Source organism: Jiella sonneratiae, assembly GCF_017353515.1.
Taxonomy (GTDB): domain Bacteria; phylum Pseudomonadota; class Alphaproteobacteria; order Rhizobiales; family Rhizobiaceae; genus Jiella; species Jiella sonneratiae.
The window spans coordinates 56,824-107,649 of the sequence record NZ_JAFMPY010000016.1 but is presented as its reverse complement, the minus strand read 5'-3'; the positions used below and the strand labels follow the sequence as shown (position 1 = coordinate 107,649).

Genomic DNA, 50,826 nt, shown 5'->3' with positions numbered 1-50,826 from the left:
CTGCCGCCAGCGTTCGTTCTGAGCCAGGATCAAACTCTCAGGTTTGATAAGAGTTGTCCCAGCCGTCACTGTCTCAAAGCTTGACGAGAATTTCTTCAGCATCCCCGGCCCGGCAAAAGCCCGAAAGCCCATGCCAAATGCCCGGCCCGCAATCCTGCGAACCCGGCGACCGAAAACGCCATGCCCTCCAGCCACGACGACCCGTCCGTCCCTTGCGAAACGAACAAACCGTCAAACAGACCGGAGAGACCATTCTCATCCAAAGAGAAGTCCGTGACGGCCAGGGCCATCTCACAAACTCACCCCATACCGGAAAGGATACCGGCAAGGATGAGCCGCAAAACCCGCGCCGCCCACGCTTCTCTTTCTTGTCTCCAATACCAACAATGTCAAAGAACACGGCACATTGCGCCGTCGAGAAGAGCGAAGGAGACCGAGCCCTCGTTGGAAGGCCGAACCCGTCGACAAAACTCAAAAGATGCCGACGATGGAGGCGCAAAAACCTTCCGGCCGGAGATTTCTCTCCCGAGCCGGAGATCGTCCGCTCCGTTGAAGGAGCGTGTCGGCGCCGCCGCCGTCGTTGATGAGCGCCATATAGGCCGTGGCTTCCCGGCCTGTCAACGGCGGTTTCGCAAAAACTTCAAAAAACCTCGCGGCGCCCGTTTCCGCCGCCCTCCCGGCCCGCTGCGCGGCCTGGCGGGCCGGTCCGGCGGCCCCTGGTCGGGAAGTGCGGCGCCGGCCGGGCGCTGCCGCTGGACGCGGCGGCGTGCGACCTCCTCCTGGAGCTCGCTGACGGGGCGGGCGCGGTTCCGTCACTGGAACGGCCGGGATGGCCCCCCGTCCATTCATGCATCCATTCATGCGGCCAAGCCTGCGGCGCACCCGCGATCGGCTCCCCTCCCCTCCTCTTCCCTTCCTCTTCCCTCGTCTCGTTTCCTCTTCCCTCGTCTCGTTCGGTACGCTGGAAGTCTCCGCCGGCCATGCCTGCCGCCGGCCACGACTACCGGCGATGCACCGGATGCGCTTTCGCCCCTTTGCCGCATCCGGGTTCGCCGGGCAGCGCGGCCCCGACCGGCGGCCGGACGACCGTGGGATCGGTGGGACGGTCGCTGCAAGGAAGGAAGGAAGGCCGGCGGCAGCGCAGCGTTTCATTGCCTCGTGCCCGCGTGTGGAGATCCAGCCCGCCGCCTCGCCGGCTCCGGACCCACGGTGGAAAGCGCCCGCCGGAAGCGCCTGCGCTTGAGCCCGTCTCCCCGGTCGGCTATTCGACTCCCCGCCCGCTCGTTCAGCGGGAAGGCCGCGATGAGGGATACGGCCGGGATTTCGCCACCTTGTTGGTCGAAGGGCTGACGACGCCCGGCCGTGGCGACAGGATCCTTCTGGGGAGAGGAATGACTCGGACGCCGCACGACAGGCTTGGCCTCTCTTCCGCCCTCGGCAACGAGCCGGCGCTCGTCGCCGACGGAAGGCGGCGGCCGGACAAGCGGCAGGTCTCGGCGCGCTGGCTGACCGGCACTCTCCTCACCGGCCTCACCTCGACCGCACTGATGGGAATCGCGCTCTCGGCCGCCCTCGACGGGCACCGGGGGGCCTCGCGCCCGGCGATCGCGGCCTCGGCCGCCGCGGCGACGCCGGACGACGAGACGATCGTCAAGGGCGAACGCGTCGTCGCCACCGCTCTTCCGGTGGCGCGCTCGCGCCAGATCATGGAACTCTCGACGCTGACGCGCAAGGGCGACCGCGAGGTGCTGCGCACCCTCCCCTTCGGCTACGTCAACATGCTGCTCGCCGCGCGCTATCCGGCGACCGCGGATTATCCGGGCTTCGACCCGATGACGATCTATGCCGGCGACGAGGACGGCGATGCCGATGCGGCGGCCGCTGCTGCCGGCGAACCGGCGAAGATCTACGGCGCGCGGGTGGAATCGGAGGTGCGCCTCAAGGTCTCGGCCTTCGACTTTTCCCCGGCGAGCTACGAGCGCAACGTCGATCTCGACGCGGTATCGGCGGAAAATCTCGTCCGGTCGATCGCCCCCGGCCTCGGCGGCCAGCCGGTCCAGGTCGCCTCGCTCGGGACCGTCGATCCGTTCCGCTTCGGTATCAGTCCGGACCCGGCGACCGACTACGAGCCGGGCTCGGCCTTCCGGGTGGTCGCGCAGAACGTCTCCTATGCGGTCGCCGATACCAACGAGGCGGCGCTGCCACGCTTCCACGAGGAGATCGTGCCGTTCCGCCAGAAGGCGGCGATGGCCGAGATGCTGAGCCGTGCCGGCCACGAGGACGACGGCGCCAAGGCGGCCGTCGAGGCCCTCGCCGAGATCCTCGGGGCCGACACGCTTCAGGCCGGCGACGCGCTGCGGATCGGCGTCGAGACGCAGCCGCGCGCCGAGGCCGGCGAGGCGCCGCCCGACAGCGAGGTGGTGCGGCTTTCCGCCTATCGGGCCGGCCAGCACGTCGCCACCGTCGCCGCCACCCAGGACGGCCCCTTCGAGCCGGCCGCCTCGCCGGAAATGTCGGATTCGGTCAGCGAGGCGATCGACGAGAACGAGGACGAGGCGCCGATCCGCAACGACATGCCGTCGATCTACGACGGCATCTACCAGGCCGCCCTCTCCTACGGGCTCGACCTCAGGATGTGCCGCCAGCTCGCCCACATGCTGGCCACCGACCTCGACCTGCAGGGCCGGCTGTCGCCGAGCGACCACCTCGTCGTGTTCTATTCGATGACCAGGGACGGCGAGGACGAGGACCCGGCCGAGATCCTCTATGTCGACGTGCATATCGGCGACATCGAGAAGCGCTATTACCGGTTTCGCCCGAAGGAGACGGGCCTCGCCGACTATTTCGACCAGGACGGCCAGAGCGCCGGGCACTTCCTGCTGCGCAAGCCGGTGCCGAACGCGCGCTTCAGCTCGGGCTTTTCCACCGGCCGCCGCCATCCGGTGCTCGGCTACGTGCGTCCGCACTGGGGCGTCGACTGGGCGGCGCCGCGCGGCACGCCGATCCTCGCCGCGGCTGACGGCGTCGTCGAGAAGGCCGGCTGGTCCAGCGGCTACGGCCGCGAGACCGAGATCCGCCACGCCAACGGCTACGAGACGATCTACGGCCACCAGAGTGGCATCGCCGACGGTATCAAGCCTGGGGCGAAAATCCGCCAGGGCCAGGTGATCGGCTATGTCGGCTCGACCGGCCTGTCGACCGGCAACCACTTGCATTTCGAGGTGCATGTCAACGGCAAGCCCGTCGACCCGATGCGGATCAAGATCCCGCCGGGTCAGGTGCTCGAGGGCGACGATCTCGTCACCTTCAAGCGCGAGCGCGACCGCATCGACAAGCTGCTCGCCGAACATGTCGACACGCCGCTCGTCGCCGAGGAATAGGCGGGACGCCGATCCCACGCGGCACAGCGGCGCAGCGGCGCCCCGGGCGATATGGCAGCACGTTCGGATGTCGCATTCCGGCGGCGGCGGGTCGCGACAGAAATTCGCTTGAAGCCATGCGGCGTCGGCGCCGTTTCGATCTCCGCCTTTCGGGGAGATGTTAGGCAGACGGTTCAGGTCGAAGCGCGACCGTGGCAAGGAGGGGCGCGAGGCCGCCCCCTCCCCCTCTGCCTACCGGCATCTTGCCCGCAAGGGGAAAGATCAGGCCAATCGCCTTCGACAGCGCCCCATTCGAAGGATCGCCCGGTGACGGTCGCGGCCCGGTATTACGCTCAGTGGCAGTAGGTCGCGCCGCCGTGCCGAGCCGCCATGTCGAGATGGAAATGCGTCGTGTGGTCGGCATCGGTGCCGGGACCGAGTACCGTTTTGAACGGTCCGCAGGCGGCGGCGCGGATGCGCGTCAGGAACTGCCGCTCCCGCGCATCCTCGCTCCGCGCGCCGACCGGCGATGCGGTGTCGGCCTTGGCTTTTTCAGCCTGCTTTGCGGCGACGGCTTGTGCACCTGAGGCGTTACCGGTTCCCCCGTCCGGTCCATCCGAAGCGTTTCGATTTCCCGCAGCGGCCGAATCGGCCGCCATCTCCTCGCCGCCGGAGTCAGAATCAGCGTGCCGCTCTGAATCGTCGGGAATCGCCCGGACGCCGACCGCACTTTCGTCGGACAGCACGAAGGCGGCGATGTCGATGGCGCTGCCGCGGGCATGTTCGGAGATCTTGTCCTCGGAGGAGCGTGGCCGGCAGACGAAGGTGGAGGCATGCCGGATTGCCGTCACGGTCCTCTGCGGCCCGAAGGCCGCGCGGGCCGCCGGCACGACCGCCTCTTTCGCCCAGTCGTCGAGCGCCAGCGCGGTCTGGCAGAGCAACTGCGTCTCGGGCTCGACGGCGATGCCGGAAGAAAGCTTGTGGATCGCCACCGGGCGCAGCACGCCGCACTGGCCTTCCGAAATGCTCTCGCCGACCGTGAATTCGGCGCCGCGCCGCTTCAGCTCGGCTTCGCAGGCCTTGGCCTCGACGATCGCGGCGGCCGCTTCGACGGTGGCGGCGGGCGTCACACTCGGGAGATCGGCCTTGAGGCTCGACGGCGTGACGCTCTCGCCGGAATTGCCGTCTTCCGCCGTCCCTTGAGACTTTGCCTCGCTGCCCCTTGCCTCGTTTTGCGATGCGCCGGCACCCGTATTTCTTGATCCGCCGGCATCCGGTCGTGCGACCGGCACCGGTCCGTCCTCGGGGAGCGGCTCCGGCCGCGCTGTTTCCGCCTTTCCGATGCGGCGATCGCCGCGACGGGAGCTCTTTGCGTCCTCGCCCGCCGCGGGCCGTTCGCCGGCTTCGCCGGCCGCCGGCTCCGCCGCATCCGGCTGGCTTTCAACGGGTCCCGCATCGTCCGGACGCGGCATCGGCGCCGGCGCCTTTCCCGTCACCGGCAGTTCGGCCGCGGCGGCTGCGATCCCGGCTCCGAGCGGCACCGGCAACCCGCAAAGCCACAGCGCCGCCGCGACACCCGCTGCCAGACGGACGTTTTGGGAAAAACGGGTGCGGACCGAGACGCCGGAGGCAGGTGCCGCCCGGCGATCGACGGTGCGCCGGGAGGCTGAGAAGAACCATGTCGGATGCATCGGACCTGCCTTTCGGACTCCCGCCGCCGGTCTGACCGGGCCGCGGACGCCGGGTGGCGCGCCGCGTCGAGACGGGCCACCGGGACGGCAGCCGCCCGGGCCGGCGGGATGCGCCCGGCCGGGGTCGCAAGACCCGGACCGCGCCCGACGACGAATGCCGGGCCGGCCGGATCGGTTCCTTGCTCGTGAGACCATCCGGAGGCGGGGCGCGGCCATCGCTCGAACCTTGCGTCGCCGTCCCGACACGTGCCTTATCCCGTCATCGTCAGCCGCGGCGGGGGGTCGGCCGCCAGTCCTTCGGGGCCATCTCGAAGCCGTCGAAATCGAAGGCAGGCGCCACCGTGCAGCCGACGAGCGTGTATTCGCCGAGCGAGGTCGCCGTCTGCCAGCAGCCGGCGGGGACCACGAATTGCGGCCGCTCGCCCGCCTCGATGTCGGGGCCGAGGCGATGGGCCGAGGCGTCGTGGCCGTTCTGCGAGACGGTGATGACCAGCGGTGCGCCGGCATACCAATGCCAGACCTCCGCTGCGTCGTTGACGCGGTGCCATTCGGAGGTCTCGCCGGCCTCGAGCAGGTAGTAGATCGCCGTCGACCGGGGCCGCCCGTCCCCGTCCTGACGCTCGTCGCGAAACGTCTCGCGATACCAGCCGCCTTCCGGATGCGGCTTCATGTCGAGGCTTCTCACGATCCTGAGCGCTGCTGAACTCATCAGTACTGATCCCTCTTCCTTCTGATCGCGGCAAAGACCTCGACCGGTCTTGCCTCACCCATTCCCATCGCCGCCATGAGCGCCGGATCGTCGGCCCTCAGAAACGGATTGGTCTTCTTCTCCCGTCCGAGCAGAACGGGCAAGGTCGGTCGGCCGTCGCGGCGCAACTCTTCCACCTCCAGCACCCGCTCCTTCAGCGCGACGTTGTCCGGATCGACCGAGACGGCGCATTTGGCGTTGGTTGCGGTATATTCGTGGCCGCAATAGAGCATCGTACCGTCCGGCAGCGCCCGCAGCTTCTGCAGCGAATCCCACATCATCGCGGGATCGCCCTCGAAGAGCCGGCCGCAGCCGAGCGAGAACAGGGTGTCGGCGGCAAACAGCGCCCGCGCTTGCGGCATGTAATAGGAAACGTGGCCGAGCGTGTGTCCCGGCGTGTCGAACACCTCGACTGCAACGCCGCCGACGTCGATCGTCTCGCCGCCGGAAACGCCGCGGTCGAGCCCCGGGATCTTCATTCGCTCCTTTTCCGGGCCGATCACCTCGACGTGGAAGCGTGCCTTCAGGGCGTCGTTCGCGGCGACGTGATCGCCATGGTGGTGGGTGGTGAGGATGTGGGTGAGCGTCCAGCCGGCCTCGTCGAGCGCCGCGAGGATCGGCTGTTCTTCCGGCGCGTCGATCGCGATGGTCGTGCCGCTCTCGGCCTCGTGGACCAGCACGCCGAAATTGTCGCTGCGGCAGACGAACTGCCGGATGTCGAAGCTTGCCATGATGTTCTCCTAAACCTATTGCGGATCCGACCCGGCCCTCGCGCCCGCAGGCGAAGGCGAGCCTCGCTGCGAAAATCCCATGCGAAAATCGGCGGAAACCAGCGTGCGGATCGGCTTTCCCCTTCGACACGTCCCGACGTTCCAGGTCGACGCTCCAAACCTGCCGTTCCCCATGAGGCGGATCGCCATCCGGCCCGCCTGAAGGCGAAGCACGGTTTTGGCGACGAGCCTCTCGCCGGGCCCCTCCCGAAGGATTCGTGCCGATTTCGCGACATGACGGTTTCGGGTCAGCCGGCGGTGGTTTTATATAAGAGGCTGCCGCCGCACTGGAACCTCGGGAGACTGTCCCCTGTCGACCAATGCCGACATCATCGACCTGTGCAATTTCTACGGCTCGCCGCTGGGTGCCGCCGCCGTCCGCTCGATCACCCTCGCCCTGTCGCCGATGTGGCGGCCGATCTCGGAGGAACGGCTGCTCGGTCTCGGCTATGCAACGCCGTATCTCTCGCGCTTCGGAAGCGACTGCGAGCGGGCGCTGGCCTTCATGCCGGCTGCCCAGGGAGCCGAGCGCTGGCCGCGCGGCGCGGCGCCGCGGACGGCACTCGTCGGGATCGAGGACCTGCCGCTCGGCGATGCCTCGATCGACCGGATCCTGATGATCCACGCTCTGGAATTCGCCGAGAGCCCCGAGGCGCTGATGGCCGAAGCATGGAGAGTGCTCGCCCCCGGGGGCAGCCTCGTCATCGTCGTTCCGCACCGGCGCGGCGTCTGGGCGCGCTTCGAACACACGCCCTTCGGCTCCGGCCGCCCCTGGTCGCGCGGCCAGCTGACGCGGCTCCTGCGCTCGGTCACCTTCACCCCGCATGCCTGGGGCGAAGCGCTGCTCTTCCCGCCGTTCCAGAGGAACTCGCTGATCGGCTTCTGGCCGGCGCTCGAACGCATCGGCCGCAAATTCTGGCCGCTTTTCGCCGGCGTCGTCGTCATCGAGGCGGTGAAGCAGCTGCATCGCGGCATTCCGGTCGCCTCGGCAGCGCGCGAGCGGCGCCTGGCAAAGCCGGTGCTCGTGCCGGCCGGCGCAGGCGTCGGCGCCAGGGTGTGCACCACCTCCGGCGGCAGCTGACCGCCACGATCCCCGACGGGCGAGATCTCTGCCGGCGCTCACCCCTGCCGACGATCCCGGCGGAACGGGGCGACACGCGGCGCCGGCGGAACGGGGAAATCTGCCGCCGACAAAACTTTTCGTGACGCTACGGCAGCATGATGCATCGGCCGGGGTTTCGGCCTATGCTCGGGGCGGGGCTATGTCGTACGCCAGGGTCGAGGGCCGCTCCCATGCAAACCACGAGACGCAACCTTCTGAAGGTCGTCGCATCGCTCACCATGGTCGGGCTGCTGCCCGTCAGCTTCGAGCATCTCGCCAAGGCCCAGCCGCTGCGCGTGCGCTACGATGCCCGCTCCACCGAGGGCAAGCGGATGCTTCAGACCTACGCCCGGGCGGTGCAGGCCATGAAGCAGACCGGGGCCGGCACCCCGGCCTCGTGGACCTTCCAGTGGTACACCCATGCGGTGAGCGGCTCGAGTTCCAAGCTCGCCGAGCTCAACCGCATCTACGGCAGCCAGCCGAGCCCGGACCGCGACCTCGCCAACCGGGTCTGGAGCACCTGCCAGGCCCATGGCAGCGGCACCTGGGAGCCGAACTTCCTGCCCTGGCACCGGGCGCTGATCCTGTTCTTCGAAGATACGATCCGCCGCGTCGCCCAGGACGACGCCTTCACCCTGCCCTACTGGAACTATACCGAGGACGCGACGCTGCCGGTCGAGTTCCGCCAGAAGGACGACCCGACCTACGGTGCGCTCTACCAGGCCAACCGCAATCCCGGCATCAACTCCGGCACGCCGCTGACCGAGGTGCGCGGCGGGCTGCCGGCGCAGCTTCTGTCGCTCGACGTGATGGACGAGCGCCAGTACTACGCCGGGCCGCAGGGCGTGCCGCAGGGTTTCAACGAACGCATCGACAACGGCCTGCACGGCTTCATCCACGTCAACACCGGCGGCACCGAGAACATGGGTGCCGTGCCCTTCGCCGCGCAGGATCCGATCTTCTGGATCCACCACTGCAACATCGACCGGATCTGGGCCGGCTGGAACGCCAATGGCGGCCGCAACCCGACCGGCAAGCAGTGGGCGAGCCAGCAGGTCCACGTCTTCGCCGACGCTTCGGGCAACCGCATCGAGGTGACCAACGGCCAGGTCACGGCGATCGAGCCGCTCGGCTACAGCTATGACGAACTGCCGCGCCAGCGCGGCGGCGGGGTGGCGGTCGCCTCGCGCGAGAGCGCGCGGACGACGGCGCTTTCGGGAGCGGCGGCGGTGAACGACATTCTCGGCGGCGGCGGCGGCACGCAGCTTGCCCAGGCGGACCAGGGCCAGGGCCAGGGTCAGGCCCAGACGCCGGGCGCGGGTCAGGAGCCCGACGGGACACAGGCCCAGGCGCAGGCCGAGATGATGGCGACGACGAACCAGCCGCTGGTCCTCGGCGCCGCGCCGACGGCGATCACCCTCACCCCGGCCCAGCACGGCGCCTCGACGGAGAGCTTCGCGCTCGGCCTGAAGAACTCGCCGAAGCGCCAGTATCTCGTGCTCAGCGGCATCAAGACCGACGTGCAGCCCGGCACCGTCTACAACGTCTTCGCCGGCCAGCCCGGCGCCCAGCCCGCGACCGGCGACAGCCCCAGCTACGTCGGGTCGCTGCAGTTCTTCGACGCCCAGCCCTTCGGCACCGACGCGGCGCCGAAGCCGGTGCGCTTCGTTTTCGACATCACCGACAAGCTGCAGTCCGGCGCGATCAAGGATCCGCTCAGCTACTACATCGTCCCGGCCGACAATCCGGAGGCCGGCGCCAAGCCGGTGATCGGCACGATCGAGCTGGTGAACAACTAACCCGGGGCCGGTGCCGGCGAGGCGACGCGGCTTTTCCGGCACCCGCCGCGTCGTGATCGCCATCCGCGAGCGCCTTGGCCGCACCCTGACCTTCGTTCGCCAGTACGAGCACGAGGGCGTCGACCTCGCGAAGCAGATGGGCGCAAACGGCGCCAGGATGTACGCCGACGAGGCCACCCACTGGGACTTGCTGAACGCCTTCTTCCCCACCGAGCGTATCAATCACTCGGAAGACTACAGCGACTTGAACGGCAAGCACACGAACTGGGTTGAAAGCTACTTCTCGCGTCTCCATCGCATGGTGCGCGGCCAGCACCACGGCGTTTCCCACCGCTACCTTCACCAGTACGCCGCCAATGCCGCATGGTGCGAGCATCACCGCCGCCGCGACAACGGCACCAACGCCTTCACGCTGGTCGGCGATGCCGTCCTGTCGCCGGTTAGCCGTGCGTGGTGCGGGTATTGGCAGTGATAATGCTGTTTGATAATCTCGTCTAAACCGTCATAAACTGGCTAAACTCAATAATCGGAGTGTTCGATTTGGACCCTATGCGCAATCCTTACGCTCCCGGCGCAGGCAATAAGCCACCTGTCATTGCGGGTCGTGACGACCTGGTCACCACCGCAACAACTGCGCTAGCTCGCGCCCGTCTAGGGCGGCACGCAAAGAGCTTTATTGCTGTGGGCCTGCGTGGTGTCGGGAAAACAGTAGTACTAAATCGCATACTAGACATTGCGGAAGACGACAAATTTCACGTAGTATATATCGAAGCTCACGAAAACGCAAATCTAGCGCAATTGATTATACCCCAGCTGCGAAAGGTGTTAATAAAGCTGTCTAAATCCGCCCAGGCCGGTGAATTAGCGAAGCAAGGACTTTCTATTCTCAAAAATTTTGCAAACGCGTTCAAAGCAACATACAATGATATCGAATTTGGAATTTCATTTCCGGACACGCAAGGCGTAGCAGATAGCGGAGATTTATCAAATGATCTTCCAGAACTTCTTAACATAGTAGGTCAGACGGCAAAATCAAAAAATACAGCGGTCGTTTTGTTGATCGATGAATTGCAGTATTTATCACATGAGGAGATGGGTGCTCTTGTCATGGCAATTCACCGAATGAACCAGAGAGGATTGCCGATAGTTTTAGTAGGTGCTGGTTTGCCGCAACTACTTGGGAAAATGGGTGATTCCAAGTCTTATGCCGAAAGGCTTTTTGACTTCCCCCGGGTAGAAGCCCTCACCGAGCCCTATGCAAGAATAGCACTGTCGGAGCCCGCTGAGTCTGAAGGAGTGCAGATCGAAGAGGAGGCATTTTCCGCGCTTTTAGATGTCACGAAAGGCTATCCCTACTTCCTCCAAGAGTGGGGATACGTAGCTTGGAATATCGCGTCAAATGATCGGATTACACTTTCTGACGTACTGAATGCGGGACCCGAGGCAATCCGCCGCCTTGATGAAAGCTTTTTTCGAGTTCGTTTGGAGAGGATGACGCCGACTGAGCGAAAGTATATATCGGCAATGGCGAAATTGGGAGACGGCCCTCATGCGTCAGGAGACATTGCAAAAGCCTATGGTGCAGCAGTTTCGACCGTTGCACCACTGCGCTCATCTCTAATTGCAAAGGGAATGATATTTAGCCCATCGTATGGAACAACGGATTTCACCGTGCCATTATTTGCATCTTTTATTCAGCGTGAAATGCCGCAATCGACACCACGCATCTAAAGCTCCTCTGCCTCCCCACCAGCGCATAAAAGACGTTGCCCCGCTCGTCCCGGACCTTTCGACCATCGCGCTCAGCGTCGTGCGCCTGAGCGCTCCGTACACCGCATTCATCAGCGTGGCCCGATCGGTCCTTCCGTCAGCAATGGCCGTGGCGAGTGTACCACCCGCCAAGGGTTCGTCCGCGTCCCGCAAAGCCCCAATGATCAACCTGCGAAGCTCGCCGCGCCTGAACGCGCTTATGTGCTTCCTTCGCGGGCGGATGGATTCGGGTTCACCTATGAAGCCGACCTGGCCCAGCGTTCGGTCCACTGCGGCTAGGTCAATGTCGATTTCGGCGATCCGCTGCTGGAGCCATTCGCGCTCCGTTGCAAGATCGGAGCGCTTGCGAATGAGGCCGGATACAGTATGAGATGACATGCCCGGCAGGATACGGTTAGGCCGCTGTTCCGCCTACCGTTTTGATGGTGCATCTGCTACATAGGGGCGGGATCATGCTTCAGAGCACCGGCACGCCGGTCTGCTTGGCCTCGTCCTCCGGCTCGACGTGGATCAGCACCCGCGCCCCGGAAAACAGTTCCTGCAGCGCGTCCTCGATCCGGTCGCAGATGCGGTGCGATTTCGCGACGGTCATCTCGCCGGGGACGACGAGATGGAACTCGATGAACATCGCCCGGCCGGCGAGCCGGGTCTTGAGGTCGTGGACTTCGATCGCCCCGTCGGCATTGGCCGAGATCGTCTCGCGCACCTTTGCGTCGGATTCGGCGTCGATCGCCTGGTCCATCAGGCCGGACAGCGACGAGGTGACGACGCGGGTTCCCTCCCAGAGGATGTTGAGGGCGACGAGGGCCGCGAGCAGCGGGTCGAGGACGTTCCAGCCGGTCAGCGTCGCGAGCGTCAGGCCGACGATGACGCCGACCGAGGTGACGACGTCGGCGAGGATGTGGCGGCCGTCCGCGGCAAGCGCCGGCGAGCGGTGGGTGCGGCCGGCGCGGATCAGGACGAAGGCCCAGACGGCGTTGATCGCGGTCGCGACGCCGTTGAGGAGAAGCCCCTCGAGCGGCGCGTCGAAGCCGCGCGGCTGCCAGTAGGCGCCCCAGGCTTCCTTGAGGATGAGCAGCGCCGCGACGACGATCAGCACGCCCTCGACCACGGCAGAGAAGTACTCGGCCTTGGTGTGGCCGAACGGATGGTCGTTGTCGGCCGGCTTGTAGCTGACCGCGACCGCCCACAGGGCGACGAGCCCGGCGACGACGTTGACGATCGACTCGAGCGCGTCGGAAAACAGGGCGACCGAGCCGGTCACCACATAGGCGGAATACTTGATCGCAAGCACCAGCAGCGCGACGGCGACGGTCGCCGCCGCCATGCGCATGGCGATCGGAGCTTTGCTTTCCGGCATCGGCGAAACGGCGGCCGCCGTCAGGCGGCCTTCTCCTTCGCGCGCCGCGGCAGATGCGCGACGACGTTCTCGATCATCCGCATGCCGGCATCGCCGCCGAGCGTCATGATGCTTTCGGGATGGAACTGCACCGCCGCGACGGGCTCCGAGCGATGCTCGAAGGCCATGACGATCCCGTCCTCGGTCTCGGCCGTCACCTCGAAATCCCGCGGCAGGCGGACGGGATCGGCGAAGATCGAATGGTAGCGACCGACGGTGATCTCCCGCGGCAGGCCGGAAAAGATGATTCCCGGCTTGTCGATGCGGATGCGCGAGGGCTTGCCGTGCATCGGGACGTGCAGCGTCCGCAGCGCGCCGCCATAGGCTTCGGCGAGCGCCTGCAGCCCGAGGCAGACGCCGAAGACCGCCGCGCCGCGCTCACGCGCCGCGGCGATCGTGCCCTTGCAGTCGAAGTCGGATGGCATGCCCGGCCCGGGCGACAGGACGACGAGGTCCGGGTCGATCCGTTCGAAGATCTCGGCCGGCACCGGGGTGCGCACGGTCGCGACCTTCGCGCCGGTCTGGCGGAAGTAGTTGGCGAGGGTGTGGACGAAGGAGTCCTCGTGGTCGACGAGGAGGATCGACAGGCCCTCGCCGACCCGCGCGGTCTCGCGCACGCCGGCCTGCGCGTTGGACGCGCCGGCCTCGCGGATCGCGCCGAGCAGCGCCGAGGCCTTGAGCTCGGTCTCGGCCTCCTCCTCCTCCGGGTTGGAATCGTAGAGCAGCGTCGCGCCGGCCCTGACCTCGGCGATCCCGTCCTTCAGCCGGATGGTGCGCAGCGTCAGCCCGGTGTTCATGTCGCCGTTGAAATGCACCATGCCCACCGCGCCGCCGTACCAGGCGCGCGGACTCTTCTCGTGCCGCTCGATGAAGCGCATCGCCCAGAGCTTCGGCGCGCCGGTGACGGTCACGGCCCAGGCATGGGAGAGAAAGGCGTCGAAGGCGTCCATGCCGTCGCGCAGGCGTCCCTCGATATGGTCCACCGTATGAATGAGACGCGAATACATCTCGATCTGGCGCCGGCCGATGACCTTGACCGAACCGGGATCGCACACCCGGCTCTTGTCGTTGCGGTCGACGTCGGAACACATCGTCAGTTCCGATTCGTCCTTCTTCGAATTGAGCAGCTTCAGGATCTGCTCGGAATCGGAGATCGCGTCCTCGCCGCGCTTGATCGTGCCGGAAATCGGGCAGGTCTCGACCCGTCGGCCGTTGACCCTGACGAACATCTCCGGGCTCGCGCCGATCAGGAACTCGTTCTCGCCGAGATTGATGAAGAAGGAATAGGGCGACGGGTTCACCGCCTTCAGCCGGCGGGAAATCTCCGACGGCCGATGCTCGGCCCGCTCGTAGAACACCTGGCCCGGCACCACCTCGAACAGATTGCCGCGGCGGAACTCTTCCTTGGCGAGGCGCACGAGTTCGGCATATTCGCCGGGCGCGTGGTCGCCGCGCGGCGGGATCCGGTCCGACGCGACGAAGGGCGCCGACGCCTCGCCGCGGGCGAGCCCTTCGGTCGAGGCGTCGCCGAGGCAGAAATCGTAGCGGGTCAGGAAGGCCGAGGCCGAGTAGTGATCGACCTCGAGAAGCTCGTCGGGAAGGTAGAGCACCAGGTCGCGGCGCTCGGGATCGCGCTGCTGGACCTCCGTCACCGGATCGAACTGGAAGGCGAGGTCGTAGCCGAAGGCGCCGTAGAGCCCGATCGCCCCGTCCTCGGGCGAGCGGAACAGCGACACGATGCGGCGCAGCACGGAAAAAACGGTCGGAACGCGCGAACGCTCCTCTTCCGTCACCGCCCCTTTCGGCGTGGCGATGGCAACGTCGATCCGGTCCTCGCCGACTTCGAGCGAGGCGACGTCGTCGCAGTCGCGAAGCACGGTGGCGACCAGCCCGGCGAGCACCCGGCCGCGGGGGTTCAGCGCCTCGATCCACAGGCTGCGGCCGCGCGAGGCGACGACCAGCGGCGGATCGACGAAGGCGACGTCCTGGCGGGTGTAGCGGCCGGGATATTCGTAGTTGGAGAAGAGGATCGCGCCGCGATGCGTGTCGAGCCGGTCGAAATAGGGGTCGATCGCGCCCTCGTAGACGACCTTCTCGCGCCGCCTCGTGACGACGACACCCCCGGCGGTGGTATACCGCTCGGTCCCGTCGTCCAGATGTTCGCTCACCATGTCCGATCCTCCGTGCTCGGCCCCTCTCGGCCCGGACGACGAAAGCGAAAAGGCCGCCCGGTTCACGAGGCGGCCTTCTATCGAGATCACGATGCGTGACGGCTCGGCCGCTCTGTCAGAGCGTCCACCACCAGTTCATCGCCGTGACGACCTTTGTATCCATGCGCCACCGATAGCCGGTGGGGCGGGAAAGGGCAATGGCCCGGATCGCGCTTTCGCGGCGGCCGTGGCCGGCGCGCGGCGGGACCCGCTGCAGCCCGTCACTTCAGGTCGGCGGGAAGCAGATCGGCCGGGATCGCCTGATAGCAGACCGGCCGCAGGAAGCGGCGGATCGACAGGGTTCCGACCGAGGTCGCGCCGAAATTCGTCGAGGCCGGATAGGGGCCGCCATGGACCATGGCGTCGCAGACCTCGACCCCCGTCGGGAAGCCGTTGGCGAGAATGCGCCCGGCCTTGCGTTCGAGGATCGGCATCAGTCGCGCCGCGGCGTCAGTGTCGCCGGCGTCCATGTGCAGCGTGACCGTGAGCTGGCCGTCGAAACCGCGGGCGAGCCGCTCCATCTCGGCGACGTCCTTCACCTTCACGACGATGCCCAGCGGGCCGAACACCTCCTCGGCGAGCGTCTCGTCCCTGGCGAAGGCCTCGCCGGTGGTCTCGAAGAGATAGGGCGAGGCATGGCGCGAATCGTTCGCCTCGCCGATCAGCGGCCGCACGCCCTCGGTCGATGCGACGCGGTCGGCCCCCTTGCGATAGGCATGGGCGATGCCGTCGGTCAGCATCGCCTGCCGGGAGACGTCCTTCGCCGCCTCAACCGCGGCAGAGACGAAGGCCTCGGCACCCTCCCCCTCGATCAGGATGGCGATCCCCGGATTGGTGCAGAACTGGCCGGCACCCATGGTCAGCGATCCGGCCCAGCCCTTGCCGATGGCCGCGGCCCGGGCCTTGAGGGCCTCCGGCATCAGGAACATCGGATTGACCGAGCCGAGCTCGCCGAAGAAGGGTATCGGCTCGGGCCGCCGGGCGCAGAGATCGAACAGCGCCCGCCCGCCGGCGAGCGAGCCGGTGAAGCCGACTGCCTTGATCAGCGGATGGGTCACGAGCGCCTCGCCGACGTCGCGCTTGCCGCCCTGGACCAGCGAGAAGACGCCGGGATGCAGGCCGTGCTTCTTCACCGCCGCGGCGATCGCCTGGGCGACGATCTCGCCGGTTCCCGGATGGGCGCCGTGGCCCTTGACGACGACCGGGCAGCCGGCGGCGAGCGCCGCGGCGGTGTCGCCGCCGGCGGTGGAGAAGGCGAGCGGAAAGTTCGACGCGCCGAAGACGGCGACGGGGCCGATCGGCCGCTGGATCAGGCGGATGTCGGGACGCGGCGCCGGCTGGCGGTCGGGCATCGCCGCGTCGTGGCGACGATCGAGATAGGCGCCCTCGCGGATGTGCCTGGCGAAGAGCCGCAGCTGGCCGGTGGTGCGGCCGCGCTCGCCCTGCAGCCTTGCGGCCGGCAGGCCGGTCTCGCCGCTGCCGATCTCGGTGATCGCCTCGCCGCGCGCCTCGATCTCGTCGGCCACCGTCTCCAGGAAGGCGGCGCGCTCGTCGCGGCTCGAATAGCCGTAGGACCAGAACGCTTCCTCCGCGGCCTTCACCGCTTCGTCGACGAGTTCCGGCGTCCCGACCGAGAAGTCGCGCGGCTCGCCGCTCGACGGCTCCGAGCGGAAGGTCGTCGCGGACGCCTTCCATTCGCCGGCGATCAGGTGCTTGCCCGTGAGTTCCAGTGCCATGGTCGAACCTTCTGTTCCGGTTTCAAATCGTTGCCGCCGCCCGTCGAAAAGATTTCCCGCCGGCGGTGGGAGGGCGCGCCGAAGAGGCGCGTGCCGTGCCGATGCGGCGCTCCGCCGGCAGGTGTCGCGGCGAGGCATCACGCCTCAGGCGGCCGCCGTCAATCCCGCGCCTCGTCGAAGACCGTTCGATCTCGCCGCGCGGACGGCATCTCTGCGGCGAGGCGGAAGCGTTGGATGCGCGCGAAAGCCGCGCTGCCTCGCTGGGGCTGACTTAGGCTTGCGCCGGGCGGAGGCGAGAGCCCTTTTGGCAAGGACGGCCAGGAAAGGGGAATGCGCAAGCAAGCCGCCGATCAGTTCCGGCAACGCTTCCGGTCGAAGCCGGCGCGATCGTCGCAGAGGCCAGACCTGCCGGGGCCCCAGCTCGTGCGCCGGCAGCGAGTTTATTGAGCTCTCCATTCGACCAGGCATGAAGCTGCCGGAACGAACGGTTGCAGGATCGAATTCGGGAGGATCGGCGGCTGGCGAGTGGTACGGTTGGGTGGGTTCGAACCACCGACCTTCGGAGCCACAATCCGACGCTCTAACCAGCTGAGCTACAACCGCGTGCCATCCAATCGGCAAAGACCGGATAGTGATTTTCGTCGGGCGATGCAAGCCCGGGCCGCACTGGGAGAATGGTGCCCGCCCCCGAAAACGACGAAGGACCGCTGCGGGCGGTCCTTCCATCTTGTTGCCGCCTCGTCGGCGGCGGCGGCGATTGCCGAGGCTTGAGGGCTCAGTTGCCCTTGGTGGCCTTCTCGAAGGCTTCGCGGCCCGGCTTCATCATGTCCTGCGCGACGGACTGCGTCAGCGCCTGCATGTCCTTCACCTGGTCGGTCGCCATCTCGACCTGCTTGCGCACATAGGCGGTCTGCATCTCGATCACCTCGGCGAAGGACTTCGCCGACATCATCGAATCGAGGTGCTGGAAACCGAGCTCGGCATTGGTGCGCATCGCGTCGATGGCCTTCTTCGACAGCTGGAGCGAACCCTGATGGGCGCTCTCCATCGTCGTCTCCAGAGCCTTCGTCGCCTCGTCGGCGGCGGCCTTCATCCGGCCGTAGGCTTCCTTCGACTGCTCCATCGACTTCTGGGTCATGGAGCGGAAGGTCTCGTTCATCTGCGCAGGATCCATCCCGAGGATCGACTGGGCATTGGGCATTGCAAACGGGTCACCATGGACGTCGGCCATCTGGCTATCTCCTCTTCGATCATGTTCTTCTTGTCGCCGGGGCGTCGACCGCCCCATTCCGTTAGGTGTCATACCATCGTTTATGCTGCACTGCAACACGAACGATCAACTTTTTCGCAATTGCGCAAACATTAACCGTTTTGCAAGTCAACGGTGGGGGATCGGCCGGGGTTCTTTATTCGTCCCGCCCGCATCACTATGAATGAAACCTTAAAAGCGGATTGGACGGGCCTCACCGGCGGCGCGCGTGTGGCGGTAGCAACGAAAGAACCAAGGCGACCACCTTGATGCGACAGATGCTGGCCCTGATGGCAAGCCCCGCCGTTCGCGAGGCTAACACCGCCGAGACTGCCCTGCTGGTTCTGAATCCGGATCTGACGGCGGTGCTGTGGGCGAATGTCGCCGGCGCCGCGACCTTTTCTCTTCCGGCGCCCGGGCCCCAGGCGGAACCGGCGGCCGGCGCCTCCGTGCTCGGCCAGATCTCGGGAGCCCGCCGCCTGCTCGGGCGGACCGGCCGCACCCAGCTGATGCTGCGCAACATCGGCGGCGCCCGCGCGGCCGCCGTGCCGGCGGAGCTGCGGCTGGTCTCCCCCTTAGAGACGGAAACGGATCCGGCCCCGTCTTTCGCCCTTCTGGCGACGAAGGCCCGGCGCCCCGCCTATGCCGCCGGCGGGCGCGACGCCGCGCTGCTTCGGGAAGCCGGCCTCGCCGATGCGCCGACGGCGCGGCTCGTCGCCCCCGATGCGGCGGCCGAGACGCTGGCGGGAGACGATCTCGCCGGCGCCGACAGGATCGCCCGCCTGCTCGCCCGCCAGCACGACCTCGCCGAGGTCACGGCGGCGGAACAGCGTTTCCTCCTCGCGCGGGTCGCGCCCGACCGGCTCCTCGCCTTGCCGCTGGGTCCCGCCGAGCATCAGCAGCCGCAGACCGACGAGGGCGAAAACGTCGCCGCGCGCCAGCGGCCGGCCCCCGAGGAAACCGCCGACAGCCCGGCAACGACCGCAGCCGCCGCCGCGCCCGGCACCTCGTCGAGGATCGTCCGGTCGAACTGGGGGAGTGCGGCGACCGGTCCGGCGCCGAGCGCAGCGACGGCCGATGCGGACGAGGCCGAGTCCCTTCCGGCGGAAGGCGACGGAGCCGAGGCCGCCGCTCCGCTTGCCGAAGACGCCGATCGCCATTCCGATAAGGGCCCGGAGGAGGATCCCCTGCCCTCGAGCCTTGCGACCGACGCGGCGGAGCCAGTCCACGAAGAGCAGGTGCCGCCGGAAACGCCGGCAGAAGAGATCTTGCCCACACCTCCCGAGGCTTCCGCATCAATTGACGCCAAGCCAGCGCGCCGTCATTCCGTCTGGGGTGCCGCGCCGAGCGCGCCGCACAAAACCGCGGCTCCGGATGCCGGATCGGGCGAGGAGGCTTCATCCATGCCTCCGAGCGGCGCAGCCGGTGACGAGACGGCGGCGGCGGCGTCCGCAGAAAGCCCGTCCGACCTGGGCAAAACCAGCGACGACGCGGCCGCAGTGGGTGACGACGATCCGGCCGGGACCGAGGCCCCGCGCAAAACCGCTCCGGGAGATGCCCCGGCCATGCCGGATCAGGGCGAGGCCAGGCCCCCCTCTGCGGACGGCGAACAGCTTGCCGACCAAGAAGCCGACGGCCGCGATGGCGACGGAAGCGACACGGCAGGCGAGCCGGGCGAAGCCGGTGAGGATCAAGCGGAGCCTGCCGATGCCGCGGCGGCGGAAGCCGGATCCCCGCCCCCCGCCGGGACGTCGCAGCCGGAGGCGCCGCAGACGCGTCCGGCGACGGCAGCGGACTTCCACGCCGGCGGCGACGCCGACGAAGCCGCGCCGGAGAGCGAGTTCACCCCCCGGCCGGGCGGCGACCCCGTCCGGTTCGTCTGGCGGGTCGACAGCGAGGGGCGCTTCCGCTCCCTCTCGCCGGAATTTGCCGCGGCGGTCGGCCCGCTCTCGGCAGCCGTCGTCGACCGCAGCGTCGACGAGGTCGCGCGTGCCTACGGCTTCGACGCCGACGGCGCGCTGCGCCGGCTTTTGTCGCGTCGCGACACCTGGTCCGGGCGCACCGTGATGTGGCCGCTCGAACGGACGTCCATGAAGGTGCCCGTCGACCTCGCCGCGCTGCCGATCTACGCCCGCGACCGCAGCTTCGACGGTTTCCGCGGCTTCGGCGTGGTCCGCCTCGCCGACGCCGTCGACGATCCCGACGCGCTCGGACTTGATCCCCGCATGGCGTTCGAAAGAGCCGGCGTCCGGGAGGACACGGCCGCCGCGGACGCCGCGGAGGAGGCCGGCGATCCGATGCCGGTCTTCATGAAGAGCATCGGGGCGGCGAGCCCGCCGGTGAGCTTCGGCCGCCGCGACCCCGATCACCGTCCGGCAGCCCAGGAGACCGCGCCGGGCGACGAGGCCCATCGCGACGACGGCGAGACGGCATCGGGCGACAAGATCATCCGCCTCGAGGAGCGCCGCAAGGCGCCCAACTCGTCCCTCAGCCAGACCGAGGAGGCCGCCTTCCGGGCAATCGGCGAGACCCTGTCGCAAAGTTCGGAGCCGCGTGACCTCGCCGATGCGGTCCGCGCCGCCTCGGAGCGGATCGAGGCGATCGAAGGAGCGCGGCTTCCCGTTTCCACGACCGGCGAGGGCGGCGGTGGCGCCGGCGACGGAGCCGACACGCCGGCCGGACGGAGCCCGGAGCCATCTGGTAGAGACGCGCCGCCCAGCGCCGAGACGACGCGCGCCGACGACGCGGCGGGCCGCGCCGCCGGCGATCCGCAGCCGCCTTCCGGAGCCGCGGAGGACGGCGATGCCGCGGGCGGCCTCGCCGCCGCGCTCGAACGGGTCTACGGCTCGCTTCCCCTGCCGATCCTCGTCCAGGCGGGCGACGAACTCGTCTATGCCAATCGCGACTTCCTCGATCTCGCCGGCCGGACGGACCTCGACGCGCTGAAGGACGCCGGCGGCTTCGACGGCCTGATCATGGAGCGGCGCGAGGGCGATGCGGACTTCCTGCGCCTTCGCCGCGCCAACGGCCAGACGATCGCGATCCGGGCCCGCATGCAGCGCAGCCGCGTCGCCGGCGCCCACTGCCTCGTATTCTCCTTCTTCGCGACGCCGCGGCTTTCACTGATCACCAGCGAGACCTTCGAGCGGGCGGAGGCCCATGCCCCGCCGGTTTCCTCGGGGGTCTTTTCCGATCCGCTGCTCGATCTGGCGGCCGACGGGGTGGTGATCGTCGACGACGCGGGCATGATCACGGCAATGAGCCGGGCGGCGCAGCGTCTCTTCGACATCCCGGCGAGCGACATCGCCGGCCGGCCCTTCGTCACGCTCTTCGCCCACGAGAGCCAGAAGGCGATCAAGCGACTGCTCGCCGGGGAGGAGCCGACCGACCCGCGCTTCGAGGCGGACACGGCGGGGGGCGCCGGCAAATGGTTCGCCCGCCGCGACGTCATCGGGCGCGTTGCCGGCGGCGGATTCCTGCCGCTGTCGGTCTCGCTCGGCCGCGTGCCGGGCACGGCGGGCTATTGTGCCGTCGTCAACGACATCACGCCGTGGAAGCGGGCGGAGGAGACCGCCCTCAAGGACCAGGCCGCGGCCGAGGCCGCCAACCTCCAGAAGAGCACCTTCCTTTGGGAAGTGGCGCGCGAGATCCGCGATCCCGTCGATGCGATCATCGGCTTTGCCGATCTGATCGGCACCGAGAGCCTCGGGCCGGTGGGCAACGAGCGCTATCTCGAATATCTCGGCGACATCAAGCGCTCCGGCCGCCAGGTCATCGACCTCGCCACCATCCTGCACGACCTCGCCCGCGTCGAGACCGGCCGGCAGGAACTCACCTTCGAGGCCGTCTCGCTGGCGGAGGTCGTCACCGAGGTGGCGGCGGTCATGGCGCCGCAGGCCAACCGCGCCCGCGTCATCCTGCGCACCCACCTGCCCTCTTCGGTGCCACCGGTGGTCGGAGACCGCGACACGATCCGTCAGATCACTACCAACCTCGTGGCCAATTCGATCCGTTCGACGCCGGCCGGCGGCCAGCTCATCATCTCGCTGCGCCACGACGAAGCCGAAGGCGTCTCGCTGCGGTTCCGCGACAGCGGCATCGGCATGCGCCAGGACGAAATCGACAGCGCCCTGCGCGGACCCGGCAGGATCACCGGCCAGGCCGGTTCGGAGAGCGGCCGGCTCGGCCTGCCGCTGACGAGGGCTCTCGCCGAGGCGAACCGGGCGGAGTTCACCATCGCCTCGACGCCCGGCGAGGGAACGCTGGTGGAGCTGCGCTTTCCGCCGGCCCGGGTGCTGCTCGACTGAGCGGCTTCCGGAGGCGGCAAAGAAGAAGGGCCGCCCGAACGGACGGCCCTCCAGAACCCAAATCACTTTGATGCCTTGCTGCCGGCGGGGTCGTCCCCCGCCGCGCGGCAAAAGGCCGGGTGTCGCTCAGACCGTCCTGCGTCCCTTGCCGTAGACCCAGTAATGCGCGCCCTCCTCGGCGATGTAGCGGGCGTCCGGCAGGCTCGCGACGAGATGCAGGTCGCCGGCCTCCTCGATCCTGCGGCTCGCCGCCTCGAAGTCCGAGCCTTCGAGATAGCTGTTGCGGGTCGACGCCACGAGATAGCCGCCGTCGGACAGATAGGCCGCGAGCTGCCTGAGGCCCTTCGGCTCGACATGGCCGAGGGTGAAGACGCCGCAGCAGACGACGAGATCGTAGCGCTCGGCGAAGACCGGGTCCTTCTCGACGTTCAGGTCGACATTCGCGGCGAGCTTGTCGTAGACGCCGGTGTCGCGGGCGATGTCGCACATCTCCTGCGACAGATCGAACCCGTCGATCGCCTCGAAGCCCTTTTCCTTCAGTTCGATCCCGGCGAGCCCGGTACCGCAGCCGGCATCGAGCACGCGGATCGTCTTCGGATCCCGGGCAAGATAGCTCTCGGCGACCATCAGCGCGATGCTGGCGATCGCTTTCGGGCCGCCATACTCTTCACTCTGGACGTCGTTGTCGTAGCGTTCGGCCCAATCTGCATAGTATTTTTCGAGCTTGCTGGAGTTTCCATCGAGCCCGTGGGATGCATGGATTGTGTTTTCCGAATTCGACAAAGTTCGACCTCTCGTCTGGTTGCGAAAATTTTCGACAATGGACAGATTGCGCATACCGTCCGACATATCGAGTCTTGACAGCCCGGTTTTTCGAAACTTTCTCGTTAGGCACTGAAAACGTGGATGTTTCACCAATCCAGCGTGAAACATCTTTGACGGCCGAATCCGCACGAGGGCGAAATCAGGCTGCGATCGGCGCTGCACTGCCCTCGCACCGCCTGAAGAACGAATATGTGATCGCAGGTGTCCGGTTTCCGACCGCGCCGCGGTCGCCGGCGTAACAGCCTGATTTGGCTGTCGCCGCCCGCAGGTGCCCCGCCGGCGCTGCCGGTCAGTTTAGAATCCTTCCAAGGCATTGATTTTACTGCCCCGACGGGAGGTGCTATCGGCCTTGCCGCGACGTCTCGATTCGCCCAGCGTGCGACCGGCCCCCCTCGATCGGGCCAAGGTCGCCGGCCAGGGCCGGCAGGCGGTCGCGCCCGACATTCCTTCCTCCCGCCGCCGCGGCGCCCCTTCGACGACGAGGACAGACCCGATGACCCATCAGACCGCCAGGCAGCGCTCCGTCGCCTCGCTTTTCATCTTCGGCCTCGCTTCAGCCGCCGCTCTGGGGGCGAAGCCCGCCGCCGCCGCCGACGTCAACATCTACACCTCCCGCCAGCCGGATCTGATCCAGCCGGTGCTCGACGCCTTCACCGAAAAGACCGGACTTTCCACGGCGACGATCTTCATCGACAAGGGGCTCGAGGAGCGCATCAAGGCCGAGGGCGCCAATTCGCCGGCCGACCTCATCATGACCGTCGACATCGGCCGGCTCGACGCCGCCAAGCAGGCCGGCGTCGTGCAGCCGGTCGACAGCCCGGTGCTCGACGCGAACATCCCGGAAAAGTTCCGCGACCGCGCCGACGAGTGGTTCGCGCTGACGACCCGCGCCCGCGTCGTCTACGCCTCGCGGGAACGTGTCGATGCCGATGCCATCACCTATGCCGAGCTCGCCGATCCGAAATGGAAGGGCCGGCTCTGCACCCGCTCGGGCCAGCACCAGTACAACATCGCGCTGATCGCCGCCTACATCGCCCATTACGGCGAGGAGGCGGCGCGCGAATGGGTCACCGGCCTGCGCGACAACCTCGCCCGCCGGCCGGAGGGCGGCGACCGCGACCAGGCCAAGGCGATCTATGCCGGCGAATGCGACATCGCCCTCGGCAACACCTACTATGTCGGCAAGATGGCGACCGACGAGCTGGAGCCCGAGCAGAAGGAATGGGCGGCGGCGATCCGTGTGGTCATGCCGACCTTCGACAACGGACGGACGCATGTGAACGTCTCGGGCGTCTCCCTCGCGAAGAACGCCCCGCACCGCGAGAATGCCGTGAGATTGATGGAGTTTCTCTCGGGCGACACGGCGCAGAAGATCTATGCCGAGCTGAACTACGAATATCCGGTCGAGCCGGGAATCGAGACGTCGGACCTCGTGAAATCCTTCGGCGAACTCGATCCCGACACGTTGCCGCTCGACGAGATCGCCCGCCATCGCCAGAAGGCCTCCGAAATCGTCGACGAGGTCGATTTCGACGCGGGCCCGCAGGACTGAGACGCCGGTCCGCTGCGTCGATGTCCGCGCTTCACCCGCCGCGATCTCTTGCGGCGCGACTGTCCGCCGGCCTGCGCCCCGGCGCCGACGGCGGCTACCTCATCGGCGCCTACTGCCTCGTCGCGCTGGTCGCGATGCCCTGCGCGGCGCTCTTCTGGCTGGCCCTGTCGGGCAGTTCGGCCAACTGGTCGCATCTCTGGGCGACCATCCTGCCGGAAGCGAGCCTCGTCACCGCCGAGCTGATGGTCGGCGTCGCCGTCCTCACCGGCACGATCGGTGTCGTCACCGCCTGGCTGGTCGCGAGCTTCGACTTTCCCGGCCGGCGGTTCTTCTCCTGGGCGCTGGTGCTGCCGCTCGCGGTGCCGACCTACATCGCCGCCTACTGCTTCGTCGAATTCCTGCACTTCGCCGGCCCCGTCCAGTCGGCCCTGCGGGCGATCCTCGGCGTCAGGACCAGCCGCGAATACTGGTTCCCGGACGTGCGGTCGCTGTGGGGCGCCGTCGTGATCCTGTCGCTGGTGCTCTATCCCTACGTCTATCTGACGACGCGGATGGTGTTCCTGATGCAGGGGCGCAAGGCCGCCGACGTGGCGCGCACGCTCGGCGCCTCGCGGGCGGCCGTCTTCGCAGAGGTGCTGCTGCCGCTCGCCCGGCCGGCGATCGCCGTCGGCGTGACGCTGGCGCTGATGGAATCGGTCAACGACATCGGTGCGGTGGAGTTTCTCGGCGTCCGCACCCTGACCTTCGCGGTCTATTCCACCTGGCTGAACCGCAACGATCTCTACGGCGCGACGCAGATCGCGCTGGCGATGCTGGTGGTGATCGTCGCCCTCGTCACCGTCGAGCGCATGGCGAGGCGCCGGCAGCGCTATACGCTCGGCCGCGCCGACCGTCCGCAGCCGGGCTCGGAGCGTCTCGCCGGGATGCCGGCCGGCCTCGCCGCCCTCGCCTGCGCGCTGCCGATCCTCCTCGGTTTCGCCATTCCGCTGATCGTCCTTGCCGACGATGCCCTGCGCCGTCTCGACCAGCTCTTCGAGCCGGCGCTGTGGCGGGCGCTGACCCACACGGTCGCGATCGCCTCCCTGACGGGGGGCGCCACGGTGCTCGCCGGCTTCCTGATGGCCTACGGCGTCCGGCTGACCGGGTCGAGGCGCCTGCTCCTCGCCACCCGTCTCGCCGCCCTCGGCTATGCCGTTCCGGGCACCGTCCTTGCCATCGGCATCCTCATCCCCCTCGCCGGGCTCGACAACTACGTCGACGCGCAGATGCGCGCCGGCTTCGGCGTCTCCACCGGGCTGATCCTCTCCGGCTCGGGCGTCGCCATCGTCTATGCCGGCCTCGTCCGCTTCATGGCGATGGGCCACGGCGCGCTGGAGAGCGGCTTCACCAAGCTGTCGCCGCATCTCGACATGGCGTCGCGCACGCTCGGCCGCACGCCGGGGGGCACGCTCGCCGAAGTGCTCTTTCCGCTGATGCGGCCGGCGCTTTTGACCGCCTTCCTCCTGGTCTTCGTCGAAGCGTCGAAGGAGCTCTCCGCGACGATCCTGCTGCGGCCCTTCGACTTCGAGACCCTCGCCACCTTCGTCTACGCCCAGACCTCGCGCGCCGCCTTCGAGGACGGCGCCGTGGCGGCGCTGATGATCGTCCTCGTCGGCATCCTTCCGGTGGTGATCCTCAACCGCTCGATCCTTTCCGAGACGGCCCGGTCGTAGCGCCGGACGACCGGCCTCGAAACCCGCCCCGCAGCCCCTCCCAAACGGCCATGCGGGCGCTAGGTCGAAGAAATGTCCCGACCGGCGGTCCCTGCGGCGACCGGTCGGGCGGCAATCGTCGAAGGGGACACATGCACCATGTCAGAGATATCCGAGCCACGGACAGCGGGAGGCGCATGGCTCGTCGTCGCGGCGAGCGCGGTCGGCAGCGTCGTCGCGCTCGTCAATCTGGTCAACGACGGCAACGGCATTGCCTGGAGTTTCGGGGCCTGGCTGGTTCTCGTCTCCAGCCTGCTCGTCGTCGTGGCGGGCGTGATCCTGGCGCTGCATCTCGCCTTGTCGGGCTGGCTGCGCGGGGTGCTCGCCATCCTCCTGCTGCTCGGAATCCTCGGCACCGGCGCAGCCGCCTATTTCCTCACCGCGTGGATCCTGCTCGTCGCCATGGGCGTCGCCCTGGTCGGCTGGGTGATCCACGTCGCGGCAGATCCTTCGCCTCTGGACTGACCGCCGAAATTCTCGCTGACGGGACATAACGACCCATGAACAAGCTCAGAACGGCCGCCACCTCCGCGGCTCTCGCCCTCGTCTTCGCCCATTGCGCCCCGGCCTTTTCGCAGGACGCCGGCACTGCCGGACAGACCCCGCCGCAGGAGCAGGACGCCGCCGAACCGCAGGCCGGCAGCACCGGCGAGACCGCCGCGCCGCCCACCGGCGACGCACAGCCGGCACCGGCGGCAGAAGACACCGCCGGCCAGGACGGGGGAACCGCACAGAAGCCGGACGACGGACAGACGGCGCCGCAGCTTGCCACCGAGCCGACCAAGGGCGGCGGCAGCGTCGAACATCCGGCAGGCGACGGCGAGGCGCAGGCGGCCGCTTCCGGCGACGGCGGCGGCGAGGCACCCGCGGTCAAGGCGGACAAGAAGCCGGACGCGTGGATGCAGGATCAGAACAGCTGGGCGACCTTCAACGGCGACCTGATGGCGCAGAAATACTCGCCCGCCGACGAGATCACGCCGGACAATGTCGGAAATCTCGAAAAGGTCTGGGAATACCACACCGGCGACGTTTCCGACGGCTCGGGCGACCTGCCCTACACCGTCTGGTCGGCGACGCCGCTCTTCGTCAACAATACGCTCTATATCGGCACGCCCTTCTACAAGATCGTCGCGCTCGAGCCCGACACCGGCAAGGCGAAGTGGACCTTCGATCCCAAGGCCAAGCTCGAAGCGCTGACCCAGCCGGCGCTGAAGAACCGCGGCGTCGCTTACTGGCAGGCCGAAAGCCCCGAACAGGGCCAGCCCTGCCAGAAGATCGTCTATATCGGGACGATGGACGCCAAGCTCTACGGCGTCGACGCCGACACCGGCAAGGCCTGCGAGAATTTCGGCCAGAACGGCATGGTCGACGTCAACCAGTGGAACACCGTCAACGCCAAGTGGCCGCTCTCGCTGCTCCAGGCCGCGACCGTCTATCACGACACGCTGTTCCTCGGCTGGGCCGGCAAGGACTGGACCGACGCCGCCGCGCCTCCGGGGACGGTCTTCGCCCTCGACGCCAAGACCGGCAAGCTGAAATGGATGTTCCACGCGCTTCCGAACGAGGTGATCTCGCGGACCGGCACGTCGAACGTCTGGGCCTCGATGTCGGTCGATCCGGAGCGCGGGCTGCTCTACATCCCGGTGTCCTCGCCGAGCCCGAACTATTACGGCGGCAACCGCAAGGAAGAGCTGCCGCTCGCCACCTCGGTCACGGCGCTCGACACCGACACCGGCAAGGTGGTCTGGAGCCGGCAGCTCGTCCATCACGACATCTGGGACCTCGACACCGACGCGCCGCCGACGCTGGTCGACATCAAGAAGGACGGCAAGACCATCCCGGCGCTCGTCCAGAGCGGCAAGCAGGGCTTTCTCTACGTCCTCAACCGCGAGACCGGCGAGCCGATCTATCCGATCGAGGAGCGCCCGGTTCCGAAGTCCGACATCCCCGGCGAGGAGGCGGCGCCGACCCAGCCCTATGTCGCCAAGCCCGAGCCGGTGATTCCCGACCAGTGGCCGGGCGTCTCGGCGCTGGCCGACGCGGTCGGCTTCGGCGAATGCTCGGCCCGGGCGGCGAAATACCGCTATGACGGCCGCTTCACGCCGCCGAGCCTTGAGGGCACCATCGCCTATCCGCCGACGACCGGCGGCACGGAATGGGGCGGCGGCGCCGTCGATCCGAACACCGGCATCTACGTCGTCAATTCGAACTCGGTGGTGCAGATCTACACCCTCGTGCCGCGCAAGGAGTTCGAGCAGAAGAGCCAGGAGGGCGAGACCAGCGGCTACTACGCGCAGGGCGACGCGCCCTACGCCTTCAAGCTCGAGACCTTCCTCAACTGGGCCGGGATGCCCTGCTGGAAGGGCCCCTACGGCATGCTCGCCGCCTATGATCTGAAGACCGGCGAAAGGCTGTGGAACGAACCCTTCGGCCAGGTGCAGAAATACGGCTTCTACATGCCGGAATCCTGGGGCTCGGTGACGATCGGCGCGCCGGTGATCACCAAGTCGGGGCTGATCTTCATCGGCGCCTCGATGGACTCGCGCGTCCGGGCGATCGACCTGAAGAGCGGCAAGGTGCTGTGGAAGGCGCTGGTCGACGCGCCGGCGGTGTCGATGCCGGCGGTCTACACCTACAAGGGCCGGCAATACGTGACCTTCGCCGTCGGCGGCAACACGATCCTCTTGCCGAAGGTGGCGGATCAGGTGGTGACCTTCGCACTGCCGAAGTAAGGCGACGCGAAGCATCTGACGACAAGGACTCGGGCGGGTTCGGCGAGATGCCGGCCCGCCTTTGCCGTTGCGGCGGGTCGCGATGGCTCGATATGCTTTGACGGGTCCGCAAGGAGCGTTGACTCGACGATTATCGGCACGGTCACCTTGAGATCAACACCTTGCCGATCGGCAGCTCCCATGCGGCGATTGAGGCTGCACACGCGGCTCACCCGCAAGAGGTCGTTCGCCCACTCGGGGCATCGTCATCCATGCGTCAAAAGCAGAAATCGACGGGCCATTGCACGCCCGCGCACCTTGGCGCTGAAACCACGCAGCTCATGTCGAAAGCCGCGTGATCTGGTACTATGCGCACTCTGCGGCCTTCGACGCGATGAGGGCGTGACGAAGCATGGCACAGTTGGCGACGCTAGACGTGACAATGGCGGGTTGGCGCCGCGACTTGCACCGCCATCCTGAAGTCGGTTTCGAAGAGCGCCGCACTGCGGCCTTCGTCGCCGATACCCTGCGCGGCTTCGACCTGGAGGTCGTCGAAGGCATAGGCGGCACCGGTGTCGTCGGGACCTTGCGGCGCGGCACATCCAACCGTGCCATTGCGCTCCGCGCCGACATGGACGCCCTGAAAATTACCGAGGCGACTGGTGCCGAGTGGTCTTCGGTCAACCCGGGCACGATGCACGCTTGTGGTCATGACGGACACACGGCGATGCTGCTTGGGGCGGCGAAGCTTCTGGCCGAGGAAGGCGGCTTCGACGGTACGATCCGCTTTATCTTTCAGCCGGCCGAAGAATGGGGAAAAGGCGCATCGGCCATGATCGAGGCCGGGCTGATGGTCCGGTTTCCGTTCGATGAAATCTTCGGGCTGCACAATCTGCCGGGCCTGCCGGTCGGACATGTCGAGACGCGCCCCGGAGCGATCATGTCCGCGGAGGATATTTTCGAGATCGTGCTGGAGGGCAAGGGCGGACACGCCGCCCGCCCGCATTGGGGGCGTGAGGTGATGGTCCCGGCCTGCGCGCTGGTCGTGGAGTTGCAGACCATCGTCTCCCGCCGGCTGAACCCATCCGACGTGGGCGTCGTTTCCGTGACCGAGCTTCTCACCGATGGCACGCGCAACGTGCTTCCCGGCCAAGCCCGAATTCTCGGCGATGCACGCAGCTTCTCCGCCAAGGTTTCGGCGACGATCGAGGACGAGATGCGTCGTATGGCGTCGGGCATTGCCACTTTGCACGGTATCGCTGCACGGGTGAGCTATTCCCGCGAGTTCGTTCCGCTCGTAAACGACGCCGAACTGACCTCAGCCTTTGCCACCGTCGCGCATTCGGTCTCCGGCCACGTCAATGCGGCAGCGGACCCCATGACCGCCTCTGAAGACTTTGCGCGCTTCCTCGACCATGTGCCCGGATGCTTTGCGTTTATCGGCAACGGCGAGACCTCCGCGCCGCTTCATAACCCGGCGTTCGATTTCAACGATGCAGCGCTGTTGCACGGTGCCCACCTGCATGTCGCGATTGCCAGAGACCGGCTGCCGGCTCACTGAGCTCTGATCCGCTTCGGGCGCTATTGCGGTCAATCAGATCAAGCGACAGAAGGCCTGCTTACCGGCGAACGGCCTGTGAAAACCGTCCGGCTGAAACGCACCCCGACTGTCCTTCCATATCCATCCCGGCTTTCGCCGATCGCCGTCCGGCATCTTTCACGATGCGGCCCGAACGATCCGCACGGGCTGGCCACAGCGTCCGGCGCGGCCGGGAAGCGATGCCGGCGCAAGGTTTCGGGGCCGGAACGCTTCGGTCATGCCTTTTCGGGAGCCAAAGGGATCCATCGCAGAACGCCCCTCAACTCCTCAGTTCCCCCCGCCCCTCGAACTCCGTCAGCGCTTGCGGGTTGGCCAGCGCCTCCTTGTTCTTCACCGGACGGCCTTCGACCACCTCGCGCACGGCGAGTTCGGTGATCTTGCCGCTCTTGGTGCGCGGGATGTCCTTCACCGCGAGGATCTTCGCCGGCACGTGGCGCGGCGAGGCACCGCTGCGGATGGCGTCCTTGAGGCGTTTGACGAGGTCGTCGGTGAGGTCGTGGCCGTCCGCGAGGCGGACGAAGAGGACGACGCGCACGTCGCCCTCCCAGCTCTGGCCGATGCAGATGGCCTCAGTGACTTCCTCGAACTGCTCGACGATGTTGTAGATCTCCGCCGTGCCGATCCGCACGCCCTGCGGGTTCAAGGTCGCGTCGGAGCGGCCGTGGATGATCATGCCGCCATGGCGCGTCCATTCGGCAAAGTCGCCATGCGCCCAGACGCCGGGAAAGGTCTCGAAATAGGCGGCCGTGTAGCGCTCGCCGCCCGGATCGTTCCAGAATTCGATCGGCATCGAGGGGAACGCCTTCGTGCAGACGAGATCGCCCTTCTCGCCCTTGAGCGGCCTGCCCTCCGGGTCGAAGACGTCGACCGCCATGCCGAGGCCCGGCCCCTGGATCTCGCCCTCGTAGACCGGCAGGATCGGCACGCCGAGGACGAAGCAGGAGACGATGTCGGTGCCGCCGGAGATCGAGGCGAGATGGACGTCCGCCTTCACGTCGGCATAGACAAAGGCAAAACCCTCCGGCGACAGCGGCGAGCCGGTCGAGGCGATGACCTCGACGCTCGAAAGATCGTGGGTCTCACGCGGCTTCAGACCGAACTTGCGGGCCGAATCGATGAATTTCGCGCTGGTGCCGAAGAAGGTGGCGTGCTCCGCGGCGAGGTAGTCGAAGACGATCGACTTTTGCGGATGGAAGGGCGAGCCATCGTAGAGGAGCAGCGTCGAGCCGCCGGCGAGCGCCGAGACCAGCCAGTTCCACATCATCCAGCCGCAGGTGGTGAAATAGAACACCCGCGAGCCTTCGCCGTTGCCGCTGTGGAGGAGGTGCTCCTTGCGGTGCTGGATCAGCGTGCCGCCGGCTCCGTGGACGATGCATTTCGGCACGCCCGTCGTCCCCGAGGAGAACATGATGTAGAGGGGATGGTCGAAGGCGAGGCGCTCGAACGACGGCTCCGCCGGTTCGTAGGGCGCGAGGAAGTCGTCGAGGACGACGCCGTTCGCGGCCGCCGCGGCCGCCTTTGCGCCGTCTCCCGCATAGGGAACGACGACGGTTCGCTTCGGGGCGAGCTTGTGGCTGATCGGGCCGAGCTTGTCGGCGATGTCGATCGCCTTGCCGGCGTAGAAGTAGCCGTCGCAGGCGACGAAGAGCTTCGGCTCGATCTGGCCGAAACGGTCGAGCACGCCGCGCTCGCCGAAATCCGGCGAACAGGACGAGAAGACCGCGCCGAGCGAGGATGCCGCCAGCATCACCGCCACGGTCTCGGCCATGTTCGGCATCATCGCCGCGACGCGGTCGCCGACGCCGATTCCCTCCGCCCGGAAGGCCTGCTGCAGCCGCGAGACGAGGGCGCGCAGTTCGTCCCAGCTCCAGCGACGGGACACCTTGTCCTCGCCGCGGAACACAATGGCGTCGCCCGCCCCGCGCAGCGCCAGGAGGTTTTCGGCAAAGTTCAGCCGTGCCTCGGGGAAGAACCGGTCCTCGCGCATCGAGGCGCCCTCGACCAGCGGCCGGCCGCCCTTCTCGCCGACGATGCCGGAAAAATCCCAGACCAGCGACCAGAAGGCGCCGCGCTCCTCCACCGACCACCGGTGCAGCGCGGCATAACCGTCGAAGCTATGGCCGGCGACCTCTTCCGCCGCCCGCAGGAACGCCGTCATCGGATGGGCTTTTATCCGCGCCGCAGAAGGTGTCCACAACGGATTGTCGCTCATCTTCGATCGCCTCCGGTACCGCCTTGCTGGTGCCATACCCATGTAACAAAGGCAACGAAGCCGTCGATGCCCGGCCGCCCCCACGGCGACCCACGTCAAATCCGTCGAAGGCGACTATCGCAAGGCGCGCCGGGCGGGTAGCCAGGGCCGTCCGACACGGAGAGGGGATCGAACGGCGTGCGAACCCAATGGCCCGCACTGAGAGGCCGGCTGGCGCAGCGCTTGCGGCACGGGGGCCGGCACAGGCGACGCTGGCTTGCCCTCGGCATCGCCGCGGCGCTGGCGCTCATCGTCGTCTTCGCGGCGGTCCTGCCGGGCCTCGCCCTCGGCTCCGACCGGGCCCGGGCGCTCGTCGTCGAGCGGCTGGAGAACCTGACGGGACGCAACGTCTCGATCGACGGGCGGATCGACTTCGCGATCCTGCCGCGGGCGCGGCTCAGCCTCGAACACGTGCGGCTCGGCGACGACGACCTCACCGTCGACACGCTGGTCGCCAATTTCAGCCTGTTCGACGTGATCTCCGGCAAGGGCGACATTTCCCGGCTGGTGCTGGTGCGGCCGGAATGGCGCTCGGCGCACGCGCCCGCAGCTTCCGGCGAGGCGGCGACCGCGGCGGCGGTCGCCGGGCTTTCGACGCCGGGCACCGGCAGCGGCCTCCTCCTCGGCCTGCGCTCGCTGCTGCCGCGGCTCGGCGGCATCCACCAGATCGAAATCCGCGACGGCCTGTTCCGGCCGGCCGGCCCGGGCTTTGCCGGCCCACGCGGCGTCAGCAACGCCAATCTCGAAATCGGCCAGTCGGGCTCCGGCGACACGTTGCGGCTTTCCGGCGGCTTCGTCTGGAACGGCCAGCCGACGACGGTCGATCTCGAAGTCTCCAGCGACCGGCCGCTGCGGGAGGGCGGCGCCGGCAATCTCGACTTCCGCGTCGATTCGCCCGCCCTCAGCGCCGACTTTTCCGGCACCGTGGCGATCGCCGACTTCCGCGAGGCGGCGGGGCGCCTGCGCATCGACACCCAGTCCTTCACCCGGGGCATCGAGTGGCTGTTCGCGCCGAAGACGCGGGTGCCCGAACTCGGCGCGATCACGCTGGCCGGCGACCTGTCGCTCTCCGGCGACAATGCCGAGCTGCGCCAGGCCGATCTCAGGATCGCCGGCTCCGAGGGGCATGGCGCCATGGAGGCCCGCTTCGACGGGGCGCTGCCGGTGGTCGGCGGCACGCTCGCCTTCAACGAGCTCAATCTCACCCCCGTCGCCCGGTCGATCGCGCCCTATCCGCGCAATCCGTTCGACTTCGAGCGACCGCTCGGCGTCGAGTTCGCCAATCTCCTGCAGATGGAGATCCGGCTGTCGGCGAGCGATCTCGTGCTCGGCACGATCCCGTTCCGGGACGTCGCGGCGGTGATCAGCGCCGGCGGCGGCGTCGCCAAGCTCGACGTCGGCGACGCGACCTTCTTCGGCGGGCGGGGCCAGGCGGCGCTGACCGTCGACGGCACCGCGGCCGAACCGCAGGTCAGCGGCTGGGTCAGCGCCAGCGGCATCGACACGGCGAGCCTGATGAACGGCCTCGCGATCCAGTCAATCGGCCTCACGGGCACCTCGGCCGTCAGGGCGAAGATCGCGACGCCGGCCGAGAACTGGCGCTCGATCCTGTCCAACCTCGCGGTCAGTGCCCGCTTCAGCACGTCGGGCGGCGCGCTGTCGGGCTTCGACCCGACGGTCTTCGCCGAGCCTGGCGCACGGCCGCTCGCGGCGGGAACGCACGGCGGCACGATCCCCTTCGACGCGCTCGAGGCGAAACTGGAACTCGTCGGGACGACGATCGATCTCGACCAGATGACGCTGCGCAACGAAGCCGGAACGCTGACCGCCAGCGGCCGCTATTTTGCCAAGAACAACGTCGTCGCCGTGAAGGGGACGTTCGCGCCCAAGACCGTCACCCCGGCATCGGCGGAAACGCCCACGGCGGCTGCCGTCACGGCGGCGGGCGGCGGCGCAGCAGAGGCGGGGAGCGGAGGGACGACCGGCGTTTCCTTCGTCATGGCCGGCCAATGGCCGGATCCATCCGTCACCACGACCCCGCTTCCCGACCAGTGATCGCCTCTCGCCGGGCCCGCCGCGACACGCCGGGCTCCGGCCGGTCTCGGTTCGCTCAAGCTCCGGGGCGCAGAGTCGCCGCGATCGTCAGAGGATCCTCCCCGTCATGACCAACACGAAACGAACGTCGCCCATGTTCTGCGCCGGACATCACGCCCATTCGGACGATCCCGATCGAAACGCCCGCGGCGGGGCCGGAGGCGTGCCGCGCGTCCGACCCGCGCTCCTCGCCCTCGCGCTCGCCTCGCTGTTTGCGGGCTCGCAGCCGGGCGCGGCGCAGTCGGTCGTCCATCTCGGCGGGTCCGACACGGCTCGCCCGGCGGCGACGGGCACGGGCGCCGGCTGCGACGTCGACGGCTATCACGCCGCCCTCGGCAAGATCCGCTCCGAGCAATATGCCGCGATCAAGACCGCGAAGGATACCGCGCTGCAGCCGGACGAGACCCTGCCCGGCCGGCTGATCTACACGCCGATCGTCCCGCCGCGCAGCACCGAGGGCCGCAAGGCGCTGATGGCCGCCAGCCAGCTGGCACGCATGCGCAACCGCCCGGCCTGGACGGCGAGCACCGACGCCCGCTGGGTCATGGGCGAGGTGTCGAACGAGCTCGGCCGCTATCTCGGCCAGGAGAAGACGGCCTATCTCTGCTACGGCGTCCCGGACTACATGAAGACCATGCGCGGCTATCTCGCCCGCGCCGGCGGCGACGTCGCGTCGCTCGACGCGCTGAAATCCGCCGAGGCCGACATCGCCTCGAAGACCATCCTCGCGACGCTTTCCGCGCTCCGTCCTGTGCCGCTGCCGACGCCCGCGCCGACCGACCATGGCATGGCGGCCGGACAGGGCGACCTGCGGCCGGCCGTCGGCACCGGCGCAAGCGCCGAGGCCGCCCCGGCGAGCGCCGGGCCCGGCGACGGCACCCCATCCGCGGAGACCGGCGCCACGGCGGCTGAAACGCCCGTCACCGCGAGCGCCGCCTCCGGGACGGACGCCGACGTCGGGGGCGACCTCGCGCCGCTGACCGAGCCGACGCCGATCCCGCTCGCGAGCGACGACGACCGCCTCGCCGCGCTCGACAGGCTCGTCGACGCCGCGAGGCGCAGCGGCGCCCTGCCCGAAGACGACGCCGCCCCGGCCGGCCCCGGCACCACGGCGTCCCTCGACGCGGCAGGCGCGCCGACCGCCAACGACGCCTCCCCTGCGAGCCGGCCGGTGCTGGCCCGGCTGCAGGCGCTGCGGCCGCTCGTCTACGGCTCGCAGTCGCCGATCAGCGACGTCGCGGTGCGCCGCCGCCTGATCGACGGCTTCTCCGCCATCGAGATCGTCGACTATCTCGACCATCGACCGGCGGAGAGCGCCGATTCGGTGCCCGCGGCGATCGGCCGGACGCTCGACGCCATCGAGGCGGCGCACGCCGCAACCTGCGGCTGCGGCGGCAACTGACGCGGCGGTCGGCGGCACCGCCGGCCTTTCGTCATACGGTCCTCGTTCGCATCGTCGGGGTCAGGCCCCGGCGGCGAGGCGCTCGTCGCGGGCCTGGCGCACCAGCCGCCGCTTGTTCAGCAGCGTCGTGACCACCACCCCGGTCGCGACGATGGCGATGAGGATGGTGCACACGGCGTTGATCTCCGGCGTCACGCCGAGCCGCACCTGGCTGTAGATCTTCATCGGCAGCGTCGTCGCCCCGGGACCGGTGGTGAAGGAGGCGATGACGAGGTCGTCCAGCGAGAGGGTGAAGGCGAGCATCCAGCCGGCGGCGACGGCGGGCCAGATCAGCGGCAGCGTGACCTGGAAGAGCGTGACGGTCGGCGTCGCGCCGAGGTCCATCGCGGCATCCTCGAGCGACCGGTCGAAGGTCAGGAGCCGCGACTGCACCACCACGGTGACGAAGCACATGGTAAAGCTGATATGGGCGAGCGTCACCGTCCAGAAGCCGCGGTCCATGTCGATGGCGACGAAGAACAGGAGCAGCGACAGGCCGGTGATCACCTCCGGCATGACCAGCGGCGCATAGACCATCCCGGTCATCAGCGTGCGGCCGAAGAAGCGCCGGTAGCGCGACAGGGCGATCGCCGCCATGGTGCCGAGGAGCGTCGCGACGCTCGCCGACAAGAGCCCGACCCGCAGCGTCACCCAGGCCGCCTCCATCAGGCCGCGATTGTGCCAGAGCTCGCGGTACCAGACCGTCGAAAAGCCCGCCCAGACGGTGACGAGCTTCGAGGCGTTGAAGGAATAGACGACGAGGGTGAGGATCGGCAGGTAGAGGAAGGCGAAGCCGAAGACCAGCGAGACGACGTTGAATTTCGAGATCCGCCCGGTCATCAGCCCGCCCTCGCCTGCTGGCGCTGGAAGATCACGATCGGCACGACGAGGATCGCGACGAGCACGACCGCGACCGCAGAGGCGACCGGCCAGTCGCGATTGGTGAAGAACTCCAGCCAGACCGTCTTGCCGATCATCAGGGTGCGCGAGCCGCCGAGGAGATCGGGGATCACGAACTCGCCGGCGGCCGGAATGAATACCAGGAAGCAGCCGGCGACGACGCCCCGCAGCGACAGCGGGAAGGTGATCGTCCAGAACGCCTTCAAGGGCGGCGAGCCGAGATCCGCCGCCGCCTCGATGAGGCTGTGGTCCATGCGGTCGAGGCCGGCATAGATCGGCAGCGTCATGAAGGGCAGGTAGGAATAGACGATGCCGATGAAGATCGCGACGGGCGTGTTGAGGATGACCAGCGGATCGTGGATCACGCCGATCGACATCAGCAGCTGGTTGAGCAGCCCTTCCGGCTTGAGGATGGCGATCCAGGCGTAGACGCGGATCAGGAAGCTCGTCCAGAACGGCAGGATCACCAGCATCAGCAGCGTCGTGCGCCATGCCGGCGGCGCCTTGGACATGCCGTAGGCCAGCGGGTAGGCGATGAGCAGCGTCAGCAGCGTCGACGCCGCGGCGATCGCCAGGCTGAGGACGTAGGCGTTGAAATACAGTTCGTCGCCGGCGATCCAGAGATAGTTGTCGAAGGAGAGCTGCTGCAGCGCGCTCCACCAGGTCGACGGGTCGCCGAAGGTCGGGCGATAGGGGGGCATCGCCACGGCGGTCTGCGACAGCGAGATCTTGATGACGATGAGGAACGGGACGAGGAACAGACCGACGAGCCAGAGATAGGGCACGGCGATGACCACCGGGCGGAACAGCCCGCGCGAGGCCGGGCGCCGCGCAGCCCGGACTTCCGCATCGCCCTGCCGGCCGCTGCCGATCTCCGTCTTTCGGCCGGGCTCGCCCATCCGTCGCCCCTACTGCGTCAGGACGAGGCCGGCGTCCTCGTCGAACTGGACGAAGGCCCGGTCGTGCCAGGTGAGCTGCAGGGCGCCCTGCCGGGTGGCGTTGACCATCGACACCTTGACGGTCGCGCCGTTGTCGAGCCGGACGTGGAAGGCGGTCACCGGGCCGAAATAGGCGATGTCCCAGACCTCGCCCGCCATGGCGTTCGGGCCCGGGATCGGATCGGCGGCGATCTTCAGCTTTTCCGGCCGCAGCACGTAGGAGACCTTCTGGGACGTCCCGAGCTTCGCCTCGCTGACCACCGCGATCGTCAGGCCGGCATCCGTCTCGATGACGGCCCGGTCGCCCTCGACCGAGCGCACCGTCCCTTCGAAGAGATTCACGTTCCCGACGAAATCGGCGACGAAGCGCGAATTCGGTGCCTCGTAGATTTCCGCCGGCGTCGCCACCTGCATGATCCGCCCCCGGTCCATGACGGCGATCCGGTCGGCCAGCGTCATCGCCTCCTCCTGGTCGTGGGTGACCATGATGAAGGTGATGCCGAGCTGGTGCTGCAGGTCGGCGAGCTCGAACTGCGTCTCTTCCCGCAGCTTCTTGTCGAGCGCGCCGAGCGGCTCGTCGAGGAGCAGCACCTTGGGGCGCTTGGCGAGCGAGCGGGCGAGCGCGACGCGCTGGCGCTGCCCGCCGGAAAGCTGGTCGGGCTTGCGCCGCGCATAGTCCTCGAGCTTGACGAGCTTCAGGACCTGCCCGACCCGGTCGGCGATCTCGCTCCTCGCCATCCCCTCCTGGCGCAGGCCGAAGGCGATGTTCTTCTCGACGCTCATATGCGGAAACAGCGCGTAGGACTGGAACATCATGTTGACCGGCCGCCGGTAGGGCGGGATGCCCGACAGATCCTCGCCGTCGAGGACGATGCGGCCCTTCGTCGGCGTCTCGAAGCCGGCGAGCATGCGCAGAAGCGTCGACTTGCCGCAGCCCGATCCGCCGAGGAGGGCGAAGAACTCCTTCTCGAAGACGTCGAGGCTGAGATCGTCGACCGCCTCGAAGTCGCCGAACCGTTTGGTGACGCCTTCGAAGCGGATGAACGGCGCCGCCCCCCGGTCCAGCCAGGGAGCGAAATCACGACGGATGCTGCCCAGGGATTTCATGGCGCAGACAGCGCCTTCGGCCGCATACTCGACATTGCGGCCCAGCTCACACGATGCATGTGCCTCCCTACTGCCCCGTCACGATGCTCGTCCACAAACGGGTCTGCATGCGTTGCGCCTTCGGTCCCTTCGGCAGGATCGCAGTGAGCCGCTTCTGCGTTTCGGCCGGCGGGTAGACGCCCGGATCGTTCAGGATGTCCTCCTTCACGAATTCCTTCGCCGCGAGATTCCCGCTCGCATAATTCACCACATTCGAGGCTTTGGCGATCACCTCCGGGCGCATCAGGTAGTTCATAAATTCGTGCGCCGCTTCCGGATGCGGCGCATCGGCCGGGATCGCCATGTTGTCGAGCCAGATCACCGCGCCTTCGCGGGGGATGACGTAGCGGATCTCGACCCCTTGCCCCGCCTCCTCGGCCCGGTCGCGCGCCTGCAGCATGTCGCCCGACCAGCCGTGCGCCATGCAGATGTCGCCGTTGGCGAGCGCCTGGATGTTCTCGGAGGAATGGAACTTGCGGATATAGGGCCGGATCTTCAGCAGAAGCTCCTTCACCTTGTCGAGATCCGCCGGATCGTCGGAGTTCGGATCGAGGCCGAGATAGATCAGCGCCGCCGGCACCACTTCGTCCGCCGTGTCGAGCACGTAGATGCCGCAGTCGGCGAGCTTGGCCGCCAGCTTCGGATCGAACAGGAGCGCCCAGGTGTCGAGCGTCTGGTCGTCGCCGAGGCGCTTCTTCACCTCCTTGACGTTCAGGCCGAGCCCGGTCGTGCCCCACATGTAGTTGATGGCGTACTGGTTGCCGGGATCGTAGACGGCGAGCCGCGCCATGATCTCCGGATCCATGTTCTTCAGGTTCGGCAGCTTCGACTTGTCGAGCGCCTGGAACACCCCGGCATTGATCTGCCGGGCGAGGAAGCTGCCGGTCGGGACGACGACGTCGTAGCCGGTACCGCCGGTGAGCAGCTTGGTCTCCACGAGTTCGTTGGAATCGAACACGTCGTAGACCACCTTGATGCCGGTCTCCTTGGTGAAGTCCGTCAGGATCGATTCGTCGATGTAGTCGGACCAGTTGTAGACGTTGACGACCTTGTCCTCCGCCAGCGCCCCGCCGGCATGGAGGAGCGGGGCGACGAGACCGACGCTCGCCGCAAGCCGCACCAGAAAATGCTTCATCATCGGAACACCCCTTCCCGCATTTCGACCGCTTGCCGCATGCGGTGCCGCGCCAGCCGCAGGCGCGTCACCGCGGCCGCAACCATAGCGGCAACGCTCGCGGGATTCCTAGCCCGTCGACGCCGGGAAATGAAACAATGCCCCGCCCTGCTCAATCCGGCGTCAGGCGGACCATGAAGCGGGCGTCCGGGCCGTAGCCGGACAGCGCGTGCGGCGCGACGTTTCCCGAAGCATCGGCAAAGCCGAAGCGCCGCCAGAACGGCGCCGTGCCGTAGACGGAAACGAGGCAGATGCGGGGAAAATCCGCCGCGGCGTCGATCAGCCGCGCGACGACCGTCTCGGCGTGGCGGCGGCCGCGATGTTCCGGCGCCACCGCGACGTCGTGCAGATAGAAGGCGTCGGCGTCGCGGGCGATGGCACCGAGCAGCGTGTTCAGCTTCGGCGGCTCGGGAAAGCGGATCGGATGGGCGATCGCGTAGCCGGCGAGGCCGCCTTCCGCCGAAAGCACGAAGCAGCCGGCGGGAAACAGCGACAGCCGCTCTTCGAAGACGGCGGCATCCTCGGGCAGGCCGGGGTGGATGCGGCCGGCGAGACGGCAGAGGTCGGAGAGGTCGTCGGCCGTCATCTTCCGCCAAGCTGCGGCCTGAGGGCCGGGCGGATGGCGGAGGAGACCGCCGGCGCCCTCGCCCGCCATGTCAGCGGTGCTTCTGTCCCTCGCCGTAGAACAGCGTCTCCCACTTCTTGTGGGCCTTGTAGCCCTCACGGATGAAAGGCGTGAACACCGCCATGTTGAGGACGGCCTTGTTGGTCATCTTTGCGGGGAAGTTCAGAGGCTTCTCGAAGTCGACGAACAGCACCACCCGCACCTTGTCGGAGTGGTTCCAGGCCTCGTGTTCATAGGCGTCGTCGAAGATCAGCGCCTTGCCTTCCTGCCAGTGGCAGACCTGGTCGTCGACCCTGATCGCGATCTTCTCCGGCTCGTCCGGCACGATCAGGCCGAGATGGAAGCGCAGGACGCCGTTATAGGGGCCGCGGTGCGGCGGCAGGTGCTTGCCTGGCTCGAAGATCGAGAACATCGCCGACTTGAGGCCGGGAATCTTCTGCAGGATGCGCCAGGTCTCCGGGCACTGGGCGATGGCGTTCTCGGAGGTGATGCCGTAGCCGCAGAGGAAGAAGGTTTTCCAGTTCTTGTCGGAGGAGATCGAGCGCACCTCCGAGGAAATCTCGTGGAAGGCCGGCAGTTCGCCCTTGCGCACCAGCACCTTGTCGAGCTCGGCACGGATCAGCTGCCATTCGCTCTCGACCTCCCGGGCCCAGGGGAAGGCGTCTGTCTCGAAGACCGGCGGGTTGCCGACGGCCGAATATTTCAGGTTCAGCGCCTCGGCGCCGTCGACCATCTTCTGGACCGCGCGGGCCGCGAGCCCGGGCCGGGTCATCGTGTCTTCCAGACCGGTCGTCTTGAGTTTCTGCTGACTGACGCTCTTGTCCATGGTTCTACGCTTCGCTTTCACCGTTGCGTCCGGCCCGCCGCCTGGAGACTGCGGCGGCGGGGGCGGTAAACCCCCGCGCCGAGTGTCCATGACGGTTCGGTGACGGGTAAAATCCCGCGATCGGACGGCTCTCCCGCCGATTTGGACCTCGCCTCATTGGAAGTCAAACGCCGACAGCCCAGTGACCATCTCGTCGAGGCCGAGCGGCCGGGTCAGCGGCGGCTCGGCCCTCGCGAGGCAGCCCTGGCGCTCGCACAGCCGGCAGGCGGGCCCGATTTTCAGAGAGGTCGACCGCTCGCCGAGATGCCGGCCGTAGACCGTCTCGTCCTTGAAGCCGAGATCGCAGCCGATGAGGATGGCGGTGCGGCGCGGCCGCTCTTCGAACCCCCCCGTCAGCCCCTCGAGCGTCCGGGCGACGAGCAGGAACTCGGCGCCGTCCGGCATCTCGGCCCGTTCGACGATGATCTGGCCGGGCTGGGCGAAAGCAGCATGGATCGGCAGCTTCGGACAGCCGCCGCCGAATCGCTGCACCGGGAAGCCCCGCGCCCCGGCCCGGCGGAAGCGGTTGCCGGCATTGTCGACCTCCAGCATGAAGAACGGCACGCCCGGCGCACCCTGCCGCTGCAGCATGGTCAGCCGGTTCGCCGCCTGCTCGAAGGACACCTGGAACCGCGCCTTGAGCACGTCGACGTCGTAGGCGGCGCGCTCGGCAGCCGTCTGGAAGGCGCCGTAGGGCATCATCAGCGCATGGGCGGCGTAGCGCACGATCTCGAAGCGGGCGAGCCGCCGCGCCTCGTCGCTGGCGAAGCCGAAGGTTCGCGCCTCGGCCTCGATCACGTCGGAAAACACCAGCTGGCAGACCTCCATCGCGGTCTCGCGCATCCTGTCGGCGATCGACAGCCGCTCGGAGAGGAACAGCCGCCGCGAATGCCGGTCGAAGCGCCGGCGCCAGAGCGGCATGGTCGCGACCGGCAGGATGCGCACCGAGATCTCGTGTTCCTTGCGCAGGAAGGCCCGCATGGCGCCGAAGAGATCGTCCCCGGGCGCGAGCCGTGCATGCAGCGCCTCGGCCGCCGTTTCGATGGCGGCGAAGAAGTTCGGCCGGTTCTCGAACACCTCGTGGACTTCGTCGATCGGCAGGCGGGTGCCGGCCGAGCCGAGGATGCGCCCCTCGCGGGCGAGAAGCTGCGAAAGATCGGAAAGCCGCGCCTGCTGCTCGCGATAGGCCCGGTAGAGCTTGGCAACACCCGCGGCGGCGTTCGGCGCCGCGTCGGCGAGCTCGACGAGTTCCTGGTCGCCCGGCAGTTCGCCGGCAAGGAGCGGATCGGAGAAGATCGCCTTCAGCTCGGTGAAGACGCCCTCCTGCCGCCCGGTCTCCAGGTCGGCGAGATCGACCTTGTAGGTCTGGGAGAGCTTGAGGATGAGCTGCACCGTCAGCGGACGCTGGTTGCGCTCGATGAGGTTGAGATAGGACGGCGAGATGCCGAGTTCCTCGGCCATCGCGGTCTGGGTCAGGCCGAGCCCGTTGCGGATGCGGCGGATGCGCGGCCCGGCGAAGATCTTGTTCTCGGCCATCGCGCGGGCTCAGCCCGCCAGCCGGCGGATGCCGGCGCGACACGAGACGCGGCCGGCCGTCCCCGGCCGCCAAGGCGCCGGCGATTCCTGCCTCAGGCGGTCAGCCGCGGGCCGGACTTGCGTGCACATGCGGGCCCCGGCCCGCGCATGTAGTGACGCTCCGGCCGGTAGCTCGGCCGGATGAATTCGACGACGGTTCGGATCATCAACGTGATGAGATTCGTGCCTGACATGACACCCTCGAAAGCCCGGTTCCTCTTCCCCCCAGTGGAACCACCAGACTAATGTCCGAAGCTTGATAAATTGCGAATGAATTGAGGCGGTTAGGCACATATCCATACCATCGGTCGGGCTGATTTCAGGCAGATCTCGCGGCATTGGGCGAATCCCGGCGCCCTGCGGCATCGGCGCCACAACGGGCTAGGTCGCCGACACACCTGCGCAAACGCACTTTTACTGATTTGACAATTTTACTGCCTGGGCTTGTCAAAGCAAGACAAGGCAACGCGATTTCCGCGGCTCGACGGTGCGAATCGCCTTCGCATCCCTGCAAGTCCATGACAGATAAGTCGGCAAGCGATCCGGCAACGCATGAGAGCGGGGTCGCGGACACCGCATCCGTGGAGGGTTGGCAATGACCGATTTTTACAATCTCGTTCCTTCGGCGCCCGAGGGCCGCTTCGACGACACCGACCGCCCCTACGGCGTCGAGGACGTGAAACGCCTGCGCGGCTCGGTGCAGATCCGCCACACGCTCGCCGAAAACGGCGCCAACCGCCTGTGGCAGCTGATCCATTCGGAAGATTACGTCAATTCGCTCGGCGCGATGACCGGCAATCAGGCGATGCAGCAGGTCCGGGCCGGGCTGAAGGCGATCTATCTGTCGGGCTGGCAGGTCGCCGCCGATTCCAACACCGCCTCGGCGATGTATCCCGACCAGTCGCTCTATCCCGCCAATGCCGGTCCGGAGCTCTGCCGCCGCATCAACCGCACCCTGCAGCGCGCCGACCAGATCGAAACGTCGGAAGGCAACGGCCTGTCGGTCGAGACATGGTTCGCGCCGATCGTCGCCGACGCCGAGGCCGGCTTCGGCGGCCCGCTCAACGCCTTCGAACTGATGAAGGCCTATATCGAGGCGGGCGCCGCGGGCGTCCATTTCGAGGACCAGCTCGCTTCGGAGAAGAAGTGCGGCCATCTCGGCGGCAAGGTGCTGATCCCGACCCAGGCGCATATCCGCAACCTGACCGCCGCGCGACTCGCCGCCGACGTCATGGGCGTGCCGACGCTGGTGGTGGCGCGCACCGACGCCGAGGCCGCCAAGCTCCTGACCTCGGACATCGACGAGCGCGACCAGCCCTTCGTCGACTACGACGCCGGCCGCACGCCGGAGGGCTTCTACCGGGTCCGGAACGGCCTCGAGCCCTGCATCGCCCGCGCCATCGCCTATGCTCCCTATTCCGACCTCATCTGGTGCGAGACCTCGAAGCCCGACCTCGATCAGGCGCGGCGCTTCGCCGAGGCGGTGAAGAAGGAGCATCCGAACCAGCTCCTCGCCTACAACTGCTCGCCCTCCTTCAACTGGAAGAAGAACCTCGACGACGCGACGATCGCCAAGTTCCAGCGCGAACTCGGCGCGATGGGCTACAAGTTCCAGTTCATCACCCTCGCCGGCTTCCACCAGCTGAACTACGGCATGTTCAGCCTCGCCAAGGGCTACCGCGAGCGGCAGATGGCGGCCTATTCGGAGCTGCAGCAGGCCGAATTCGCGGCGGAGAGCCAGGGATTCACCGCGACGCGCCACCAGCGCGAGGTCGGCACCGGCTATTTCGACGCGGTGTCGATGGCGATCACCGGCGGCCTCTCCTCGACGACCGCCATGGGCGAATCGACCGAAAGCGCGCAGTTCCGCAAGGAAACGGCGCTTCACGTCGCCGCCGAGTAAGCCTTCCGGGCGAGCGGATCGCCCGCTGGGGCATCGGTCGGGCCACGCCGCCGTGGCCCGCCCCGGGACCGGACGGCTTTGGGAGAGCCGTCCGGTCTCCACCCGCAACCAATCGCTTCCGCCGGCTCTCCCGACCGCCGGCGGTCCCGACGTCAAGCGCCGCCCGACCGGACGGCACCGGGCAGCGGCCGCCGCAAAGCGACGCCGCCGCCGACAAAATCAAGGGAGTTCATCATCATGAGTGCAGTCGCCACCGACCATGACCGCCCGCGCACCCGCGTCAAGGAACGGGCCGAGGAGCAGGCCTCCGCCATGGACGACACGCAGCAGGCGGCCATCCGCATGCTCGCCAACGATCTTCACCGCCTCAACCAGTCGGTGATGAAGGCGGTCGAATCGGGAGTCTCGGTGGAGCTCGTCCGCTCGGCCCGCCATCACGGCGGCAACGGCAACTGGGGTGACCTGTTGATCCCGGTGGTGCTGAAGAGCGGCGACTGAGGGGGAAGGGTTGGATGAGTGGCTCGGGCCTTCGTCGACGCGACCCATCAGGCAGGCGGTACCTGAGGCTCTGAAGCACCGCTTGCCACGGCAGCTCGATTTCAAACATCGCGCCAGACCGGGAACGAGTTTTCGCCGTTAGCACTCACTGTCTCGATCCGAGGCGATGCGAATCGTCATTCGCCCAACCGTTCCATCATTCGCAGCACTGCCGGCCGCAAGGCCGGCAGATGCACGTCCAGGATCGACTGGATGTCACTCTCGTTGATCCGGTAATATTCGTGACGAAGGAAATTGCCGAGGCTGATGATTCTCTGCCATGGCACCGTGGCCTCTTGGTCCCGCAATTCGGCGGGCAACTCCTTCGCCGCTTCTGAAATGATCTGCAGCGCTCGCTCGGTGGCGCGGATGAGCAGGAAGTCGGCAAGGATCGCGTCGAATGTGAGCCCTTCGGTGTGGGCCATGATGCCGTCGATGTTTTCCAGAATGTGCCCAAGCCGGACGCGTGGGTCCTTCGCGGAGGACATTAGAAGATCCGGATAGCGCTGTTTTCAATGGAAGGCCGATAGGCTGCCACGATGCGGTCGCGAGTGCTGAAGCCTATTTCAATTCCGGGGAAAGCCTTTTCCAGTTCCTCATACGGTGCGAGGAAATCCATGATGTCTCTGTCTCCGCCATCGACGAAATCGGCGAGCAGGTCGATGTCGCTGTCCGGCCCGGCCTCGTTGCGGGCGTAGGAGCCGTAGAGATACAGCGCCGCCACCCCCAGGCTGCGCATCCGCGGCTCGATGGCTTTCAGACGGGTAAGGATCGCATCGCGGTTCATGCGCGCAGGCTACAGCATCGGCCCGAAAATCGGAATCGATTTTCGGAAAGCACGATGCGGTGATCCACTCAGTCGGACCGTACTTTGCGCGTCCGAATGGACGCGCGTCGCTCTGAGCCGATCGGCGAGCGGTGTCACAGGAAACCTTTCCCAGCGATGTCTGCGTCGTGGCGGCATCCGCAGTCGGCGCTGATAGTCCGGCCGGCACGACTTGGCCCGGCAGTTTCCGCCGGCGCCGATGCTTCCAAGCTTTACGATTGACTTGACCTCACGCTGCGTCTCAATTGGAGCGGGGCAGAGAGGATCGTGTCCGTGGCGGCGATGCCGGCGCGTCGAGCGGCCGTTACGCAGGTTCTGTCCGAATGCCCCAAGCCACTTCGATGCGCCGCCCGATCGTTCCTGCGGTCCAACTTCTTGCCGCGAGCCTCGGCCTCGTTGCGGCCGCCCTTCCTGTCCCCCCTGCCTCGGCCGCCGAAGTCACGATCCGGCCCGACCTCTTCGCCCGGGCGGTGGCGATGAAGCGGCTGTTCCCGCCGCGCTCGCTCGCCGGCACCGAAGGCATGAAACCGGAGGACGACAGCGCCTTCACCGGCCTCGCCGCATTTCCGGCCGGCACCGGCGACGGCGCCAATCCGGCGGTCATCCGGATCGAGGGCGAGATCGTCAAGGGCGACGCGGAGCGCGTGAAGCAGGCCTTGCAGGAGGGGCCGCACTATCCGCTGGTGATCTCCTTCGACAGTCCCGGCGGCGTCTTCGCCGAGGCGTTCCGCATCGCCGAGGTGCTGCGCTACGACATCGAGAGCCAGGACCCGCGCATCGCCGGACTGATCGTCCTTGCCGGCGACGAATGCCTGTCGGCCTGCGCCATCGCCTTCGCCGCTTCGGTCGACCGTGCGCATCCCGACACCGATACCCGCTTCGTCGAAAAGGGCGGCAAGCTCGGCTTCCACATGCCCTACATTCCGGAAGGCACCGACACGAGCGGCACCGGGGCGGAGCAGATGCTCGGGCTCGGCTACGACGTCGCGGCCGAGATGGTCGGCCTTCTGGAGGAGAGCGCCAACCCGCCGGGGCTCTTGTTGCGCATGCTGCGCCATCGCACGGCCTCGTCCTTCTACGTCCTTGCGGGCGACCTCGAAACCTGGCGAATGAGCTTCACGCCTGTCGCCGCAGCCGGCGACGTCAGCGAGATCGGCCTCGCCGGCCTCGACACGATCGCCGTCGGCCAGCTCTGCAACCTCGTTCTGAAAGCCGGGCCCGTCCGCATGTCGGCGGCGCAGGACGAGTTCTGCGACTTTCAGCTCGGCGCGACCGCAGCGGACGAACTCAAGGGCGGCAAGCTGATCTCGGACCTCCTGCGCGACGGTGCCCGATCCCTCAACGCCACCTGCGGCTGGTTCACCTGCCAGATGCGCACCGACGAGGCGGGCCGCGTCGGCATCTCGGTCTGGCGCGGCAGCGAGGGCTGCAAGGAGCTGGAGGATCCGTTTCCGAGCGGGATGTGCCCCGCCCCTGCCGCCGGCGTCGACACCGTCAGCAATTTCCTCCTCGCCGAGGCCTATTCCTGCCGGGACGGCAAGATCCTGCCCGCCACCTTCACGGCCGAGAGCCCGGCGAAGATCAAACGCGACGTCTATCTGCGCGACGCGCCGAGCCGCAACGGCCAGGTCGTCGCCACGCTGCGGGCGGAGAGCGAGGTCGAGGTCGGCGGCTGCCGGGTCACGACGGACGATCAGGGCGTCTGGTACGCCGTCGAGAGGGGCGGCACGCGGGGCTGGGTGTCGGCGCGGTTCGTCGGCGGCCATGCAGAACGCTTCGCCTATCGCGGCGATCGCTTCGCCATCGAGCCGGCGGCTGGCGGCGGCGACTGACCGGCCGTCGGTCCAGGCCGGGCGGGACGGACACTGCCGCGCCCGTGACCAGGAGACGGCGGCACGAATCGAGCCCGGTGCCGGTTCCCCAGAAACGCGAAATCCCGGTGGCCCTGACGGACACCGGGATCTCGATGAACTTTAAGCTCTTGGGTCGAAGACCGACCCGATCGCCTGCCGGCCGCGCGAGCGCTGCGATCAACCGGCCCGGGCGGACTCAGCCGGCCTTGGCGAACGCGACGTCCTTCTTGCGGCGCACGCGCACCACAACGTCGACATTGACGATCTCCATCCCCTCCGGCGGCTCCGGCAGCTCGTCGAGCTTCAGGGTGCCGAGCGGGATGTCGACCATCTGGTTCTCCTCCTCGAGGAAGAAGTGGTGATGGTCGGAGGTGTTGGTGTCGAAATAGGTCCGCTGTCCCTCGGCCGAGAGCGGCCGGACCAGCCCGGCATCGGTGAACTGGTGGAGGGTATTGTAGACGGTGGCGAGCGAAACGGTTTCGCCGGCCTTGTGAGCTTCCTCGTAGAGTTCCTCGGCGGAAAGATGCCGGTCACCGGCGCCGAACATGAGGTTGCAGAGCGCGACGCGCTGGCGCGTCGGCCTGAGCCCGACGGAGCGGAGGCGCTCGAACACGCAGAAACTCTGCGACCGTGTCTGCTTTTCCATTCTCGAAGATGCCATCGTCCGGAATTTCGTTCACCCGCCAGCCGAAGCTGGGGGTCATAGCTTCTCTGCCCCATAGCACAGGAGGGCAGAGCGCGCATCAAAAATTAGCGATATTCCTGACGAAATTCATCATGTTTGCCGCAGATCGCCCGCTTCCTCGTGCTCATAGCATGGATCAGCCCGGGCATCCCCCCGCCTTTGCGAGGGCGTCGAGCGCCTTGCCCGAGCCCGCCAGCGGCAGGTCGTAGCGCCCGGCCGGCGTTGCGACCTCCGCCTTGCGGCCGCGCTTCAGCGCCTCGACGAAGTCGGCCGCAGCTTGTCCCGACAGCTCCGTCGAAAGCGTCGAGCCGGCCGCGCCGCGCCGCTGGGACGGTCGGGTGCGGAATCTGCGCGCCGTCCCGTCGACGGTGACGACGACGGTGTAGCTCAGCCCGGATTCCAGCCGCACCGGAAAGCCGAAGAAGGCCAGCGACAGAGCGCCGCCGGAACAGCGAAGGGCAAGGCCGTTGAAGCCGCCGCCCGTCCAGAGGCCCGCCTGCCCCGCCTCGTAGCGCCAGCCGGCGGCCGAAGCGGCCGAGGCGGGCGCGACCGCGAGGCAGATCGCCGCAAGCGCTGCGGCTGCGGCGCGAACCGGATTGATTGGCATCGTCGCCGGCACCTTCCGAATCATGATGGCGTGCTTCGATTGTCCCGCCTCTCTGCCCCGGCGCAAGGACCCGGCCTGACGAGGCGATCTTTGAAATCCGGCAGCCGGCTCCACATCTGGACAGCGGCGAGGCGTTGCCGCATGAGGCTGGCGATCGGCCGGATGCGGCAGCAGCGCGCATGCAGGGCTCGATCGCAAGGTTTTCACGCGCGCGCCGGCCGTGCTAAGGGCGCACACGAGATCGGTCGAGAACGGCCGGCAAACACTGACAGGGCGGAAATTCGACACCGATGACAGCGCGCAAATCCTCTTTCGACTACGACGATCTCCTCGCCTGTGGTCGCGGCGAGTTGTTCGGTGCCGGCAACGCGCAGCTGCCGCTGCCGCCGATGCTGATGTTCGATCGCATTACCAGCGTCGAAGAGGCCGGCGGCGAAAACGGCAAGGGCATGATCACCGCCGAATTCGAGATCAAGCCGGACCTCTGGTTCTTCCAGTGCCACTTCCAGGGCGACCCGGTCATGCCGGGCTGCCTCGGTCTCGACGCGTTGTGGCAGCTCACCGGCTTCTTCCTCGGCTGGCTCGGCGAAATCGGCCGCGGCCGGGCGCTCGGCGTCGGCGAGGTGAAGTTTTCCGGCCAGGTCACGCCGAAGGTGAAGCTCGTCGAATACGGCGTCGAGTTCCGCCGGGTGATGCGCTCCAAGCTGAAGCTCGGCATCGCCAACGGCTGGATGAAGGCCGACGGCGAGATCATCTACCGGGCGAACGATCTGAGGGTCGGACTGTTCACCGACGGCGAGGCCGCCGCGACCGCCTGAGGCTTCCGG

General features: G+C 67.6%; 37 protein-coding genes, 1 tRNA gene and 1 pseudogene. 17 read left to right on the top strand and 22 right to left on the bottom strand.

The genetic code is table 11. The annotated features are described in order from the left end of the window. Positions 1-95 precede the first annotated feature (95 nt). A complete protein-coding gene (locus tag J1C47_RS15195; RefSeq protein ID WP_207351624.1) occupies positions 96-290 on the bottom strand; it encodes a hypothetical protein in 195 nt (64 codons plus the stop codon). Positions 291-1,391: 1,101 nt separating this feature from the next. Here J1C47_RS15195 and J1C47_RS15190 point away from each other — a divergent pair. After that, positions 1,392-3,380 (top strand): M23 family metallopeptidase, encoded by a 1,989-nt coding sequence (locus J1C47_RS15190; protein WP_207351623.1) that lies wholly within the window; start codon positions 1,392-1,394, stop codon positions 3,378-3,380. A 332-nt stretch (positions 3,381-3,712) separates the two neighbouring features. Here J1C47_RS15190 and J1C47_RS15185 read toward each other — a convergent pair whose 3' ends face one another. From J1C47_RS15185 to gloB, 3 genes are all read right to left on the bottom strand, one after another. Continuing rightward, entirely contained in the window at positions 3,713-4,651 is a 939-nt protein-coding gene (locus J1C47_RS15185; RefSeq protein WP_207351622.1) for an extensin family protein, read from the bottom strand. A 664-nt stretch (positions 4,652-5,315) separates the two neighbouring features. Continuing rightward, a complete protein-coding gene (locus J1C47_RS15180; protein WP_207351621.1) occupies positions 5,316-5,759 on the bottom strand; it encodes a cupin domain-containing protein in 444 nt (147 codons plus the stop codon). Continuing rightward, positions 5,759-6,529 (bottom strand): hydroxyacylglutathione hydrolase, encoded by a 771-nt coding sequence (gene gloB, locus J1C47_RS15175; protein ID WP_207351620.1) that lies wholly within the window; start codon positions 6,527-6,529, stop codon positions 5,759-5,761. The genes J1C47_RS15180 and gloB overlap by 1 nt, the downstream gene beginning before the upstream one ends. Positions 6,530-6,974: 445 nt before the next feature. Here gloB and J1C47_RS15170 point away from each other — a divergent pair, with 445 nt between their 5' ends. From J1C47_RS15170 to J1C47_RS15155, 4 genes and pseudogenes are all read left to right on the top strand, one after another. After that, positions 6,975-7,649, top strand: coding sequence for a methyltransferase domain-containing protein (locus J1C47_RS15170; protein ID WP_207351619.1), 675 nt, complete (start codon positions 6,975-6,977; stop codon positions 7,647-7,649). A gap of 212 nt (positions 7,650-7,861) precedes the next feature. After that, the gene (locus tag J1C47_RS15165; RefSeq protein ID WP_207351618.1) at positions 7,862-9,469 is read left to right on the top strand and encodes a tyrosinase family protein; all 1,608 of its coding nucleotides are present in this window, start codon (positions 7,862-7,864) and stop codon (positions 9,467-9,469) included. Between the two features lie 22 nt (positions 9,470-9,491). After that, a pseudogene (locus tag J1C47_RS15160) lies at positions 9,492-9,941 on the top strand (transposase); the annotation flags it as partial. Between the two features lie 59 nt (positions 9,942-10,000). Continuing rightward, positions 10,001-11,200 (top strand): ATP-binding protein, encoded by a 1,200-nt coding sequence (locus J1C47_RS15155; RefSeq protein ID WP_342591995.1) that lies wholly within the window; start codon positions 10,001-10,003, stop codon positions 11,198-11,200. A gap of 496 nt (positions 11,201-11,696) precedes the next feature. On the opposite strand, the gene J1C47_RS15150 is transcribed toward J1C47_RS15155, so the two are convergent. The 5 genes from J1C47_RS15150 to J1C47_RS15130 all read right to left on the bottom strand — a co-directional run bounded on the left by J1C47_RS15150 (position 11,697) and on the right by J1C47_RS15130 (position 17,815). Beyond that, the gene (locus J1C47_RS15150; RefSeq protein ID WP_207351617.1) at positions 11,697-12,599 is read right to left on the bottom strand and encodes a cation diffusion facilitator family transporter; all 903 of its coding nucleotides are present in this window, start codon (positions 12,597-12,599) and stop codon (positions 11,697-11,699) included. A 20-nt stretch (positions 12,600-12,619) separates the two neighbouring features. Next, complete coding sequence (locus J1C47_RS15145; RefSeq protein WP_207351616.1) at positions 12,620-14,809, bottom strand: anthranilate synthase; 2,190 nt, start codon at positions 14,807-14,809, stop codon at positions 12,620-12,622. A gap of 260 nt (positions 14,810-15,069) precedes the next feature. Beyond that, positions 15,070-16,584, bottom strand: a complete 1,515-nt coding sequence (locus J1C47_RS15140; protein ID WP_207351615.1) for an aldehyde dehydrogenase (NADP(+)) — start codon at positions 16,582-16,584, stop codon at positions 15,070-15,072. 526 nt (positions 16,585-17,110) lie between these two features. Further along, a tRNA-His gene (locus tag J1C47_RS15135) sits at positions 17,111-17,187 on the bottom strand. A 172-nt stretch (positions 17,188-17,359) separates the two neighbouring features. Then, on the bottom strand, positions 17,360-17,815 hold the full coding sequence (locus J1C47_RS15130; protein ID WP_207351614.1) for a phasin family protein: 456 nt from the start codon (positions 17,813-17,815) through the stop codon (positions 17,360-17,362). A gap of 287 nt (positions 17,816-18,102) precedes the next feature. Between J1C47_RS15130 and J1C47_RS15125 the strand changes: the two genes are divergently transcribed. After that, positions 18,103-22,140 carry a sensor histidine kinase gene (locus tag J1C47_RS15125; RefSeq protein WP_207351613.1) on the top strand — a complete coding sequence of 1,346 codons (4,038 nt, stop codon included), beginning with the start codon at positions 18,103-18,105 and terminating at the stop codon, positions 22,138-22,140. A 126-nt stretch (positions 22,141-22,266) separates the two neighbouring features. Here the strand turns inward: J1C47_RS15125 and J1C47_RS15120 are convergent, their stop codons facing one another. Further along, positions 22,267-22,923: a class I SAM-dependent DNA methyltransferase gene (locus J1C47_RS15120; RefSeq protein WP_245396588.1), complete on the bottom strand. Its 657-nt coding sequence runs from the start codon at positions 22,921-22,923 to the stop codon at positions 22,267-22,269. Between the two features lie 535 nt (positions 22,924-23,458). Between J1C47_RS15120 and J1C47_RS15115 the strand changes: the two genes are divergently transcribed. The 5 genes from J1C47_RS15115 (at position 23,459) to J1C47_RS15095 (ending at position 30,540) form a co-directional block, all read left to right on the top strand. Next, a complete protein-coding gene (locus J1C47_RS15115) occupies positions 23,459-24,517 on the top strand; it encodes a Fe(3+) ABC transporter substrate-binding protein (protein WP_207351611.1) in 1,059 nt (352 codons plus the stop codon). Positions 24,518-24,537: 20 nt separating this feature from the next. Then, on the top strand, positions 24,538-26,229 hold the full coding sequence (locus J1C47_RS15110) for an ABC transporter permease (RefSeq protein WP_207351610.1): 1,692 nt from the start codon (positions 24,538-24,540) through the stop codon (positions 26,227-26,229). Positions 26,230-26,367: 138 nt separating this feature from the next. Beyond that, a complete protein-coding gene (locus J1C47_RS15105; RefSeq protein WP_207351609.1) occupies positions 26,368-26,733 on the top strand; it encodes a hypothetical protein in 366 nt (121 codons plus the stop codon). 35 nt (positions 26,734-26,768) lie between these two features. After that, the gene (locus tag J1C47_RS15100) at positions 26,769-29,000 is read left to right on the top strand and encodes an outer membrane protein assembly factor BamB family protein (RefSeq protein WP_245396587.1); all 2,232 of its coding nucleotides are present in this window, start codon (positions 26,769-26,771) and stop codon (positions 28,998-29,000) included. Positions 29,001-29,391: 391 nt separating this feature from the next. Beyond that, on the top strand, positions 29,392-30,540 hold the full coding sequence (locus tag J1C47_RS15095) for an amidohydrolase (protein ID WP_207351608.1): 1,149 nt from the start codon (positions 29,392-29,394) through the stop codon (positions 30,538-30,540). A 298-nt stretch (positions 30,541-30,838) separates the two neighbouring features. Here the strand turns inward: J1C47_RS15095 and J1C47_RS15090 are convergent, their stop codons facing one another. Continuing rightward, complete coding sequence (locus tag J1C47_RS15090) at positions 30,839-32,791, bottom strand: acetoacetate--CoA ligase (protein WP_207351607.1); 1,953 nt, start codon at positions 32,789-32,791, stop codon at positions 30,839-30,841. Positions 32,792-32,968: 177 nt separating this feature from the next. On the opposite strand from J1C47_RS15090, the gene J1C47_RS24130 reads away from it, so the two are divergent. Both J1C47_RS24130 and J1C47_RS15080 read left to right on the top strand, forming a co-directional pair. Beyond that, positions 32,969-34,885, top strand: a complete 1,917-nt coding sequence (locus J1C47_RS24130; protein ID WP_207351606.1) for an AsmA-like C-terminal region-containing protein — start codon at positions 32,969-32,971, stop codon at positions 34,883-34,885. Between the two features lie 106 nt (positions 34,886-34,991). Next, on the top strand, positions 34,992-36,326 hold the full coding sequence (locus J1C47_RS15080) for a hypothetical protein (protein WP_207351605.1): 1,335 nt from the start codon (positions 34,992-34,994) through the stop codon (positions 36,324-36,326). A 60-nt stretch (positions 36,327-36,386) separates the two neighbouring features. Here J1C47_RS15080 and J1C47_RS15075 read toward each other — a convergent pair whose 3' ends face one another. The 7 genes from J1C47_RS15075 to J1C47_RS15045 all read right to left on the bottom strand — a co-directional run bounded on the left by J1C47_RS15075 (position 36,387) and on the right by J1C47_RS15045 (position 43,549). After that, the gene (locus tag J1C47_RS15075) at positions 36,387-37,205 is read right to left on the bottom strand and encodes an ABC transporter permease (RefSeq protein ID WP_207351604.1); all 819 of its coding nucleotides are present in this window, start codon (positions 37,203-37,205) and stop codon (positions 36,387-36,389) included. Further along, complete coding sequence (locus J1C47_RS15070; protein ID WP_207351603.1) at positions 37,205-38,164, bottom strand: ABC transporter permease subunit; 960 nt, start codon at positions 38,162-38,164, stop codon at positions 37,205-37,207. The genes J1C47_RS15075 and J1C47_RS15070 overlap by 1 nt, the downstream gene beginning before the upstream one ends. 9 nt (positions 38,165-38,173) lie before the next feature. Beyond that, positions 38,174-39,310, bottom strand: a complete 1,137-nt coding sequence (locus J1C47_RS15065) for an ABC transporter ATP-binding protein (RefSeq protein WP_207351602.1) — start codon at positions 39,308-39,310, stop codon at positions 38,174-38,176. A 67-nt stretch (positions 39,311-39,377) separates the two neighbouring features. Further along, the gene (locus J1C47_RS15060) at positions 39,378-40,487 is read right to left on the bottom strand and encodes a polyamine ABC transporter substrate-binding protein (protein ID WP_425354566.1); all 1,110 of its coding nucleotides are present in this window, start codon (positions 40,485-40,487) and stop codon (positions 39,378-39,380) included. Positions 40,488-40,635: 148 nt separating this feature from the next. After that, on the bottom strand, positions 40,636-41,178 hold the full coding sequence (locus tag J1C47_RS15055) for a GNAT family N-acetyltransferase (protein WP_207351601.1): 543 nt from the start codon (positions 41,176-41,178) through the stop codon (positions 40,636-40,638). 1 nt (position 41,179) lies between these two features. Then, positions 41,180-41,974, bottom strand: coding sequence for an aspartyl/asparaginyl beta-hydroxylase domain-containing protein (locus J1C47_RS15050; protein ID WP_207351600.1), 795 nt, complete (start codon positions 41,972-41,974; stop codon positions 41,180-41,182). 153 nt (positions 41,975-42,127) lie between these two features. After that, positions 42,128-43,549 (bottom strand): helix-turn-helix domain-containing protein, encoded by a 1,422-nt coding sequence (locus J1C47_RS15045; protein WP_207351599.1) that lies wholly within the window; start codon positions 43,547-43,549, stop codon positions 42,128-42,130. Positions 43,550-44,183: 634 nt separating this feature from the next. Here J1C47_RS15045 and aceA point away from each other — a divergent pair. Continuing rightward, complete coding sequence (gene aceA / locus J1C47_RS15040; RefSeq protein WP_207351598.1) at positions 44,184-45,491, top strand: isocitrate lyase; 1,308 nt, start codon at positions 44,184-44,186, stop codon at positions 45,489-45,491. Between the two features lie 237 nt (positions 45,492-45,728). Continuing rightward, positions 45,729-45,989, top strand: coding sequence for an SMc00767 family acetate metabolism repressor (locus J1C47_RS15035; protein ID WP_207351597.1), 261 nt, complete (start codon positions 45,729-45,731; stop codon positions 45,987-45,989). A 176-nt stretch (positions 45,990-46,165) separates the two neighbouring features. Here the strand turns inward: J1C47_RS15035 and J1C47_RS15030 are convergent, their stop codons facing one another. Continuing rightward, complete coding sequence (locus J1C47_RS15030) at positions 46,166-46,516, bottom strand: HepT-like ribonuclease domain-containing protein (RefSeq protein WP_207351596.1); 351 nt, start codon at positions 46,514-46,516, stop codon at positions 46,166-46,168. After that, positions 46,516-46,815 carry a nucleotidyltransferase family protein gene (locus J1C47_RS15025; protein ID WP_207351595.1) on the bottom strand — a complete coding sequence of 100 codons (300 nt, stop codon included), beginning with the start codon at positions 46,813-46,815 and terminating at the stop codon, positions 46,516-46,518. Before J1C47_RS15025 ends, J1C47_RS15030 begins: the two co-directional genes overlap by 1 nt. Before the next feature lie 380 nt (positions 46,816-47,195). Here J1C47_RS15025 and J1C47_RS15020 point away from each other — a divergent pair, with 380 nt between their 5' ends. After that, on the top strand, positions 47,196-48,686 hold the full coding sequence (locus J1C47_RS15020) for an SH3 domain-containing protein (protein WP_207351594.1): 1,491 nt from the start codon (positions 47,196-47,198) through the stop codon (positions 48,684-48,686). Positions 48,687-48,903: 217 nt separating this feature from the next. On the opposite strand, the gene irrA is transcribed toward J1C47_RS15020, so the two are convergent. Next, complete coding sequence (irrA, locus tag J1C47_RS15015) at positions 48,904-49,353, bottom strand: iron response transcriptional regulator IrrA (protein ID WP_207351630.1); 450 nt, start codon at positions 49,351-49,353, stop codon at positions 48,904-48,906. A 175-nt stretch (positions 49,354-49,528) separates the two neighbouring features. Then, positions 49,529-49,999 (bottom strand): hypothetical protein, encoded by a 471-nt coding sequence (locus J1C47_RS15010; RefSeq protein ID WP_207351593.1) that lies wholly within the window; start codon positions 49,997-49,999, stop codon positions 49,529-49,531. A 290-nt stretch (positions 50,000-50,289) separates the two neighbouring features. On the opposite strand from J1C47_RS15010, the gene fabA reads away from it, so the two are divergent. After that, entirely contained in the window at positions 50,290-50,817 is a 528-nt protein-coding gene (gene fabA, locus J1C47_RS15005; protein ID WP_207351592.1) for a 3-hydroxyacyl-[acyl-carrier-protein] dehydratase FabA, read from the top strand. Positions 50,818-50,826 lie beyond the last annotated feature (9 nt).

Excerpts from the sequence above, each read along its gene's own strand:
- J1C47_RS15195 (WP_207351624.1), bottom strand. The coding sequence starts at position 290 with ATGGCCCTGGCCGTCACGGACTTCTCTTTGGATGAGAATGGTCTCTCC.
- J1C47_RS15190 (WP_207351623.1), top strand. The coding sequence starts at position 1,392 with ATGACTCGGACGCCGCACGACAGGCTTGGCCTCTCTTCCGCCCTCGGC.
- J1C47_RS15180 (WP_207351621.1), bottom strand. The coding sequence starts at position 5,759 with ATGAGTTCAGCAGCGCTCAGGATCGTGAGAAGCCTCGACATGAAGCCG.
- gloB (WP_207351620.1), bottom strand. The coding sequence starts at position 6,529 with ATGGCAAGCTTCGACATCCGGCAGTTCGTCTGCCGCAGCGACAATTTC.
- J1C47_RS15170 (WP_207351619.1), top strand. The coding sequence starts at position 6,975 with ATGTGGCGGCCGATCTCGGAGGAACGGCTGCTCGGTCTCGGCTATGCA.
- J1C47_RS15165 (WP_207351618.1), top strand. The coding sequence starts at position 7,862 with ATGCAAACCACGAGACGCAACCTTCTGAAGGTCGTCGCATCGCTCACC.
- J1C47_RS15150 (WP_207351617.1), bottom strand. The coding sequence starts at position 12,599 with ATGCCGGAAAGCAAAGCTCCGATCGCCATGCGCATGGCGGCGGCGACC.
- J1C47_RS15145 (WP_207351616.1), bottom strand. The coding sequence starts at position 14,809 with ATGGTGAGCGAACATCTGGACGACGGGACCGAGCGGTATACCACCGCC.
- J1C47_RS15140 (WP_207351615.1), bottom strand. The coding sequence starts at position 16,584 with ATGGCACTGGAACTCACGGGCAAGCACCTGATCGCCGGCGAATGGAAG.
- J1C47_RS15130 (WP_207351614.1), bottom strand. The coding sequence starts at position 17,815 with ATGGCCGACGTCCATGGTGACCCGTTTGCAATGCCCAATGCCCAGTCG.
- J1C47_RS15125 (WP_207351613.1), top strand. The coding sequence starts at position 18,103 with ATGCGACAGATGCTGGCCCTGATGGCAAGCCCCGCCGTTCGCGAGGCT.
- J1C47_RS15115 (WP_207351611.1), top strand. The coding sequence starts at position 23,459 with ATGACCCATCAGACCGCCAGGCAGCGCTCCGTCGCCTCGCTTTTCATC.
- J1C47_RS15110 (WP_207351610.1), top strand. The coding sequence starts at position 24,538 with ATGTCCGCGCTTCACCCGCCGCGATCTCTTGCGGCGCGACTGTCCGCC.
- J1C47_RS15105 (WP_207351609.1), top strand. The coding sequence starts at position 26,368 with ATGTCAGAGATATCCGAGCCACGGACAGCGGGAGGCGCATGGCTCGTC.
- J1C47_RS15100 (WP_245396587.1), top strand. The coding sequence starts at position 26,769 with ATGAACAAGCTCAGAACGGCCGCCACCTCCGCGGCTCTCGCCCTCGTC.
- J1C47_RS15095 (WP_207351608.1), top strand. The coding sequence starts at position 29,392 with ATGGCACAGTTGGCGACGCTAGACGTGACAATGGCGGGTTGGCGCCGC.
- J1C47_RS15090 (WP_207351607.1), bottom strand. The coding sequence starts at position 32,791 with ATGAGCGACAATCCGTTGTGGACACCTTCTGCGGCGCGGATAAAAGCC.
- J1C47_RS15080 (WP_207351605.1), top strand. The coding sequence starts at position 34,992 with ATGACCAACACGAAACGAACGTCGCCCATGTTCTGCGCCGGACATCAC.
- J1C47_RS15075 (WP_207351604.1), bottom strand. The coding sequence starts at position 37,205 with ATGACCGGGCGGATCTCGAAATTCAACGTCGTCTCGCTGGTCTTCGGC.
- J1C47_RS15070 (WP_207351603.1), bottom strand. The coding sequence starts at position 38,164 with ATGGGCGAGCCCGGCCGAAAGACGGAGATCGGCAGCGGCCGGCAGGGC.
- J1C47_RS15065 (WP_207351602.1), bottom strand. The coding sequence starts at position 39,310 with ATGAAATCCCTGGGCAGCATCCGTCGTGATTTCGCTCCCTGGCTGGAC.
- J1C47_RS15060 (WP_425354566.1), bottom strand. The coding sequence starts at position 40,487 with ATGATGAAGCATTTTCTGGTGCGGCTTGCGGCGAGCGTCGGTCTCGTC.
- J1C47_RS15055 (WP_207351601.1), bottom strand. The coding sequence starts at position 41,178 with ATGGCGGGCGAGGGCGCCGGCGGTCTCCTCCGCCATCCGCCCGGCCCT.
- J1C47_RS15050 (WP_207351600.1), bottom strand. The coding sequence starts at position 41,974 with ATGGACAAGAGCGTCAGTCAGCAGAAACTCAAGACGACCGGTCTGGAA.
- J1C47_RS15045 (WP_207351599.1), bottom strand. The coding sequence starts at position 43,549 with ATGGCCGAGAACAAGATCTTCGCCGGGCCGCGCATCCGCCGCATCCGC.
- aceA (WP_207351598.1), top strand. The coding sequence starts at position 44,184 with ATGACCGATTTTTACAATCTCGTTCCTTCGGCGCCCGAGGGCCGCTTC.
- J1C47_RS15035 (WP_207351597.1), top strand. The coding sequence starts at position 45,729 with ATGAGTGCAGTCGCCACCGACCATGACCGCCCGCGCACCCGCGTCAAG.
- J1C47_RS15030 (WP_207351596.1), bottom strand. The coding sequence starts at position 46,516 with ATGTCCTCCGCGAAGGACCCACGCGTCCGGCTTGGGCACATTCTGGAA.
- J1C47_RS15025 (WP_207351595.1), bottom strand. The coding sequence starts at position 46,815 with ATGAACCGCGATGCGATCCTTACCCGTCTGAAAGCCATCGAGCCGCGG.
- J1C47_RS15020 (WP_207351594.1), top strand. The coding sequence starts at position 47,196 with ATGCGCCGCCCGATCGTTCCTGCGGTCCAACTTCTTGCCGCGAGCCTC.
- irrA (WP_207351630.1), bottom strand. The coding sequence starts at position 49,353 with ATGGAAAAGCAGACACGGTCGCAGAGTTTCTGCGTGTTCGAGCGCCTC.
- J1C47_RS15010 (WP_207351593.1), bottom strand. The coding sequence starts at position 49,999 with ATGCCAATCAATCCGGTTCGCGCCGCAGCCGCAGCGCTTGCGGCGATC.
- fabA (WP_207351592.1), top strand. The coding sequence starts at position 50,290 with ATGACAGCGCGCAAATCCTCTTTCGACTACGACGATCTCCTCGCCTGT.